The organism is Thioclava sp. JE_KL1 (genome assembly GCF_009296265.1).
In the GTDB taxonomy this organism is placed as follows: domain Bacteria; phylum Pseudomonadota; class Alphaproteobacteria; order Rhodobacterales; family Rhodobacteraceae; genus Thioclava.
The window spans coordinates 335,318-385,297 of the sequence record NZ_WBJS01000006.1 but is presented as its reverse complement, the minus strand read 5'-3'; the positions used below and the strand labels follow the sequence as shown (position 1 = coordinate 385,297).

The 49,980-nt window shown below is 62.2% G+C and carries 45 protein-coding genes and 1 other annotated feature (1 of these 46 running past the window's edge); of the genes, 13 read left to right on the top strand and 32 right to left on the bottom strand.

All coding sequences use genetic code 11. The features are described 5' to 3' along the window. A partial coding sequence (locus F8R15_RS14055; protein ID WP_253732603.1) for a globin domain-containing protein occupies positions 1 to 587 on the bottom strand: 587 nt, incomplete at its 3' end. Between the two features lie 155 nt (positions 588 to 742). On the opposite strand from F8R15_RS14055, the gene F8R15_RS14050 reads away from it, so the two are divergent. Continuing rightward, a complete protein-coding gene (locus tag F8R15_RS14050; RefSeq protein WP_152844979.1) occupies positions 743 to 1,168 on the top strand; it encodes an Rrf2 family transcriptional regulator in 426 nt (141 codons plus the stop codon). Between the two features lie 283 nt (positions 1,169 to 1,451). Here F8R15_RS14050 and F8R15_RS14045 read toward each other — a convergent pair whose 3' ends face one another. Both F8R15_RS14045 and F8R15_RS14040 read right to left on the bottom strand, forming a co-directional pair. Continuing rightward, positions 1,452 to 2,318 (bottom strand): sensor histidine kinase, encoded by an 867-nt coding sequence (locus tag F8R15_RS14045; protein ID WP_166741313.1) that lies wholly within the window; start codon positions 2,316 to 2,318, stop codon positions 1,452 to 1,454. A 220-nt stretch (positions 2,319 to 2,538) separates the two neighbouring features. Beyond that, positions 2,539 to 3,981 carry an ATPase domain-containing protein gene (locus F8R15_RS14040; RefSeq protein ID WP_166741312.1) on the bottom strand — a complete coding sequence of 481 codons (1,443 nt, stop codon included), beginning with the start codon at positions 3,979 to 3,981 and terminating at the stop codon, positions 2,539 to 2,541. A 527-nt stretch (positions 3,982 to 4,508) separates the two neighbouring features. Here F8R15_RS14040 and F8R15_RS14035 point away from each other — a divergent pair. Both F8R15_RS14035 and ligD read left to right on the top strand, forming a co-directional pair. Continuing rightward, positions 4,509 to 5,438 (top strand): Ku protein, encoded by a 930-nt coding sequence (locus F8R15_RS14035; protein ID WP_152844977.1) that lies wholly within the window; start codon positions 4,509 to 4,511, stop codon positions 5,436 to 5,438. After that, entirely contained in the window at positions 5,438 to 7,846 is a 2,409-nt protein-coding gene (gene ligD, locus F8R15_RS14030; RefSeq protein WP_152844976.1) for a DNA ligase D, read from the top strand. The genes F8R15_RS14035 and ligD overlap by 1 nt, the downstream gene beginning before the upstream one ends. 714 nt (positions 7,847 to 8,560) lie before the next feature. On the opposite strand, the gene F8R15_RS14025 is transcribed toward ligD, so the two are convergent. The 4 genes from F8R15_RS14025 to F8R15_RS14010 all read right to left on the bottom strand — a co-directional run bounded on the left by F8R15_RS14025 (position 8,561) and on the right by F8R15_RS14010 (position 11,873). Further along, positions 8,561 to 8,779 carry a hypothetical protein gene (locus tag F8R15_RS14025; protein ID WP_098411380.1) on the bottom strand — a complete coding sequence of 73 codons (219 nt, stop codon included), beginning with the start codon at positions 8,777 to 8,779 and terminating at the stop codon, positions 8,561 to 8,563. Positions 8,780 to 8,939: 160 nt separating this feature from the next. Beyond that, complete coding sequence (locus F8R15_RS14020) at positions 8,940 to 9,248, bottom strand: SCP2 sterol-binding domain-containing protein (RefSeq protein ID WP_098411381.1); 309 nt, start codon at positions 9,246 to 9,248, stop codon at positions 8,940 to 8,942. 252 nt (positions 9,249 to 9,500) lie between these two features. Beyond that, positions 9,501 to 10,376, bottom strand: coding sequence for a universal stress protein (locus F8R15_RS14015; RefSeq protein WP_098411382.1), 876 nt, complete (start codon positions 10,374 to 10,376; stop codon positions 9,501 to 9,503). Positions 10,377 to 10,388: 12 nt separating this feature from the next. Then, entirely contained in the window at positions 10,389 to 11,873 is a 1,485-nt protein-coding gene (locus tag F8R15_RS14010) for a SulP family inorganic anion transporter (RefSeq protein WP_152844975.1), read from the bottom strand. 87 nt (positions 11,874 to 11,960) lie between these two features. Further along, positions 11,961 to 12,013: a sequence feature (sul1 is cis-regulatory element that is thought to sense ions involved in sulfur or methionine metabolism; They are found in Alphaproteobacteria), on the bottom strand. 644 nt (positions 12,014 to 12,657) lie between these two features. Between F8R15_RS14010 and F8R15_RS14005 the strand changes: the two genes are divergently transcribed. Continuing rightward, positions 12,658 to 13,437: a response regulator transcription factor gene (locus F8R15_RS14005; protein WP_152844974.1), complete on the top strand. Its 780-nt coding sequence runs from the start codon at positions 12,658 to 12,660 to the stop codon at positions 13,435 to 13,437. Positions 13,438 to 13,566: 129 nt separating this feature from the next. Here the strand turns inward: F8R15_RS14005 and F8R15_RS21945 are convergent, their stop codons facing one another. From F8R15_RS21945 to F8R15_RS13980, 5 genes are all read right to left on the bottom strand, one after another. After that, positions 13,567 to 13,701, bottom strand: a complete 135-nt coding sequence (locus F8R15_RS21945; RefSeq protein WP_255266490.1) for a hypothetical protein — start codon at positions 13,699 to 13,701, stop codon at positions 13,567 to 13,569. Positions 13,702 to 14,212: 511 nt separating this feature from the next. Continuing rightward, positions 14,213 to 15,289 carry a ribosome small subunit-dependent GTPase A gene (rsgA, locus tag F8R15_RS13995; RefSeq protein ID WP_098411385.1) on the bottom strand — a complete coding sequence of 359 codons (1,077 nt, stop codon included), beginning with the start codon at positions 15,287 to 15,289 and terminating at the stop codon, positions 14,213 to 14,215. A gap of 8 nt (positions 15,290 to 15,297) precedes the next feature. Then, a complete protein-coding gene (locus F8R15_RS13990) occupies positions 15,298 to 15,837 on the bottom strand; it encodes a GNAT family N-acetyltransferase (RefSeq protein ID WP_098411386.1) in 540 nt (179 codons plus the stop codon). A 29-nt stretch (positions 15,838 to 15,866) separates the two neighbouring features. Beyond that, positions 15,867 to 17,036, bottom strand: coding sequence for a MerR family transcriptional regulator (locus F8R15_RS13985; RefSeq protein ID WP_152844973.1), 1,170 nt, complete (start codon positions 17,034 to 17,036; stop codon positions 15,867 to 15,869). A gap of 99 nt (positions 17,037 to 17,135) precedes the next feature. Next, entirely contained in the window at positions 17,136 to 17,591 is a 456-nt protein-coding gene (locus tag F8R15_RS13980; RefSeq protein ID WP_078523480.1) for an Lrp/AsnC family transcriptional regulator, read from the bottom strand. A gap of 110 nt (positions 17,592 to 17,701) precedes the next feature. Here F8R15_RS13980 and F8R15_RS13975 point away from each other — a divergent pair, with 110 nt between their 5' ends. Together F8R15_RS13975 and F8R15_RS13970 are read left to right on the top strand one after the other, a co-directional pair. Continuing rightward, complete coding sequence (locus tag F8R15_RS13975) at positions 17,702 to 18,904, top strand: methionine gamma-lyase (RefSeq protein ID WP_152844972.1); 1,203 nt, start codon at positions 17,702 to 17,704, stop codon at positions 18,902 to 18,904. Positions 18,905 to 18,920: 16 nt separating this feature from the next. After that, positions 18,921 to 21,287, top strand: coding sequence for a 1-deoxy-D-xylulose-5-phosphate synthase N-terminal domain-containing protein (locus tag F8R15_RS13970; protein ID WP_098412541.1), 2,367 nt, complete (start codon positions 18,921 to 18,923; stop codon positions 21,285 to 21,287). A 335-nt stretch (positions 21,288 to 21,622) separates the two neighbouring features. Here the strand turns inward: F8R15_RS13970 and F8R15_RS13965 are convergent, their stop codons facing one another. Next, on the bottom strand, positions 21,623 to 21,793 hold the full coding sequence (locus F8R15_RS13965) for a ribbon-helix-helix protein, CopG family (protein ID WP_253732601.1): 171 nt from the start codon (positions 21,791 to 21,793) through the stop codon (positions 21,623 to 21,625). A 117-nt stretch (positions 21,794 to 21,910) separates the two neighbouring features. Between F8R15_RS13965 and F8R15_RS13960 the strand changes: the two genes are divergently transcribed. From F8R15_RS13960 to F8R15_RS13940, 5 genes are all read left to right on the top strand, one after another. After that, positions 21,911 to 22,396 carry a hypothetical protein gene (locus F8R15_RS13960; protein ID WP_098411390.1) on the top strand — a complete coding sequence of 162 codons (486 nt, stop codon included), beginning with the start codon at positions 21,911 to 21,913 and terminating at the stop codon, positions 22,394 to 22,396. Between the two features lie 134 nt (positions 22,397 to 22,530). Next, entirely contained in the window at positions 22,531 to 23,526 is a 996-nt protein-coding gene (locus tag F8R15_RS13955) for a GIY-YIG nuclease family protein (protein ID WP_176536036.1), read from the top strand. A 42-nt stretch (positions 23,527 to 23,568) separates the two neighbouring features. Beyond that, a complete protein-coding gene (locus F8R15_RS21940; RefSeq protein ID WP_152844971.1) occupies positions 23,569 to 25,695 on the top strand; it encodes an AAA family ATPase in 2,127 nt (708 codons plus the stop codon). A gap of 175 nt (positions 25,696 to 25,870) precedes the next feature. Beyond that, positions 25,871 to 26,254 carry a helix-turn-helix domain-containing protein gene (locus tag F8R15_RS22110; protein WP_152844970.1) on the top strand — a complete coding sequence of 128 codons (384 nt, stop codon included), beginning with the start codon at positions 25,871 to 25,873 and terminating at the stop codon, positions 26,252 to 26,254. After that, positions 26,143 to 27,243: a site-specific integrase gene (locus F8R15_RS13940; RefSeq protein ID WP_098411393.1), complete on the top strand. Its 1,101-nt coding sequence runs from the start codon at positions 26,143 to 26,145 to the stop codon at positions 27,241 to 27,243. Before F8R15_RS22110 ends, F8R15_RS13940 begins: the two co-directional genes overlap by 112 nt. 251 nt (positions 27,244 to 27,494) lie before the next feature. Here F8R15_RS13940 and F8R15_RS13935 read toward each other — a convergent pair whose 3' ends face one another. From F8R15_RS13935 to F8R15_RS13845, 19 genes are all read right to left on the bottom strand, one after another. Then, positions 27,495 to 29,396, bottom strand: coding sequence for a bifunctional sugar phosphate isomerase/epimerase/4-hydroxyphenylpyruvate dioxygenase family protein (locus F8R15_RS13935; protein ID WP_152844969.1), 1,902 nt, complete (start codon positions 29,394 to 29,396; stop codon positions 27,495 to 27,497). A 13-nt stretch (positions 29,397 to 29,409) separates the two neighbouring features. Further along, positions 29,410 to 30,291, bottom strand: coding sequence for a shikimate dehydrogenase (locus F8R15_RS13930; protein ID WP_152844968.1), 882 nt, complete (start codon positions 30,289 to 30,291; stop codon positions 29,410 to 29,412). Beyond that, entirely contained in the window at positions 30,291 to 30,746 is a 456-nt protein-coding gene (locus tag F8R15_RS13925) for a type II 3-dehydroquinate dehydratase (RefSeq protein WP_078522945.1), read from the bottom strand. The genes F8R15_RS13930 and F8R15_RS13925 overlap by 1 nt, the downstream gene beginning before the upstream one ends. Before the next feature lie 25 nt (positions 30,747 to 30,771). Then, a complete protein-coding gene (locus F8R15_RS13920) occupies positions 30,772 to 32,067 on the bottom strand; it encodes a TRAP transporter large permease (protein WP_152844967.1) in 1,296 nt (431 codons plus the stop codon). After that, positions 32,064 to 32,630, bottom strand: coding sequence for a TRAP transporter small permease (locus tag F8R15_RS13915; protein ID WP_253732599.1), 567 nt, complete (start codon positions 32,628 to 32,630; stop codon positions 32,064 to 32,066). Before F8R15_RS13915 ends, F8R15_RS13920 begins: the two co-directional genes overlap by 4 nt. Before the next feature lie 28 nt (positions 32,631 to 32,658). Then, positions 32,659 to 33,651, bottom strand: coding sequence for a TRAP transporter substrate-binding protein DctP (gene dctP / locus F8R15_RS13910; protein ID WP_152844966.1), 993 nt, complete (start codon positions 33,649 to 33,651; stop codon positions 32,659 to 32,661). Between the two features lie 167 nt (positions 33,652 to 33,818). After that, positions 33,819 to 34,505: a GntR family transcriptional regulator gene (locus F8R15_RS13905; protein WP_078522949.1), complete on the bottom strand. Its 687-nt coding sequence runs from the start codon at positions 34,503 to 34,505 to the stop codon at positions 33,819 to 33,821. Between the two features lie 186 nt (positions 34,506 to 34,691). After that, positions 34,692 to 35,744, bottom strand: coding sequence for a ketopantoate reductase family protein (locus tag F8R15_RS13900; protein ID WP_152844965.1), 1,053 nt, complete (start codon positions 35,742 to 35,744; stop codon positions 34,692 to 34,694). A 23-nt stretch (positions 35,745 to 35,767) separates the two neighbouring features. Next, entirely contained in the window at positions 35,768 to 36,556 is a 789-nt protein-coding gene (locus tag F8R15_RS13895) for a glucose 1-dehydrogenase (RefSeq protein WP_152844964.1), read from the bottom strand. A 14-nt stretch (positions 36,557 to 36,570) separates the two neighbouring features. Next, positions 36,571 to 37,428, bottom strand: coding sequence for an intradiol ring-cleavage dioxygenase (locus tag F8R15_RS13890; protein ID WP_152844963.1), 858 nt, complete (start codon positions 37,426 to 37,428; stop codon positions 36,571 to 36,573). Between the two features lie 14 nt (positions 37,429 to 37,442). Beyond that, positions 37,443 to 38,507, bottom strand: coding sequence for a maleylacetate reductase (locus F8R15_RS13885; protein WP_152844962.1), 1,065 nt, complete (start codon positions 38,505 to 38,507; stop codon positions 37,443 to 37,445). Positions 38,508 to 38,567: 60 nt separating this feature from the next. Further along, on the bottom strand, positions 38,568 to 41,090 hold the full coding sequence (locus tag F8R15_RS13880) for an ATP-binding cassette domain-containing protein (RefSeq protein ID WP_216644127.1): 2,523 nt from the start codon (positions 41,088 to 41,090) through the stop codon (positions 38,568 to 38,570). An 86-nt stretch (positions 41,091 to 41,176) separates the two neighbouring features. Then, entirely contained in the window at positions 41,177 to 42,244 is a 1,068-nt protein-coding gene (locus F8R15_RS13875) for a substrate-binding domain-containing protein (protein ID WP_078542683.1), read from the bottom strand. Further along, positions 42,231 to 43,259, bottom strand: coding sequence for an ABC transporter permease (locus F8R15_RS13870; RefSeq protein WP_216644126.1), 1,029 nt, complete (start codon positions 43,257 to 43,259; stop codon positions 42,231 to 42,233). Before F8R15_RS13870 ends, F8R15_RS13875 begins: the two co-directional genes overlap by 14 nt. A 28-nt stretch (positions 43,260 to 43,287) precedes the next feature. Then, on the bottom strand, positions 43,288 to 44,268 hold the full coding sequence (locus tag F8R15_RS13865; protein WP_078522955.1) for a zinc-binding dehydrogenase: 981 nt from the start codon (positions 44,266 to 44,268) through the stop codon (positions 43,288 to 43,290). A gap of 1 nt (position 44,269) precedes the next feature. Then, positions 44,270 to 45,304, bottom strand: coding sequence for a Gfo/Idh/MocA family protein (locus tag F8R15_RS13860; protein WP_078601805.1), 1,035 nt, complete (start codon positions 45,302 to 45,304; stop codon positions 44,270 to 44,272). Further along, entirely contained in the window at positions 45,304 to 45,588 is a 285-nt protein-coding gene (locus F8R15_RS13855) for a YciI family protein (RefSeq protein WP_078606176.1), read from the bottom strand. Before F8R15_RS13855 ends, F8R15_RS13860 begins: the two co-directional genes overlap by 1 nt. Positions 45,589 to 45,598: 10 nt before the next feature. Further along, positions 45,599 to 46,672, bottom strand: a complete 1,074-nt coding sequence (locus F8R15_RS13850; protein WP_152844961.1) for an SDR family oxidoreductase — start codon at positions 46,670 to 46,672, stop codon at positions 45,599 to 45,601. A 33-nt stretch (positions 46,673 to 46,705) separates the two neighbouring features. Next, positions 46,706 to 47,773 (bottom strand): 2,3-butanediol dehydrogenase, encoded by a 1,068-nt coding sequence (locus tag F8R15_RS13845; RefSeq protein ID WP_152844960.1) that lies wholly within the window; start codon positions 47,771 to 47,773, stop codon positions 46,706 to 46,708. A gap of 204 nt (positions 47,774 to 47,977) precedes the next feature. Here F8R15_RS13845 and F8R15_RS13840 point away from each other — a divergent pair, with 204 nt between their 5' ends. After that, positions 47,978 to 48,898, top strand: a complete 921-nt coding sequence (locus tag F8R15_RS13840) for an NAD(P)-dependent oxidoreductase (protein WP_152844959.1) — start codon at positions 47,978 to 47,980, stop codon at positions 48,896 to 48,898. 26 nt (positions 48,899 to 48,924) lie between these two features. Beyond that, on the top strand, positions 48,925 to 49,980 hold the 5' portion of the coding sequence (locus F8R15_RS13835; RefSeq protein WP_168174793.1) for an extracellular solute-binding protein. 657 nt of this gene lie beyond the right edge of the window; only the first 1,056 of its 1,713 coding nucleotides appear in the window; the start codon lies at positions 48,925 to 48,927; its stop codon lies beyond the right edge, outside the window.

Here is a 49,980-nt window from a genome sequence, read left to right as displayed (position 1 = left end):
AAGCTCAGATACTGACCGGGGCGATGCTTGAGAACAGGCAACCCATCCACGGGATAGAGCGTGAAGGACGCGATCTCGGAGGTTTCGCTGTCCTTCGCGCCAACCTTGAAGCGCCGCCACCCGCGCCAGCCGCCGTCCTGTTCTTCCGCGCCGGCGTAGATCTCTTCCTCCCGCTCGATGAGCGTATTGGCAAGGAACCAGTAGGCCTCCCCCCAGGCATTCAGGATCTCGGGGGTCGCGGCCTCGCCCAACACCTCGGCGACAGCGCCCAGCAGCGCTTCGCCGACATGGGGGTAATGCTCGGGGAGGATCTGCAATCCGACATGTTTCTGTGCAATCCGTTCCAGCGCATCGGCCAAGACCCCGGGATTCCGGATATGGGTCGCATAGGCCACCAGCGCCCCCGCGAGCGCTTTGTGCTGCGGCGAGTTGCCATGCTGATGCGACATGTTGAACAGCGCCGTAATTTCGGGAGCAGCGAGCAGCCTGCGATACATGACCGGCACGATCTGATCGACGTGCGCGGCGACGACGGGTGCAGTGGCTTCGATGATCGCGAGTGTGTTTTCCGAGAGCGGCTTGGCCATCATTGTCTCCTAGGTTATAAAACATGCCGATGATCCGCATCTATTCTCCCGCGAATTAAGATGCCAATCACAGGTATGTTTTCCTGTGCGACATTCTGTCCGGCCTCGTGATACGAGACGGGTCGCTTGGGAGCCCGATCAGGAGAGATGTGCGAATGCGCTTGAACGACACCACGGACCTCGCCTTGCGCGTCATGATCTATGCGGCGTCGATGAAAGACCGCCGTTTCACGATCGATCATCTCGTCGAGGCCTATCATGCGCCCCGAAGCACGGTCATGAAGGTTGTCAACGCGTTGACCCGGGGCGAATTTCTGACTGCACAACGTGGTCGGTCCGACGGCTTGGCGCTCGCACGTCCCGCCCAAGAGATCGGCGTCGGAACAATTGTGCGCCACATGGAGACGGATTTCGATCTCGTCGAATGTATGCGCAGCGGCGGCGATTGCGCGATCACAGCGTCCTGCCGTTTGATTTCCCCCTTGGCGGAAGCTCGCGCGGCATTCTTGGCAACGCTCGACAACTACACGATTGCCGATATCGCGATCTCGCCGCGCGATTTCGGGCTGGCGATCTCGTAAGGCTGATACACCGGGCCGATCGTCCAAAAGCTCTCCGGGCCACCCGTCAGGAAACGGCCGCCCTCCCCCCACGAGACGCAAATACACAAGAGCAATGGAATTCCTAAGGAAATCTCTATTGCCTTTTTGAAGCTGGCCGCGCCGTAGAGCGGTTTTTTCTAGAGATCGAGATCAAATAGAGCGCAGGGCACCTTAGTTCGGCACCAACTTAAAATATTTCCGGTTTTCCCGCGCGAAAGCGCGGCCCTCGGCTTTCATTACTTCCAATCGCACACACGCGCCATTAATCGGCAACCAGATCGTTATCGGCGGCGGACGTAAAGTAGCGGGGGCTAATCTTGGCATACCAAGAGACACCATCGGGGTCATGCCGCAATTCGGTTTCCGCCTCCCCCCGCATAAAGCTGTCGATGACTTGAGAGCCAAGCCCCTGACGGGACGGTGGTTCTTCGATCCGCGGGCCATCGCGCTCTTCCCAGGAAAGCGCGAGCATGGCACTCTCCGGAAGCACTCTCCAACGCACCGAGACGCGACCCTCGGGGACCGTGAGAGCGCCGTATTTAGCCGCATTGGTGGCGAGCTCGTGGATCACCAGCGCCAGGTCAAACGAAAGTCTCTCAGTCAGCAGCAAAGATGGCCCTTCGACGTGGAGTTGCTCAGCCGCACAGGTGTAGGGCTCTACATGGTCAGAGACGAGATCGCCTAGCGGACGCGCTGTGGCGCCTTCCTGTGCCAGTTTTACGTGCGCATCGGTGAGCGCGCGCAGCCGGCCATAGAAAGTCTCGGAAAAGCTTTCGAGATCGGGGGCGCGACGCACTGTCATCGAGAATAGCGACTGCAGAACCGTGAGACTGTTGCGCGTTCGGTGCCGCAGCTCGCTCAGTAGGAAGCGCCCACGCTCTTCCTCCTGAGATAGCCGGTCTATAAGGTCGCGGGTCTCGAATTGCCGACGACGCGCTTCGGCCTGAGCCTCGAAGACGCTCTGCAGCACCGCCGCCTTGACGGGCCGCTCGAGAAGAATTGGCGATGGGGCGTTTTCTTTGCGGTTCACCGCGCGGACAGCGGGCGGGAGACGCGCAACCCGGCTTAGAAGGAAAACCGACGGCAGCCGTGCCCACGCGGGTTCCGCAGCGAAGGTCGCGTTCAGCACCTCGCCGGTCTCTTGGCTCGCACCCTCTTGACTGACAACGACGAATAGAACGCCATCAGGGCCCCGTGCGTCCAAGGCCGAGGCGAGGTCACGCGCGGTGACGCAGGTTCGGGCCGAGAGGCCGGTGCGTTCGACGAGACGCGCCAAGGCTCGCGCATCGTCATTGAGCGGCGCGAGGATCAGAACCGGTGGCGTCTCACAACGAGGCTCAGACATCGCTTTACTCAGCGCTGAGGTCGGAGGCGCTGCTCGCACGCTGCTCGGCCTCTTCGGACAAAGGGATAATTTCGACCGCACCAGCGCGAATGATCAACTGCTCAATATGGCGTTCGTGTTCGCTATGCCGCTTCTTAAGCACAGCGATGGAGCGTCGGATTTCGGACCGGGCTTCATACTGACGCAGGAGAATGATCGAGTCGGCAAGAAAACTGGCGTCGATGGTTGTGGCGGGCGGTTCCCCCAACAGCCCGTGCTGTGTCATGGTGATAATGACCAGCACTTCGCGGCGCGTGAGATGTTGCAGAAGCGCCTGCATATGCGTCATCACGTGACTGCGCTCAGGCAAAGCCTCGAAATAGCCGCTGAGACTGTCGATAACGACAACCCTCGCCCCATCATCCACCGCCTGCAGAACCGCGTTTGCGAATTCGCCGGGCGAAACCTCGGCAGGATCGAAATGTCTTAGCCTAAGCCGGTCAGATTGCTCATAGAACTCTATGTCGAGACCGACGCCGGCGGAGCGGTTGCGCAGAACCTCGGGACGTTCCTCGAATAGAAACATCGCGGCGAGGAGGCCACGTTCGGATGCCGCGCGCGCCAACAGGGTCGCGATGGTCGACTTTCCACTGCCGGACTGACCCGAGATCAGAGTGGTGGTGCCAAACTCCAGCCCGCCACCGAGAAGTCGAGTGAGCGGTTCGTGCGGCGGCTCCAACTTTTCCTCAAGGGTCGCAGGATGTGCCTCGTGCGGAATGACACGAGGGAAAACTTCGAGCCCGCCCGTCTTGATGCGAAAATCGTGCCAGCCTTCTCTGAAAGGTGCGCCCCGCAGCTTCACTATCGTCAACCGACGCTGTGTGATGCCGATGGGCGGTGTAGCACTGTCAAGTTTGACGACTCCGTGTGCGACACCTTCGGCATGACGCTCGCCATCGGGGTGATCAAGGTGGTCTATCAGCAACGCCGTGCAGCCGCGCTCACGTAACTGGCTGCGCAGCGCGAGAAGCTCTCGCCGGTAAGCTGACTCGGTCGAAGAGAGCATTCGCAATTCTAGCAGGGAATCGAACACCACAATGTCGGGCTCCGCGTTTTCAAGCTCGCTGCGCACCCCTTCCATCAACTCGACGAGATCGGCCTCATCGCTTTCTACCGAGAAGCTCCGCTCGCCCTTGCCAAGCTCAGGAGTGTAGACCCTGACCCCAAACAGGTCGATCCCGTGAGACTTGGCGATCATCTCGATTTCGGGGCGAGACTGCGCCACGCTAATGAAAAGCGCGCACCGCCCTTCGACCGATGCCTCGGCGAGGAAATGCAGCGCGAGGGTGGTCTTGCCTGTGCCAGGCGCCCCTTCGACAAGCATGATGCGCCCGGCGGGATATCCCCCCCTCAGCACCTTGTCCAGACCATCAACCCCCGTCGAAACTCTACCCCTCTGTTCAACCACAATACCTCCTAACATGCGGGGCGACGTCTCATCCGGTCCACTCTCAATGCGCGCGACCAGCCAAGATTGGCACCTCTCGACACAATTTTTTTTAAATCAACATTGTTTACATGCTGACTCGAGGAAACCTTTTTGGCAAGGAACGGACACGTAGCGGCCTGTCACCCCCGCCTTCGAGGCACCTGCGCTTCTGAAATGATGGGCGAAAGCTTGCGAACAGTATCGCCTTTGGGTCGTCTTGGTGAGACAAAATCCTACTCCTCTTTCAGTTGTCTTGAGCAAGCTACGAGGAATTATCTGGTATTCGCGAAGCGTCATCTCACCAGGCCAGAAGTGAAGGCAGCCCCCGCTTGAAGCGCTGAAGACTGAGGAGTTGGCGGTTTCGTTCGTGTCGACATGCGCTCGTGGCCACGCCTTGCAAAAGTCCGCTCGCGGCATTTACGCCAAGCACAACAAAGCGTTCTCGATCCGTGGGAACCCTCTGCAAAGGAAGGCGTTCCCCCAAGGTCAAGCATAAGGAACCGCCCATGGCCTCCCGCGCGATCTGGAAAGGCCAGCTACGGCTGTCGCTGGTCAGCATCCCCGTCGAGATTCACTCCGCGACCAAATCGGGAGCGCGGCTTTCGTTCCGGCAAATTCACGGCCCCTCCGGCAAGCGCGTCCATTACGAGAAGACTGTCTCCGGTATCGGGCCCATAGATGCCGACGAGATCCTCAAGGGCTACGAGATCGGCGATGACGAGTATCTGCTGCTCGAGCCTGAGGAGATCGACGCGATCAAGCTCGAGACCAAGAAGACGCTCGAACTCGTGCAGTTCGTCGATGCGTCCGAAATTCCACCACTCTACTACGACCGGCCCTATTATGTCGTGCCGACCGACGATCTCGCGCAGGACGCCTACCGTGTGGTGCGCGATGCGCTGCGGCAGGCCAAAAAGATCGGGCTTGGGCAACTTGTGATGCGCGGCAAGGAGTATCTCTGCGCGCTGCGGCCCTGCGGCGACGGTATCCTTTTGGAGACGCTGCATTATGCCGATGAAATCCGCGAGGCCGATCCGCTGTTTTCAGAGATAGAGGACGAGCCTGCGGACAAGGAGCTGTTGGAGGTCGCCACGCAGCTGATAGACCGCAAGACCGACAGTTTCGACGCATCCGCCTTCACCGATCACTACGATGCGGCGCTGCGCGATCTGATCGACCGCAAGCGCAAGTCGAAGAAGACGCCCCGCGCCAAGACGGGAGAGGACGACAGCAGCAGAGGCGGCGATAACGTGGTCGACCTGATGTCCGCGCTGCAGGACAGCCTCAAGGCCGATGGCAGCGGCAAATCCGGCTCGAAGTCCGTGGGCAAATCGACGGGTCGGAAATCGTCATCGAAAACCTCCGGTTCGAAGTCGTCCGCGTCGAAATCCAGCAAATCCTCCGGCGCGAAATCCTCAACCAAGAAGTCTGCTTGATGGGAAGCCTCCACCGTTATCTCGAAATGCGCGACTTCGCGCAGACGCCAGAGCCCGATGGCGGCACCGCCTCGGGCCATCTCGCGCCGCGCTATTCGATCCAAAAGCACGACGCGACCCGCACCCATTTCGATCTGCGCCTCGAATGGAAGGGCGTGCTGCTGTCCTGGGCGATCACCAAGGGGCCGTCCTTCGACCCGGGTGAAAAGCGGCTCGCGGTGCGGACCGAGGATCACCCGCTGGATTACCTCACCTTCGAGGGCACGATCCCGAAGGACAATTACGGCGCGGGCACGGCGATGCTCTGGGATCTGGGGCATTGGCAGCCGCTGATCCCGGTGGGCAAGGCGCTCAAGAAAGGGCATCTGCATTTGCGCCTGCATGGCGCACGGCTCACCGGCGAGTGGCACCTGATCCGCATGAAAACCGAAGGCAAGCGCGAGAACTGGCTGCTGACGAAGGCCGAGGACGCGGCGAGTGGCGCGCGCGATCCGGTGGCGCGCTATCGCCGCTCTGTCCTGAGCCAGCGCACGACGCGCGAAATCGCCGCTGACAAGCCGCCCGTCGAGACGCAGGCGGGCAAGCGCCCCGGCTTCTCCAAGCCGCAGCTCGCGACGCTCTCCGACAAGATGGTCGCAGGCGACGGGTGGTGGCACGAGCTGAAATTCGACGGCTACCGCGCGCTGATCGCGCTTGGCAAAGGCGGCCCGCGCGTCTTCACCCGCAACGGCAAAGATTGGACGGATCGCTTCGAAGGTCTGCTGCCCGCGCTGGCCGAGGTCGACTGCGACAGCGCCCTAATCGACGGCGAGATCGTCGCAGGCGCAGGGCTCGACGGTTTCTCGGAGCTGCAAAAGGCCATCACCGCAGGCGGTCCGTTCCGCTTCTACGGCTTCGACATCCTGTCGCGCGACGGTAATGACCTTCGCAAGGCGCCGCTCGCTGAGCGGCGGAAGGCGCTGGAAGAGGTGATGAAGCCGCTCCCCGCACTCGGGCCCGCGCAGCTCTCGCCGGTGATATCAAAAGACCCCGAGGATGCCTTCGACACGATCTGCAAGGCAGGCGGCGAGGGGCTGATCGCAAAGCGCATCGACACGCCCTATCGCGGCGCGCGCTCGAAGTCGTGGATGAAGGTCAAATGCGAGCGTCGCGACGAGTTTGTCATCCTTGGCTGGCAGGAAAGCGACAAGCGCGGCCGGCCCTTCGCCTCGCTCGCGCTGGGGGCCGTCGAGGGCAATGACTGGCGCTATGTCGGCAAGGTCGGCACCGGCTTCGACGAGGATCAGGCCGAGGCGTTGGCCAAGGCGATGAAGCCGCTCGCCCGCAAGACCGCGCCCGCGGATGTCGAGGCGTCGGAGGCAAAGGGCATACACTGGATCACGCCCGAGCTGGTCGCGGAAATTCGCTACGCCGAGCGCACCGGGGGCGACAGGTTGAGGCACGCGGTCTTCCTCGGGCTGCGCGAGGACAAGCCCGCGCGCACTGTGCGGCTGGACAATGACGTAGCCTCTGAGGAGCGCCCGAACGTCGCGGGGATCGGGATTTCCTCGCCCGACCGAGTGGTCTTCGAAGGCGCGGGCTATACCAAAGTGGACGTGGCGCGCTACTACGAGGCGATGGCCTATCGCATCCTGCCGCATCTTGCCGAGCATCCGGTGTCGCTACTGCGGCTGCCCGAAGGTCTGGGCGGCGAGCGTTTCTTCCAGAAACATGCGGGGCGCGGCTTTCCCGACGGGATCGAAAGCGTCGAGATCACCGAGAGCGACGGCAAAACGGCGCAATATATGATGATCCGCACGGCGGAGGGGCTGGTCGCGGCGGCGCAGATGGGCACGATCGAGTTCCATATCTGGGGCAGCCGCGTCGACCCGCTGGACCGGCCCGACCGTCTGGTCTTCGATCTCGATCCCGACGAGGGGCTGGACTTCGCAGCGGTGAGAGATGCGGCCTTCGAGATCCGCGATCTGCTCGCCGAGTTGGACATGCCGAACTGGCCGCTCCTGTCCGGCGGCAACGGCATTCATGTCACCGTGCCGCTGCGGCGCAGTGCCGGATGGGACACGGTGAGGCTTTTTGCGCGGGTGTTTTCACGCCTCCTCGTCGCACGGTCGCCCAAACGCTACACCGCCGAGATGTCGAAGGCGAAGCGCAAGGGACGCATCTTCGTCGACTGGCTTCGCAACGGCAAAGGCGCGACCGCCATCGCGCCATATTCGCTGCGCGCACGGTTCGGTGCGCCCGTCGCGATGCCGGTCTCGTGGGACGAGCTGAAGAAAATCCGCAAGCCTAACGCTTTCGATCTGGGTGCGGCGCTGGAGCGGGACGAAGGGATTGCGTTTCCCGATGCCGTGTCGATCAGCCAGGGCCGGGTCGATAAGCTCGAGGACATGCTGGAGGGTTCGGAGTAGCGCGCCCCATGTGATGGTCGCCGCGCCACGGAGGTCGGGGGCGAACGACATCGAGAGGTTCGGCAACTGATCTTCCGACAATTCGGAGACGCCCGGGAGGGCGCGCCTTGCCGCGCCCCTCTTTCTTTTGTCTAGAGCATAGCGGCAATCAGTCTCGATCATGTGTGCATGACCTAAGCCTTCGGCAGGTGGAAAGTTTCTCGCGCAAAAGTAGAGAAGAACTAGCGTGACTTGATAAGTGTCGACTACCTCAGGAATTCCTTGGAGGACGGATGTCAATCTTACGAGTGCTTACGGCGGTCGGAACCATCTTGGGTGTCGCCTCCCTTGCGGGCCTTGGCCTCGCTTCTTTTTGCGGCCACCTCCAGCTTCAACCCGCGATTGCCGTCGCCGTAACAGGGTTTAACGGACTCAGCCGCGTTCATCGACACACCTGACGCATCAATATTCCGCGTTGAAAACGACGGAGTGAAAACACGAATAACATCAGCCATTCACCGAGGCGATTGACTTGCCCCCCTTGGGCGGAGCAGTTTATCGCGCACTCGCGGAACACTCGAAGCCGACCTCCATCATCTATGCCGCATGCCAATTTCATTTAGGGGGCCGAGACGCGGACGAAACCGTCGAATATTCTGTCTCGCCTCCCGTCGGATCGGCTTGTCTGGAAGGGGTGCGGGCCACACCGGTGAGTGCGTGACCCAGGCTTGCAGGTCAGTCCGCGTCAGACAAGGCTACTGCATCGGGGCCGGCAGGATAATGCAAGCGGTCGCCAACATCAGTCGCAGCACACCAGACCGCCTCGGCCACGTCGCTTTCCCGCGTCACCACTTCGGGCGTCGCAAAAGCTTCAAAAATCGGTCCGGCATAGCTGGCGTAGCTCTCCGGGATCAGGTTCTCGATGCGAAACTGGCTGCCCACCCAAACGGACATTCGTCGCTCGCGCATGATCCAATTTGATTTGAACTCGGTGCCGCTGATCGTGCTTTAAGTGTCGGCTGTTTTATCGACCGAGCATTGGCGCGTTTCCCAGCAACACCTCGTCTCGCTCGAGGAATACATCAAACCTGCGAAGAAGCTGGGCCGTATGCGGTCAAGAAACCTTTTTCGTCGTGCTCAGGATTTCTCCAATTTTGAGCGCTTTCATTGGATTCCCGTCAACTTTTAGCTGGCGCATCATAAACGCCTTTGCGGGGTTCTTTACTCCCATTGCTATGTCGAAGAACACGCTAGCTTCCGCCGTCAGAGTTATGTCAGCGGCCCGATCGCTCTCAATTGCTCCGGTTTCGTCCACATAGAGCGTCGCAGTGCCCGGCATCTCTAGCCGCACACTGCCCTTTATCCGATTTTTTGCGCGATCGCTCACGAGGTTTACGATTTCAGCCTTACTTGCTTTGGTCACGTTGGTCTCCTTCGACCTGCATGGAGACTGTTTTCGATTGGTCTGTCTAGTTTGACGCTGGGTCGAGACTGGAGAATTTCGCTTCCGGCCCGAAGCCGACCTTGAAGGCCAATTGCTTTTCTGCGGTGCTTCTTCTCAGAAGCGGACATCTATGTATCGCTCCGCAATAGAACCGTCTCAGCGTCGCCCTTCTACGATGTTACACCCAGCGTCGTAACCGCGCGGGGTGCCGATGGCGCTTCGATCCATCCGTTATCGCACCAGCAACGTCGGCACGGAATTGGACCGGACCATCGCAGTGGTCGTGCTGCCAACGATCAAAGAGCGCAGGGGCGAGTGCCCGAACGCGCCCATCAAGAGGATGGCTCCTGGGGTCGCCTTTACTGCATTTGCAATGACCTCTTCCGCGCTGCCTTCTTCGATCAAGGCTGTGACATCGCGCCCCTTCAGGGCTACGCGCGCTTCGCGCATCATCTGTTCTGCCTTGTCCTGCGTCAATTTGCGCCCAGAGGTCGCGATAACGATTGTCACAGGGAGGTCCTTCAACAGGGGCGAGTTCGCACAGCGCTCCAACGCCCGAGCGGCCGCCGGGCTGCCATCATAGGCCAGCACGACCGCGCGCATCATATCTTCCTCAGGGGTTGAGGTGCTATTGGGCGCGATCAGGACAGGCCGGTCGCTCGCCCGCACGACCCGTTCCAGCGTTGACCCGATATGGTCGGTGGCGAATTCCTGGCTGGTCCCACGTTTGCCCATGATGACGAGTCGGGCCTCTTGCTCGCGCTCGAGGATCGTCTCGACTATGTCGCCGTGTCGGTGCAACTGCGTCACACCGTGGGCGTTCATTTCTTCGAGCGACTCGGCGCACCCATTCAGCAGCAGCCGTCCACGCTCGATTTGCAGACGGGCCTCCATTGCGTCAAGCTGGGTCAGTTCTTCCAGCAGACGCGATTTCACGCCAAGTCCAATAGCACCTGACAGATCGTGTCGCGCGCCGCTTGTGTCCTTGCGCTGAACGACGTGCAGGAGTTCGACCGGCAGATCGAGTTTCCGCGAGACCCAGGCTGCAAGGGTGCAGACGCTGGGCGCGTAACTTGACGCATCAACGCAGGCAAGAATGTTCTGCATGGTGTTTCCTCCTCAATGGCCCGAAAGATGCTGCTCGGCATCCGGCTTGTCATGCACGGCGAAGCGATCGATCATCCGCGCGCTTTCGGTATTCAGCCCGACGATATCGACGGTCGTCCCTTCCCGCCGGAACCGGATGACTGCCTTGTCCAGAGTGCCAATTCCGGTGATGTCCCAGAAATGCGCCTCGCTCAAGTCGATGATTACGTGGTCCAGAACTTCTCTGAAATCAAAGGCATCCACGAAACGTTCCGAGGATGCGAAGAAGACCTCGCCGGAAATGCGATAAGTGCGGGTGCGCCCGTCCTCGGACAGCGATGTCGAGACGGTGAACAACCGGCGCACCTTGCCGGCGAAGAACAGTCCCGACAGGACGACGCCCACCACCACACCAGCGGCGAGGTTGTCGCTCCAGATCACGATGATCACTGTCGCGACCATGACGATCGAAGACTGCCACGGGTTGCTGCGCAGCTCACCGATGGAGCGCCAGGAAAACGTGCCGATCGAGACCATGATCATCACGGCGACGAGGCTTGGCATCGGGATCTGAGCCACAAGCGGATTGAGAACGACCAGCAGAAAGAGAAGGAATACGCCAGCGATCAAGGTGGATAGGCGCGTCCGGCCCCCGGATTTCACGTTGATGACCGATTGACCGATCATGGCGCACCCGCCCATGCCGCCCAGAAAGCCGGTGAAGAAGTTCGCGATCCCCTGACCGCGCATCTCGCGCGCCTTGTTCGACGCGGTGTCTGTGAAATCATCCACGATTTGGGCGGTGAGCATCGATTCCAGAAGCGCCACCGCCGCCATGGTCAGCGAATAGGGCGCGATGATCTCAAGCGTCTGCAAGTTGAAGGGCACCTGCGGCAGCGCAAAGAACGGCAGCGATTGCGGAAGTTTGCCCATATCGCCGACGGTGTTCACATCGATCCCGCCATAGATGGTGACGGTGGTCAGGACGATGATCGCAACCAGGGGCGAAGGCACTGCTTTCGTCAGATAGGGGAACAGGTAGATGATCGCGAGCCCGGCTGCGACGATCAGATAGGTAACGTTTGTCACATGCATAAGTTGTGGCATCTGGGCCAGAAAAATCATGATCGCCAGCGCGTTCACGAAGCCGGTGATCACTGATCGCGAGACATATTGCATCAGCAGATCAAGGCGCAGGAGCCCCGCGATGCCCTGGAAGATACCCATCAAAATCGTAGCGGCGAATAGATATTCGACCCCGTAATCGTGCACGAGGGGGATGATCACCACGGCAACTGAGGCTGTGGCAGCGGAGATCATCGCGGGGCGACCGCCCGTGAATGCAATGATTACAGCGATCGAAAAGGAAGCATAAAGGCCGACTCTCGGATCAACCCCAGCAATCACCGAGAAGCCGATCGCTTCAGGAATTAGCGCAAGGGCGACGACCATCCCAGCGAGGATGTCCGCACGGGGAGTCGCGAACCAGTCGCTTCGAATAGAGGCGAGACTTGGCATGTGTAACTCAATTTTTAAGATAGCATCTAACAGGGCGTGGCCCGAGCGTGCAGCGATGTTACGGCACTATTTGGGCGTGATGCTGAAGATTATCCCGGGGATAGGCGCCGGGCCGAGCCACCCGGCGTGCCGGGTCCGACTTAGTGTGAGTGGGCACCTAAGCGATAGTTTTGGTGCCTGCAAGCATTTGATGGAACGTAAGGTAACGATGCTGTTGAGCGCTGGCTTGCTCACATTCTTCAGTCTGGCATCTTAGCGGACGCCATATGCAGTGTCAGACGGTCGATGAAAATTCCGCAAAGGTCGCCTGCGCCAAAGCCGTCCTATTTGGTGAAGGGGAGGAAAACACGACAGCCTTCCAAAGCCCGTTGCGGTGTCTGGTCACTTCATACCGACCCACCCTACGAGCAATTTACCGGTGAACAGGAGGCGCTAAAGTTCGTCAGCGCCGCCGAGAGCAATCTTTGGTGCACTCGAGATGCCTGCCTTTGGCGGCGCCCGCTTCCCGATCTTCGAGGCGGATCGTCATTTTATATCTCGCGAGCACGGGTGTCCTGAAGGGCAAAGACGAGACGGATACTGAGATGGAAGCAGATCTCCACGAAGAGGTCGGAGCTTCGGTGAACGAAGTCTGACGTGTCCGTCACGTCACGCTGAGTGCTATCGCGCAGCGCGTATTCCGAATTCCCTCAGGTGCCATATATCATTTGGGCGGATAGCCCGCTCACGCGCCTGTGCTATCCTAGTCCACTGAGGCCTGGGGAGGCTGAAAGTCGGAGGGGATATGAATACGCTCAACAAGGAGGGTTTAAGCGGGGTGTCTCGAGCTGCGCCGCGGCGCAGGAGTGATGCGTGCATTTGTTTCGTGGGGCCGCGGGAGATTTTCAGCGATGTGATCGTTCGGACGCTCGAGAGCGAGGTGCCGGAGATCTCGGTGGTCCGCGTAGACTATCTGGAGGAAATCCCTGAACGCCTCGATGAGAATGCCCGCTTTGCGAATGGCGACAGGATTTGCGCTTTGATCGTGGAGGAAGACAACGCCGCGGGACTGAAAGCGTTCATCGCGGCGCGGGGAGAAGCTCTTTGTCTTTCGCGCATGCGCTTCGCGATTGCCTACAGCGAAGACAGGCCTGGCAGGGAGGCAATGGATTTCCTTCGATCGGGCGCTCTGCTCAATCAGGTGAGCTTCCTGCCGATGAACATCAACATCACGACTTGGATGCTGACATTGCGCATCATCCTGTCGGGGGGGCACGTTGTCCCGCCGGCGCTTCTTGAAACCGGATTGACTGTGTCGAAAGCGGCCTCGAGAAAGCTTGCCGAGCCGGGCCTCGACCTGGAGCCGACGCCGGACGTGATGGACACGCTGACGCGGCGCGAACGGGAGGTCTTACAACTTCTGGCATCCGGGCAGCAGAACAAGAACATCGCGGATCGCCTTCAGGTCTCAGAGCACACTGCGAAGATCCATACGCATCGGATTATCAACAAGCTCGGCGTGAGTAACCGGACAGCGGCGGCTGTCTGGTATCACCGTCACGAGGCAAGAGCCTCACATTTGTAGAAGACATGGAACGCCTCGCCGCGCGGAAACGGCGGGCGGGGTTAGGGTTTGGTTTTCGCAAATTGTCTGATCGGCTGCTTGCGCGCCAGGCCCCCGCAGGCACAGCATCGACATTGCCATCGGCAGAGCCTACGCAAGTTCGTCCGCGCGGTTGAGATATTCGCAAAGAGAGAATGCATCGCCGGCCGCTCCGCTGAGCTTTGACAACAACGCGCATGTGCTCTCGATCAGCCCGCGCATGCCGTTGGAGGCGAAGGCGCTCATCGAAACGCTCAGGCCAAAGATACTCTGACCCAGCAATCGCCGGATTGTCGAGCCAATCCGCGCGCGAATTGCAGGCGCCCTCGGTGATTTCGAACCAAACCTGCTTTCGGGTCTTGCTCTGGATGATCGAAGCTCGTTCTTTCACCTGACCAGCGGCGAAGACATCGGCGACTTTCAATGTCACGAGATCACATCCCCGGAGCTTAATTTCGATGGCGAGATCGAAGAGCGCCAGGTTGCGCACCTTTTTGGCGATTTCCAGCCCCACGCGGATCGCCCAGACATGCTTTGGCAGAAGTGGTCGCTTCTGCCCGACGGTGCGCCCCTTGTTCCAAGCGGGACGGAGGGCACGAATGAAAGGTAGGTTTTCAGTTTGCACGGGTGTTCTCCCAGTCCACCACGCCCACCTGATCACAACCCGACGTTGGCGCCTAAGCTTAGCACATCAGGGTGCGATTGAAGCGAATGCCAGGATCAAGCCCAAAATGAACCGGATTGGTAGGGCTCGGACCTATCGCTCTCGATCGGTTTTCGCCTTGATCACGCTGCGCACCAACTTGCCAAAGGCGCGGTCCTTTTGGCGGCGCTCCGCAAGGGTGGCGGAGTTGAAGGTCTCCTCCGCCTGGAGCTTGCGCCAGCGCGCGAGCCGCGAGGCGTCGAGGCTGCCGTCCTCGATAGCGGATCGGACAGCGCAGCCGGGCTCTGTTTCGTGGCGACAGTCGGTGAAGCGGCAACTTGCAGCCAGCGCCTCGATATCTTCGAACACGTCGGCGATGCCTGCGGCAGCGTCGGTCAGCTGCACTTCGCGCATGCCCGGCGTGTCGAGAACGAGGCAGCCGCTGGGCGTGCCGTGCAGCTCGCGCCGGGTCGTGGTGTGCCGGCCTTTGGCATCGTCCTCGCGGATGCCTTGTGTGGCGATGGCCTGCGTGCCGAGGAGCGCGTTCGTCAAGGTGGATTTGCCCACGCCGGAGGAGCCGAGGAAAGCAACGGTGCGGGCGGGCTTGCACCAGTCGGCCAGCGCCTCGACGGGCGCGGCGCTGCGAGCGTCCAGCGCCACGACCGGCACCCGCTCCGACACCGCTCTCGCCGCTTCGACAAAGGACGCGGTGTCGTCGGTCAGATCCGCCTTGGTCAGGACGATCACGGGGTCGATCCCGGCTTCGAAGGTCAGCGCGACGTAGCGCTCCAGCCGCGCCACGTTGAAATCAGCGTTGCAGGAGGTGACGACGAAGACGGTGTCGATGTTCGCCGCGATCAGCTGCACCTCGCTGCCCGTGCCCGGCGCACGACGCTTGATCAGGCTCTTGCGCTCCAGCACGCGGCTCGACTTCGGGCGCGCGCGGTCGAGCAGCAACCAGTCGCCGACCGTGGCGTCCGGTCCCGGCGGGATTGTCTGGTCTATGCCGTCGCCCGCTACCTGCAACCCGCTGCGATGCACGGCGACCACACGCACCGGCGGTGTCGCGGTCAGCGCATCAACGTCGATCTGCCGTGCGAAGGCCGGGCCCCAGCCCAGCCGCTCAAGCGCAGAGGGCGCGCGCCGATTTGGCGTGCCTCCGGGCAGGAAGGCGGAGTAGTCTCGAACCATGTGCCTGCCTACCAGAGCGCCGGGTCGTCGAAGGCGGCGACACAGCGGGCGGTGCCGCGCAGGGGCATCAGCGGTGCGTCAGTCAGGGACTGGGCGATCCAGCCCTGCGGCCGGGTCAGCGGCTGCGGCGCCGGCAGGTCGGCCTCCGAGACGGGCTTGAACCCCACGCGGCCATAGAAGGCCGGGTCGCCATAGGTTACGGCGATGTCCGTGCCCTCCTGCCGGAGCGCGTCGAGACCGTGGGCGATCAGCCGTTGCCCGATGCCCTTGCCTTGATGCGCTGTCGCCACAGCCACGGGGGCCATCATGAAGACCGTGCGCGGATCGCTCGCATAGGCGAGGCGCGTGAAGAAGATGCCGCCGAGGAGCGTGCCGTCCTCCCAAGCGGTGAAGACGCGCAGATCCTCGGCGGGCGTCTCCGTGATCAACCGGCGCACAAGGGCGCCGATCAGCGCGCCTTCCTCTGCGCCCTCGGAGGCGGTGAAGGTCGCTCTGAACAGCTCCGCAATCGCTTCGGCGTGGGTGGTATAATCCGTTGAATAGTCCATGTCTCGATCCTCTCTGGTGCCAGCTGGGGTCAGACCCGCTCCAGCACGAACATCTCGTAGCCGAATTGCCCGCGCCCGGCCTCGAACACGGCGATCTCGCGGCGCAGGTCGTCAAGGACTCGGCTCCCCGCGAGATCAGCCTCCAAGGCCTCGAGCCGCGCGGCGAGTGGTCGGTAGTAGGCCTCCATCCCTTCCGACCCGATGTCGAAATGGCCAAGGACGCGGTAGCCCGCGCGCTTCGCCTGTGCGACGCGGCTCGCGGGCGTCGCCATCGCGGGGTATTCCGCGGCCCAGAAGGCGCGGACCTCGTCTTCGGGTTTGTCAGTCCGCCAGACCATGTCGGAGAACACGAGGACGCCGCCGGGGCGCAGGAGCGCCCGCCAGTCCGCAAGCGCCTTTTCCACGCCCAGGATATAGGCGCTGCCCTCGGACCAGATCACGTCCCAGGGACGCTTTGGGGTCGGGATTACGGCCATGTCGACGTTCTGCACCTCGATCCGGTCATTGAGCCCGCGCGCCGCGATCCGCGCCCTGAGCTTGTCGAGCGCCAGCTCGGCCGTGTCAGTGGCCGTGAACCGCGCCATGCTCGCCTCGGCCAGCGTCATCGTTGCCATGCCGGGGCCGCAGCCGATCTCGAGGATCGTTTCGGGAGCGAAGGGCAGCGCCGCCAGTGCCTTCAGCGTCGCCGCTTCAGTTCCTGGCCCCCACCGGTCGAGCTCGGAGAACACCTCCATGAACCCGGCCATGTAGGCGTCGTGGGCGTTCATGTCCTTGGAGACCATCGCGACCAGCCCGGCCTCCGCGCTGGAAAACCCCTGCGACATCAGCCACGAGCGGTGCAGATCGGGTGCGACGCGCTCGACCTCTTCGTGCCAGTCCTTCAGGCTGCCGCGTCCAAGAAGTGCTGCGAGCAGGTCGCGCGACCGCGTCTTCTCCGCGATTTCGTGCTCCAGTGTCTCAAGCCGATGGTTCAGCATCTCTCGGTCGAGCTTTCCATCGAGGCAGGCCTGAGACTCTTTCAAGCTAAGGCCGCCTGCCTGGAGCTGCTGCATCAGGCGCAGCCGCTGCCGGTCCGCGTCGGAATAGACGCGATAGCCATTAGCCTGCCGCTGGCCGTGCAGCAGGCCGGGCTTCTCGTAATAAAGCAGCGTCGCGCGCGATACGCCCACGCTCTCCGCCAGTTCCGAAATCCGATACATCAGTCGCCCTATCCGCTCACACCGATTCTCATCACTAAAGGCGGTGCTAAGGTGTGAAGCTATAGACAGGTCAAGAGAAAGTCGCGTCGGTCTGCGCTATCACCTCATCGGAAACACCATGCTTTCCTTCACTGTGCCGTAGGCGAAACTCGTGTCGATCGACCCGATCCCTCCGACGCGGTGCAGGCGGGCGCGGATGAAACGCTCATAGTCATCGAGCGAATCGACGACGACGCGCAGCTGGTAATCGGTCTGGCCGGTCATCACATGGCATTCCAGAACCTCGTCCATGCGACCGACCTCGCGTTCGAAGGTCTGGACGGTGGCTTCGTCGTGCCGCTCGAGGCGTATGCGGACGAAAGCGGTGATCGGCAGCCCATAGGCGCGTGCGTCTACCCGCGCCGCGTAGCCGCGGATCACGCCTTCCTTTTCGAGGTTGCGCAAGCGGCGCAGGCAGGGCGATGGCGAAAGATTGACCGCAGCGGCCAGATCCTGGTTCGACATGCGCCCGTCCTGTTGCAGGGCGCGGATGATCTGGCGATCTTTTTCGTCCATCTTTCGGCTTCCAATTAGCAGATTATGCCAATCTGATGCCAAATGGGGGTCAATAACGCAATCCACGAGATGCGAGACCGCGATATTCTGCTGCAAACAGGAGGTCGCACATGTCCCAATCCCAAGGTTTCGCCACCCGCGCCATTCACCTCGGCTACGATCCGCTGGAGCACGAGGGCGCCCTCACGCCGCCCCTGCATCTGACCTCGACCTTCGCCTTCGAGACCGCCGAGGCCGGGGGCGAGACCTTTGCCGGGGACCGCGCGGGCTATATCTATTCGCGCATCTCGAACCCCACGCTCGATTTGCTCGAGCGCCGGGTGGCGGATTTGGAGGGGGCCGAGGCGGGGCTTGCGCTCGCCTCCGGCATGGGCGCGATCACCTCCGTCCTCTGGACGCTTCTGTCGCCGGGCGATAAGGTGATCGTCGACAAGACGCTTTACGGCTGCACTTTCGCTTTCATGCATCACGGGCTGACCAAGTTCGGGATCACGGTCACCCATGTCGACCTGACCGATCCGGCGAACCTGAGTGCCGCCATGACCGAGCGCACCCGCGTGGTCTATTTCGAGACGCCGGCGAACCCGAACATGCGTCTGGTCGATATCGCGACGGTCGCCGCCATCGCCCATTCGGGAGGCGCGCAGGTCGTGGTCGACAACACCTATGCGACCCCCTATCTGACGCGGCCGATCGCGCTCGGAGCCGATCTGGTAGCGCATTCGGCCACCAAATATCTGGGCGGCCATGGCGATCTGGTCGCAGGCGTCGTGGTCGGACGGGCCGAGGCGATCACCGAGATCCGTCTGGTCGGCATGAAAGACATGACCGGGGCGGTGATGGCGCCCTTCAACGCGATGCTGATCCTGCGCGGCCTGAAAACCCTTGCCCTGCGGATGGAGCGTCACTGCACCAGCGCGCAGGTGGTGGCCGAGTGGCTGGAGAACCATCCCGAGGTGGCCGCGGTGCATTATCCGGGGCTCAAGAGCTTCGGCCAGCATGACCTCGCCATCCGTCAGATGGCGCAGGCGGGGGCGATGATCGCCTTCGAACTGAAGGGCGGGCTGGAGGCCGGGCGGCGGATGATGAACGGGCTGCGCATGATCGCGCGGGCGGTGTCGCTGGGCGATGCGGAAACCCTGATCCAGCACCCCGCCTCGATGACCCATTCCACCTACACCCCCGAGGAACGGGCGGCGCATGGCATCGGCGACGGGCTGATCCGGCTTTCGGTCGGGCTGGAAGACGTGTCGGATATCCTCGATGATCTGGATGGCGCCCTTGCGCCCGCCCGCGCGATGCGCAGCGCCTGAGATTTGCGAGGTCATGATGAACACCGACGCCCAGCACCTGAAGATCCTCGAGCAGCGGCTGCTTTGGCTGTCGCACTGGATGATCCACCACGCCAACCACATCCGCCCCAAGGTGGATGGCATCAAGATCGGTGGTCACCAAGCCTCTTCGGCATCGATGGTGTCGATCATGACGGCGCTCTATTTCTCGGCGCTACGACCCGAGGATCGCGTGGCGGTCAAGCCGCACGCGTCGCCGGTCTTTCATGCGATCCAGTATCTGATGGACCAGCAGACCCGCGAGAAGATGGAGGCGTTCCGCGGCCTCGGCGGCGTCCAGAGCTACCCGAGCCGCACCAAGGATGTCGATGACGTGGATTTCTCCACCGGTTCGGTCGGGCTTGGCGTCGCGATCACCGCCTTCGCATCGCTGGTGCAGGACTATATTGCGGCCAAGGAGTGGGGCGCGGATCTGCCGCTCGGGCGCATGGTGGCGCTGGTGGGCGATGCCGAGCTGGACGAGGGAAATGTCTACGAGGCTTTGCAGGAGGGATGGAAGAACGACCTGCGCAATTGCTGGTGGATCATCGACTACAACCGCCAGTCGCTCGACGGGATCGTGCGCGAGGGGCTGTTCCAACGGATCGAGAAGATTTTCGAAGCCTTCGGCTGGGACGTGGTGCGGGTGAAATACGGTGCGCTGCAACGCGCGGCGTTCGAGGAACCCGGCGGCGCAGCCTTGCGCGACTGGATCGACGCCTGCCCGAACGCGGAATACTCGGCGCTGACCTATATGGGCGGCGCGGTCTGGCGCAAACGTCTGATGGATGATCTGGGCGATCAGGGCGATGTGACGGCGTTGATCGAGCGGCGCTCGGATGCGGAACTGGCGGCCCTGATGGAAAACCTCGGCGGCAACTGCGTCGAGACCATGGCAGAGACGTTCGCGTCCATCGACCATGACCGGCCGACCTGTTTCCTGGCCTATACGATCAAGGGCTGGGGCACGCCCATCGCGGGACACAAGGACAACCACGGCGGGTTAATGACCAAGGCGCAAATGGCCGAATGGCAGCGCCATATGAACGTGCCCGAGAGGCAGGAATGGGAGCCCTTCGCGACGGTCGCCGATGTCGAGGGCTTGCGCGCCTTCCTCGATCGCGTCCCGTTCTTCGCCGAGGGCGCGCGTCGCTACAGCGATGCGACGCTGCCCGCGCCCGCGCTCTCGGTCGCGACCGATCGGGAGATCTCGACGCAGGCTGCCTTCGGCAAGATCCTCGACGATCTCGCCAAGGGCGACAGCGCACTGGCCGAACGGATCGTGACCACCTCGCCGGACGTCACCGGCACCACCTCGCTCGGGCCCTGGGTCAACCGGCGCAAGCTCTTCGCCCGCACCGCGCGGGAGGATGCTTTCATCGAGCATCGCATCCCCTCGACCGCGAAATGGGAATTTACCCCGCAGGGTCAGCACGTCGAGCTTGGCATCGCCGAGATGAACCTGTTTCTGCTGCTGGGGGCCGCGGGCCTGTCGCACAGCCTGTTCGGCAAGCGCATGATCCCGATTGGAACGGTCTACGACCCCTTCATCCATCGCGGCCTCGATGCGCTGAACTACGCCTGTTATCAGGACGCGCGGTTCCTAATCGTCGGCACCCCCTCGGGCGTGACTTTGGCACCCGAAGGCGGGGCACATCAGTCGATCGGCACGCCGCTCACCGGGATGGCGCAGGACGGGCTGGCGAGCTTCGAGCCCGCTTTCGCGGACGAGCTGGCGGTCATTATGGGATGGGCCTTCGACTATCTCCAGCGCGATGGCGAGGGAGACCCCGACGAGCGGACCTGGCTCCGCGACGAGACCGGTGGATCGGTCTATCTGCGTCTGACGACGAAACCGCTGGAGCAGCCCGGCAAGCGGCATGACGACGCCTTCCGGCAGGGTGCCATTGACGGGGCCTACTGGCTGCGTCCGCCGGGGCCAAATTGCGAGGTGGTCATCGCCTATCAGGGCGCCGTCGCCGATGAAGCCATCGCCGCGGCGGGCATCATCGCGGAAGCGCGCCGGGACGTCGGCGTGCTGGCCGTGACCTCGGCCGACCGGCTGAATGCGGGCTGGACGGCGGCGCAACGCGAACGGGCCCATGGCAACGGTGCGGCGCGCTCCCATGTCGAGCAGCTTCTGGCGCCCCTGCCACGGCATTGCGCCTTGGTAACGGTGATCGACGGCCACCCGGCGACGCTTGGATGGCTCGGCGCGGTTGCAGGTCACCGGACCATCTCGCATGGGGTCGAGCATTTCGGGCAAACCGGCACCGTCGGCGATCTTTACCGGCATTTCCGCATCGACCGCGAGGCACTGGCCGCCTCCGTCAGCGGCCTGACGAAGGGCGCGCGGTGCGCTTAAAGGCGCACATCAAGACAAGCGGGCCAGCGACGGTTCAAGCGCCCTGTTTCTGAAAAACACTCCCAACCGCGATCATCGCAACCGGGCGAACTACCAAACAAACTTACCGGGAGCATCTAAGATTTTCCAAAGCCAAGGGCAGTTCTACGTTCTTCGTGCAAACCTTGATGATTCAGGCTCGGCTTGCCGCATGAAGGTCAGCTTCCTCAGGGCGCCATATCTGCCTTCGCGACTGCAGCGAAGGACCGCTTCCCGCCCCCTTTGCCATTCGCGAAAGTTCGCGAGCTACGAAAATGGCCTGAGAGCCGTATTCCAACGAACGTCAATAATCCGCGTCAATCCTGCTTCAGATGAGCATCCAAGATCCGCCGGATCATCTCAGGCCGTGTCGGCAGATCTTCCTCGAGCTTTCGCAGCTCATCGAGCGCTCTGATTGTTTCGCGCGGAAGCCGCACTGTGACTGCCTCAGTGTCGGTGCGCGGACGCCCCATCTTTTTTTCGGTCATGACATTAAATCCACGATTGACTTTATGTTGGCATAATGTCATATTTCTCGAGCGAAGGCAAGAGCGCCAACTCCCGCCCTCGCTCTAACCACAGCCATCTCGGGTAAGGAGATAACCATGGCTAACACCCCCTCTACCACGCGCATTCGCGCGAATGAAGATGCGTGCTTCAAGACTCCGATCCTGATGCTCTTCCCGGAGTTTCTGAAGGCGCTCCTCGCCGTTGTGGAGCGCGAACGTGAACTCCGCCACGTCGATTATTGGGATCCTGCCTATTCGGCCTGGCTGACCGCGGCGGAGAAGGCGCAGGACCACGTGCTCGATCTGCAGATGGCCATTCTCGACGAAGAGCCTCGTGTGCCGGTCGAGCGGTCCCTTAGGCTTTCGGTATACCTCTTCAAGCTCGCACAGGCTGCCGATAGCGGGCACAAGCTCGCCGCGTTCCGAAGGCTCGTGCGCGAACGCAGCCACGACTTCCTGATCGTCGAGGAGACGGATTTCGACCGTCTCTGCAATGATCGAATTGAGCAAGTCCTGCGCACGCTCGATAGCTTCATGTCTCTCGAACTGATCGACGAGGTCGCGGCTCCGTCGGCCCACTGACCCCCAACACACGCAACGCAGCAAGAAGCCCGGTCGGCTGACCGGCCTCATTGCTCTTGCGCGCATCTCTGGAATTTCCTGGCGTTGTTTTCTGGCGCCGGGCCCATGCTTTTCTTTCAAAGGAGGGTCTCATCATGACCCAGAATACCTCCGGCTCGCTCACCATCCGCGGCGAAGAGCTTCCTATTCAGTCTGGCAAGATCCATCCCAAATGGCATGACGCGGCAAAGGCCAAGGGCTACCGCGTCGTCGCACGGGTGAAGGACAGGGGCACCCTCGCGCTCGAATGCGAGGCCTGCGGCAACATTCATGCGAGCCGATTTTATGTCCTCATGAACTTTCGCCCGCAATGCCCGCATTGCGTGGAGGCGAGGTGGCATGAGACCGCTGCAAAGGCTGGCCTGCGAATGTTGCGCCGCGATCCGACAGAAAAGAACTATGCGATCTACGAGGCTGGGTGCGGGCATGAAGTTCGCCGGCAATTTGGCTTCGTAGAGCGTGTAGCGCGCGGCGAAGTTGAGCCTCAGTGCGATGTTTGCCAAGACGCCCGCGATCGTGAAGAAGCCCGAACCAAGGGCTGGGATCTCGTCGGCGCCGACCCGAAAGGCAAGGCCGATTACCGAATCTACCGCCACGCTGATGGCTGCGGCGCGCTGTCGCGGATCACACGCGGCAATATGGTCACCGGACGCTTCACCTGTCCTGGCTGCGGAGAGGGGTGGCCGACCGAGCCGAGCTATCTCTACGCAATGCGCTTCGAGCTGCAGCCTGGCAAGCACGCCGTCAAGCTAGGCTACTCGCGTATTCCGGAGTCGCGCCTGAACTATCAGCTGCACCGGGACCCAGATCTGCCGCGCGAGCTGCTTTGCAAGGTGCCGATGCGCACGGGCCGCCACGCGCAGCGAATTGAGAAACGCGCCCATAAATGGCTCGCCATGCAGCACCCCGGCATGGAACTGCCGCATTCGGAGTTTGCCGCATATCTTCGGGTCAAATCCGAGCTTTATCGTGCCGAGCTCGAACCGGTGATCCTGCGCCTGCTCGATCGGATCGCGCGGAAGGAAGCGCGTGCCGCCACCAAGAGCTTCGCACGGCAACGGTCGCGCTCGAAACGCATTCGCGACTCCTGACTTGCCTCTGCGCCCCCTCCTGCCGCCGGGCGGGAGAGGACCGTGCCTTCTTCCTTTCCAACTTCGACCGAGGATCCTTTCATGCCCCAATCCCTTCCCACCACTTCTTCCCCCTTAAAAGAACTCTTCAACTCCGACCGAAAGGTCGCTTTCGCGGAGAATTTTCTCCGCCACCTAATGGAGCCCTGCGAGCCTCCATCGGCCTCCGATCCGGAGGAGTTTGACGACGAGCAGGCGGAGATTTCTGCCTTCTCGATCGAGACCCTCGCCTTCGCGCTTCGCTTTGCGCATCTCCTTGGAGATGAGGCCGCCGCTCGCCGGATGCACGAAGACGGCAGTTGCACGCTGGTTCAAGTGCCCCCGGGACGAGATCTCGTGCTGGCGACGGCCGATTTGCCGCGCCTCCTTCCCCGGTTAAGCAAATTCGTTGGCTTGCGCCGCAAGGAAGACGTCAGACTTGTCGCGCGTGTCGACGCCTCGCCGCGCGGTGCGTCGGCCTCCGAACGCGCGCGCCAACACCAACGCTTCCGGCAGACGCAAGACGAAGCCATCAGTTTCGGCGATCCGCTTCTGGCCGTCGCAGCCGACCCCACTGCTTTTACGAGCGTAGCGCGGACAATCTGTCCGGCCCCCCTTAAATTGCAGCCGGTTACGCGCGCTCTGATCCTCGAGCTTCTGCGCATCACGCATCCCGAGTCCGAACAGAGGTCTTGGCGCGCGCTTCACGACACATTGCCCACCGACGACGCACTTCGCCGTTTCGACGGTCCGTTACTGACGCCAGCTTTCAAGGCAGCAACGGCAGCCGAAGTTGCCCAGAGGCTGGTAGAATACTCGGCGGCCTGCGAACCCAAACAAGACCGCGCACTTGATCGCGTTCAGGGTCTTGGGCCGATCCGTCCGCAGCTCGACCGCCTACTTGCAGGCTTTAGCAGCTGGCAATCTGGCGAGGCCGACTGGTCGGCGCTCAACACGAGTGCGTTGATCTCGGGGCCAACCGGCTGCGGCAAGACAATGCTAGCGCGGGCTGTCGCCGAAGAGCTCGGCGTGCCACTGGTGGCCACGAGCTATGCGGAGTGCCAAAAAGCCGGACACCTCGGGCAGATGCTCGCGGCTCTTGACGAAGTCGTCCTGGAAGCGATCTCGAAGGCCCCCTGCGTGCTCTTCATCGACGAAATGGACAGTTTCACAAGCCGCGGCACCAACCACCAAAACAGCGAATATCAACGACAGGTGATCAATGCCATGTTGCTACAACTCACGCGGCTAGCCGAGACGCAGGGCGTGATGGTGATTGCAGCAACGAACCATCCAGACGTTATCGATCCGGCGCTGCGGCGTGCAGGACGACTCGATCTGCATCTGAGGATGCGCTACCCGGACCGAGCCGGTATTTCAGCGATTTTGCGCGATACGCTTGGCGCACCGGATCTCAATGTGACGCAAGGCGCGGACCTTTTGCTGGGCTCTAGTGGTGCGACTGCTGTCAGCGTTGCCCGTTCCGCGCTCGGCATTGCTCGGCAACACGGACGCGCAGTCACCTCTAACGACCTTTGGCATGCGGCGCTGGAGATCGCACCGGCCGTCGCGACTGACCAACTTGAGCGTATTGCAATCCATGAAGCGGGGCATCTCCTTGCGGCGTTTAGCCTGTTACCGACGCTTCCTACGCGTGTCGCGATTGGGCCGTCCGGCGGATACATCGAAGGGGCCGATGCGCCATTGCTTACGGAGAACAACATTCGTGCCGCAATTACTGTAGGTCTCGCGGGGCGGGCTGCGGAACAGGTCATGCTAGGATCGGTTTCGAGCGGCGCCGGCGGCTCGGAACATTCCGATCTCGGCGTCGCCACCCGCCTCGCCCTCGATGCAGTGACGAAAATGGGATTGTTTGGAGGAGAATTGTTCTGGGCGCCAGTTAAAGGTGATCAACTCGTTTCGCTGCCAGAGCGACTACGAGCTCACGTCGTCGGAATTCTCGATGAGGGACATAGCGCCGCGACGAATCTGATCGTGGAAAATACGCAGTCGCTGGAATTCGTCAAAAATACGCTGCTCGAACACCGCGAGCTCGAGGCAGACCGCTTGCAAGATCTCGCATCACGAACTTTTCCGCATTCCACCCGACTGGGAAGGAGAATTCTAGACACCCATCTCAAACCCAAGTGATGGAATTCGTGATGTAGCACGGAGCCGCGCGGCGCCTGATGTTCGTAGATGCGAAAAAACCGCAACTACCCCGAGATATCAACATCTTCGAATGGTGCTGGCGAGCAATTACGCGGTTCGGGCCAGAGACATAGCTTAGAATTGATGCATCAGCGGTCCCCGTGAGCTTGCGGGGATGCAACCGAGCGATGCGGCTATGCCAAGGCAAGACAAAGATAGAAACTGGATCCGCTTCTCTCCCCGACATTTCGAGGGCGGGATGGATGATATTCCGAGACTCTTGACCCCGAGAGAGGCAGCGGACCGACTGCGCGTTTCCACAAAGACGCTGCGGCGCCTCCGCGCGTCTGGCCTGCCGTTCATCACCCTCACAAGTGGATCAATCCGCTACGACGCACGCGATCTCGCCGAATTTGTCGGACGGAACACGAAAAGGATCGAACCGAAATGCCCTATCGACCCAAAGGTTCGCGCAACTGGCACTACGACTTCCAAATCAGGGGTCGTCGATTTTATGGATCTTGCGGGACCGACGACTTCGAGGAAGCGAAGGCAGTAGAGGCAGAAGCTCGGGTCGACGCGCGAAACGCTCCCGAAATTACGCGAAACTTCACGCTGTCCGAAGCTCTCGGAACCTACTTCTCGGATGTCAGCCAAAACCAGCCAAGCGCCAGGACGACGAAAAGTCAGTTCCGGTCAATCCTGACGGTCATAAAACCTGCGACGCCTATTTCCAGACTGACTGATGCGGACCTTATGCGGCTCCGGTCCAGCAGGCGTTCAAAGGTATCAAACGCGACTGTAAACCGAACTCTCGCCTCACTTGCTCGCGCCCTGCGGCATATGGAAAAGGAACACGGCGCCACAGTTCCAAACCTCGATTTCAACGCGAAGAGGCTTCCCGAGCCCAAAGAACGCGTCAGGGAACTGACGATCGCCGAGCAGAAACGGCTATTCGAACACCTTCGCTGTGACCTGCATCCGCTAGTTCAGTTCGCACTCATGACTGGCGCGCGACAGGGATCAATCTGCCAACTGCGCTGGCGTGATATTGACATCGACACCGAGCGAATGAAGTTCAAGATGAAGACCGACACTTGCACATCTTCACAGTCGATGAGTTTTCCGATGAGCCAAGAGATCAAGGCAATGCTTGCGACGCTCGAAAGATCAGACGATCCTGACCACGCCCCCTACGTCTTCACTTTTCGGGTCCACAATCGAAAGAGAGCGGCACGTCGGCGCATTCTCCAAAACTCGACTGCTTTCGAGCATTTCCGAAAAGCTGTGAAAGCCGCCGACATTGAAGACTTTCATTTCCATGATCTCCGCCACACCTTCGCGACGCGGATGCTTCGGCAGACACAAAACATTAAACTGGTGTCCCGTCTCTTGGGTCACTCTGAGATCACGACGACGAGCCGATATGCCCACGTTTTGGACGAAGATCTGGCAAATGCTATCGATGGTTTTTCAGCATTGTCCAACAATGCCTCCCGAAAACCCTCCCGAAGCCCCAAGAAAATCAAATCAAAAACAAGGACTTGAACGAACCCCTATCAGCTTCCCAAGCTGAACGCGCGGGTTCGATTCCCGCTACCCGCTCCAGCTTACTCGAAATCGTAAGAGACTGATTTCTGGTGAAAATCACACCAGAGACTGAGCATGCCGCCATTTCACTGCGAAACGGAAAAACGGACAGTACGCGGGAGAATGGAGGATCAGCGGCAAGCCGAGTTCGGCGTCTCCCTGCTCCCGTCTCCAAGACACTTGGGGACATTTCACCGAGTCGCCGTCACTCAGAGGTCGGGCATGCCCTTCACGCGGCCAAACCGCTTCTGCGCGGCGATCCGGAACGGGGCGTTGGCCGCCCCGAAGCCGGCATAGCCATTCCGTCTTTCGAGGATTTCGAAGAACATGCCCCCTGCGAAGGGCCGCGAGTAGAGCTGAAGAAAGGCGCCGTGCGCATCCTCGTCATAGAGGATATTGGCCGAACGCAACCGCTCCAGAAATTCCGGCGACAGGTCGAAGCGCGCTTCGAGATCCGCATAGTAGTTGGCAGGCATCGGCAGCGGATCGAAGCCCAGATCGGCCAGCGCGGCGGCGGTCTTGAGCATATCGTCGGTTCTCAGAGCCACATGCTGCACAGACGCGCCGAAGCCATGCGTCAGGAAATCGCCCGCGAGGGTGCGATGCGTCTCGGCGCCGTTGAGCGTAACCTGCAGGCCCTTTCCATCCGGGCGCGCGCGCGATGCGATGGCTTGGCTGCGAACGAGCCCGTCCGGGTCGATCACGTCGACCATCGGAGCTTTCTGCATGTCGAACAGCGTCGTGTAGAACAGCGCCCAGCTGAGCATCTCGTCATATTCCATCGTCTGCGCCACATGGTCGATGGAGGCCAGGCCAGCGTCTCGGTTCGACATGTCTTCTGCAGGCTCGAACTCGACGTCCCAGACTTCGCTGAGACCGCTCGAGGCATCCACGAAATGCAGCACCGAGCCCCCAAGCCCACGGATCGCCGGGATGTCCAGTTCCCCCGGCCCAACGGGCTGCGAAAAGGTCTTGGCGCCGAGCGCTCGCGCACGCGTGACCGTCGAGGCCGCATCCGCGACCTTGAGACCGATGTCGCAGACATTGGTGCCGCGCGCGGCCCAAGTGGAGGCGGCAAAGCCCGTTGTCTCGGAATTGATGAGAATGCGGATATCGCCCTGACGCCAGACTTCCAGCATCTTGTTGCGATGCCGCCCCGATATGCGGAAGCCGAGGGTCGTGAGCAACGTCTTCAGCGCCTCCGCCTCCGCACCCTGCGCCGCGAACTCGATGAACTCGACCCCGTCCACACCGACGCGCGCGGGAATTTCGTCGATCTTGTCTTCCAGCCCGGGCTCGCTGCGGCGAACGTCATCCATCAACGCCACGAGCGAGCGGTAGCCGTCGCGTGCGATGGTCCGCATCGGGCCGCCGCGGAACTGGTCGTTGAAAATCTCGAGGCTCGCCGGTCCGTCATAACCGGTGGCCATCACGGCGCGCATGAAGCCGGTGACATCCAGATCGCCTTCGCCCGGCATGTTGCGAAAGTGGCGCGACCAGTAGAGCAGGTCCATGTCGATCGCCGGAGCATCGGCAAGCTGGACGTAGAAAATCTTGTCTCCCGGGATTCGCCGTATCGTATCCGGGTCGATCTTGCGGGCGAGCGTATGGAAGCTGTCGAGGATCAGCCCGACATTGGGATGATCGGCCCGGCGCACCACTTCCCACGCATCGCGGTGGTCCCAGACATGACGCCCCCAGGCCAGCGCCTCAAAGCCGACACGGATGTCGTAACCTGCGGCAAGCTCGCCCAAGGCGGCGAAGTCATCGGCCATGCGATCGATCCCGCCAAGCGCCTCGGCATGAACCGAGGAACAGACCAGCATGTCGCGGGTGCCGAGTTCGCGCATGAGCTCGAATTTGTGCTCGGCGCGCCTCAAAGCGCGGTGACGTAGCGGCTCCGGGAGGCCCTCAAAATCCCGAAAGGGTTGGAAGAGGAAGATTTCCAGCCCGTGATCGCGGACCATCTGGCCGACTTCGCGCGGCCCGCCGTCATGGGCGATGAAATCCTGCTCGAAAATCTCGATCCCGTCGAAGCCCGCAGCAGAGATCGCCTCCAGCTTTTCCTGCAACGTCCCCGAGATCGAGACAGTGGCGATGGCGGTTTTCATGGGAGGCCTCCTTTCAGGATGTGGCCGGGTCGGTTTTCGCGAGATCGCTGCGCAAGCGGGCGACGTCGAGCGGCAGACCCGTGAAGAGCTTCCACGCATCGACGCCTTGCCAGATGAACAGCTCGTAGCCCGGGATGACCTGCAGGCCTGCCGCCTGTGCTGCGGTGAGGAACTCGGTCTCGACCGGTGTGTAGACGGCGTCGAAGGCCCATGCGCCGGTGATTGCGGATGCCTCAAGTGGCGAGCCCGGATGGCCGGTCATGCCGACCGGGGTCGCGTTGATGAGACCTTCGGCGCCTTCGGACGTCTCGGCGGCGTCCCGCCCCACGATCACGCGAAGTCCCGGTTTCGCCGCTTCGAGTTCCGAGGCGAGGATTTCGGCCTTCTCGATGTCGTGGTCGGCGAGGCGGATCTCGGCGGCGTCGAGCGCAACCAGCGCGAAGGCGATGGCTCGCCCTACCCCGCCGGTGCCGATAAGCAGGGTGGCTCCGGGCGGCGTGGAGCCGCGCGCGGCGCGATAGGCGGAGATGAAGCCGGAGTGATCGGTGTTGTGGCCCTCCGCTCCGCCGGGTTCGAAGATGACGGTATTCACCGCGCCCAGCCGCCGGACCATCGGGTCGGAGATACGCACCAGCGCCGCCACTTTCTCCTTGTAGGGATAGGTGATGTTGAGCCCCCGGTAGCCCTGTGCGGCGCAGTTGGCGAGGATCGTCGCGTGATCCTGACCAAGCTCGCGCGGGACAAGCCGGTCATAGGTCACCTTCCGTCCGTTCTGCAGCCCGGCCAGCCGATGCAGCCGCGGGGCCTGCGAGACGGCGATATTGTCTCCGATCAGACCCAGCCGGATGACTGCATCGTCCGACGCTGTCTCGGAAGGGCTCTCGGGGGCAGGCATCACTTGGCGCCTTTCACGAGCTGGGCGATCCGGGTGATCGCGAAGCCGTAACCCGCGATTCCGAAGCCTTCTATCTTCGCCGTCGCCGCTTTCGAGACGTAGGACGGGTGGCGGAATTCGTCGCGCCGGAACAGGGCCGAGACGTGAACCTCGAAGATGGGGCCGTCGAAGATCAGCAGGGAATCGAGGATCGCGATGGAGGTCGAGGTGAAGCCTGCCGGGTTGATCAGGATGGCGCAGGCGTTGGTGCGGGCCCATTGGATCCAGTCGACGATTTCGCCCTCGTGGTTGGATTGGCGGAAGTCGATTTCCACTCCCGCCGCAGCGGCCGCATCACGGCTCAACCGCTCGGCATCCTCAAGCGTGTCGTGCCCGTAGATCTCGGGCTGACGCGTGCCGAGCAGGTTCAGGTTGGGGCCATTGATGACCAGGATCGGAAGGTCTTTCTGGGCCATGTGAGGTCTCCTGATTTGCGGCCTGTCAGCCGCCGTAACCGTAAAGCCGGGGAAGCCACAGCACGGTGCTCGGCACGAAAGTGATGATCGCGAGTCCGACGATCATGATGATGAGGAAGGGAACGAGATGCCGGATCGTCTGGCCGATCGGGGATTTGGTGATCCCGCTGACGACGAAGAGCAGCAGCCCATAGGGCGGCGTTGCGAGCCCGATCATCGTGTTGACCACGACGACCACCCCGAAATGCACCGGGTCCACGCCGAGCGAGACCGCGGTGGGCAGCAGGATCGGCACGATCACGAGCAGGATCGCATTGGCTTCGAGCAGGCACCCGAGCACCAGCAGGAGCACGTTGACCAGCAGCAGGAAGGTGATCCGGTCGAGCTGCATGTCGCCCAAGGCGCTGCGGATCTCGTTCGGGATCTGCTCGACCGTGACCACGTAGTTGAAAGCCAGCGCCCCGGCGATCAGGATGCCCACGCTCGACGTGGAGCGGGCCGATTGGCACACGGTCTCGTAGGCCGCCCGCAGGCTGACGGAGCGGTAGAGAAAGGTCGAGATCAGGAAGGCATAGAGCGCGGCGAGTGCGGCCGCCTCGGTGGGCGTGGTGATACCGCCATAGATGCCGACCAGAAGGATCACCGGCATCAGCAATGCGGGCACGGCGCGCAGCGTGATGCGGGGCATCTCGCGCACCGGCACGGGCACTTCCACCGGGAAATCGTGGCGTCTCGCCTGAATGGCGTTCATCACCATCAGAAGAAGCGCGAGGATCAGACCCGGTCCCACGCCGCCGAGAAATAGGTAGCCGATCGAGGTGTCGGAGACGAGCGCATAGAGCACCATCGGGATCGAGGGCGGAATGATCGGGCCGATAATCGCGGCGGCGGCGGTGATCGCTCCGGCATAGGCGGGGGGATATTTCCCGTCCTTGGTCATCAGCTGGATGATGATCTTGCCGATCCCCACCGCGTCGGCGATGGCCGAGCCCGACATGCCCGAGAAGATCAGCGAGGACACGACGTTGACATGGCCCAACCCGCCCCGGAAGCGACCCACCAGCGCACGGCAGAAATCCAGCAGCCGGTCGGAGAGCGAGCCGATGTTCATCAGGTCGGCCGCGAAGATGAACAGCGGGATCGCCAGCAGGACATAGGAGCCGTAGAGCCCGCGCAAAACCTGCTCGGCGGCGATGCTCATGTCTTGCTGTTCGAGCAGAAGATAGAGGATCGAGGCCCCCAGCATGGCATGCCCGATCGGCAGGCCGACGATGGCGGTGGCGACGATGGCCGCCACGGCGAGGGTGAATTCCCAGCTCATTCGGAGAAATCCTTGCGCGCGACATGCGTCAGATCAGGGTTGTCATCTTCGGGGCCCTGGCCGCGCAGCTCTTTGATCAGAATCCAGCCGTAGCGCAGGATCGTGACCGCCGTGAAAATTGCGAAAACGGAAAAGACGTAGCTGAAGGGGATCTTCATATAGGCCGTCTTTTCGATCTTCATGAAGGAGATGTAGCTCAGGACATCCGGCAGCGAGGCCGCATAAATCCCGACGATGAAGAGCGAGAACAGGATGCGGAACACGCGGCGCACCTTGGGTCGGACCGCGCCGTAGATGATGTCGAAGCGGATCTCGTCTTCTTCGCGCGCCGAGACGGATTGCCCCCACAGCACGACCCAGAGCCACGCGATGACGCACAGCTCGACCGTCCAGCCGACGGGGTGGTTCAGGACATAGCGCATGAAGACCTGAACGATGAAGGCCAGGAACATGGCGGCCAGAAGCAGCGCCGGAACGGCGTCGGCCAGACGGCGCGCTACGTTCCGCCAGCGGCGGCTCGTGTTTTGCATCGGTTTGCCTTTCGAGGGGCGAAGGGCCGACATGGCCCCTCGCCCTCAGTGTATCCGGGGGTCAGGCCTGGATCGCGTTGATCTGTTCGAGCATCCCCTCGGGCCAGCTCTTGGCGAAGTCGCTGGCGAGATACTTCTTCTGCGCGTAGTCCCGGAAGGCGGCGCGGTCGGGTTCGTAGACCTCGAGGCCCTGTTCCTTGAAGAAGTCCACCAGTTCCTGCTCGCGCGTGAGGTGCTCCTCGGTGCTGGCGGCGATTTCCTTGTCCACGGAGTCCTTGAGCAGCTTTTGCTGATCGGCGCTCATGTCGTCCCAGACCTTCTTGGAGATCCCCAGCACGTCGAAACCGACGAGGTGGCTGGTCAGGGCGATCTGGCTCGTGACCTCGTAGAACTTCATGTTGTAGTCGTTCGGCAGCGGGTTGTCCTGACCGTCGATCGCCCCGGTCTGGAGCGCGGTGTAGACCTCCGAATAGGCCAGCGGTGTCGGGCTGGCGCCTATCGCCTCGCCAAGGAACTGCCACGCGTCGCCGCCCGGCATGCGCAGGGTCATCCCCTTCAGATCCTCGGGCGTGTTGATCTTCTTCTCGGGCTTCAGGTTGACCTGACGCGCGCCGAAATAGACCGGCGCGAGGACATGGAGCCCGGCCTGCGCCGCAAGATCGTTGAGCTGCTTGCCCACGTCGCTGTCGAAGACGGCTTTCATATGGGCCGCATCGCGCAGCACATAGGCGGCGGTCAGGATCGACCATTCCGGCACCTGATCGGCCAGCTTCTGCGGCGCGACGAGGCCCATTTCCAGCGTCCCGCGCTGGATCGAGGTCAGTTCACCCCCCTGCGGGACGAGCGTCGACTGGTTGTAGACCTGAAGGTCGAAATCCTTGGCGACATCCTCGGAAATGCGGGCGAAGGCTTTGGCGCGAATGTCGTTATTCGACACCACCGAAGACAGGCGGAGCCTTTTGCGATCTTGAGCGAATGCGGTGCCTGCCATCAGGGTCGCGGCTGCACCAGCGGCCCCTGTCGCCAGCACGCTGCGGCGAGTCAATTTGGTCATAGTTCCTCCCTTTCGCCGCATCGAGAGCGGCTCATTCAATTCGGCATCTCAAATTTCATATGTCAACTTTAAAAATATCATACGTTTTTAATTTTGGCGTACAGAATCACGAGCGGGTGTTCTTCTCCACCCGCTTGCCGACTGTCAGACATCGTCTTTCAAAGAGTTCAGGGAACGCGACCGGTCGCCAGAATGTGGTCGACGCCGCTTTCGACATGGGAGATCAGCAACTCCACGGCCGCATCCGCATCGCGGGCCAAGGTCAGGTCACGCAGGCGAATGTGGTCTTCCTTGGCCTTCTCACCCCGGAATTCCAGAATGATCATGTGATAGCGCATGAAGCGATCGAAGACCGAGGAATGCGTGCGCATCAGGTTTGGCCTGTCGCACGCCGCGATCATCGCGAAGTGGAAATCCCAGTCATGACGCACCCAAGGTTGCACCGGACCGTCGCCGCCCGCGATCAGCTCGCGTTCGATCGTCTCCAGTTTGTAATGCGAAGAGACGACGCCCGCTTCCCACTCGATATCGCCATTCGCGATGGACTGGCGCAGGGCGTGAGTCTCGAGCAGCAGACGCAGGTCGGCCAGATCGCGCAGGTCGGCCTTGCTGATCGGCGCCACCTCGAAGCCGCGTTGTCCTTCAGCGGTGACGAGCCCTTCGTTCGTCAGGCTGCTGAGCAATTCGCGCAGGGTCGTCACGCTGATATCGTATTTCTTGCGCAGCAGATCGAGCTTCAGCTTCTGCCCCGGCTTGAACCGCCCATGCACGATGTCGCCGCGCAGGCGCCGGTGGGTGATGTCACCGACAGTCTCCCCGGGATGTCCACTGATATCGAACTTATGTATCTTCACGTCGCGCGTCGATCTATTGCCATTTCCCTCCGCTTATCGCCTTGCGCGAGGCATCATCCAAGCAATTTATCCGAATTCAGGCATAATCGGCGGAACTTACCACAACCTTTGCATCCGATCGACAACTGACGACTGCGCAGCCTCATGCAAGCTGCCGAAGAGTTTACGAACTGAGCAGACAACTACCTACTGTGCCAGCTCCTGGTAATGCGCCACCAGTTCGCGCGCGTTGTCGGGGTGATGCCTGCGCCGTCCGGCCTCGATCTCCTTCGCCATCTCCACGACCTTGCGGTTCATCGGCGCCGCCTTGCCGCGCGCCTCGAGGAAATCGACCACCAGCCCGTTCACCTCGTCGACCTCGGCGCGACGGCCCTTGCGCCAATCCTGCAGCGAGGTCGTCAGCGTGTCGTCCCTTGAGAAGGTGCGAACGACCTCGTCGAAGATCTCGTCGACATAGCGTTCCGGGTGGTTACTCATCACCGGCGGCATCCCGATGATCGGCATGATGGTGGCGCCGTCAGCGAGTGCTGCCTCCATTGCCTCATACCCGGCGCGCCGCATCACTTCGAGAAACTCGGGATCGCGGACGCTGTCACGCATCGCAGTGTCGATGATCGCCGTGGGGATCAGTTCGGCTGCATTCACCACCAGCTTCATCCATTTCGCCGAGCGGATATCGTCCACCACCTGAACGGTGCCGGAATGGCGCAGGATATCGGCCACGTCATGCACCCGCGGCTGTTGCTCGGGGTCGAGCGCGCCAAGCGCGAACCAGCTTTCGTCCGTGTCGTTCTGGCGGGTCGTAATCCCCGGCTCCCACATGTTCGACGCGATCTGGATAACCGCGCCGATCGTGCGATGCGCGCCGACGATGTCGGCGATCGCCTCGTGGGTCATGCCGTTCTGCAGTCCCACGACGAAGCCGTGCTCCGCCAGAACCGGCTTGATCATTTCCGCCGCCCAGCGGGTGTCGTAGGCTTTCACCACCATGAAGACGAGATCGAAGGGCTCCTTGATTTCGGCGATCTCGCACAGGTGCAGCGCCTTGACCGGCGTGTGCAGCTGGCGGGTCGGCAGGTTGACCGTCAGTCCCTTCTCGCGCATCGCCTCGACATGCGCGGGCCATTGGTCGATGAAGGTGACGTCCAGACCTGCGAGCGTGAAATCCGCCGCGATGGAGGCGCCCTGCGCACCGGTGCCGATGAAGGCGATGCGCGGGAATGGGGTTTGCTTGGTCATGGGTCGCGTCTCCTCGGTTGCGGTCATTGCATGATCATCCCGCCGTCGATCTGCAGGCATTGGCCGGTCATGTAGTCGGAGTCCGGCGAGAGCAGGAAAGCCACCGTTCCGGCCACATCTGCGGGCATCGAAGTCCGGCCGAGCGGGATTCCGGCGGCGAAGTTGCGCAGGGCCTCGCCCGGCTCGGAAGACACCCCCATTTCCATCAAATCCTTGTCGAGCACCGTCCAGAGGTCGGTCTCCACCACGCCCGGCGCGAAGGCATTAGCGGTGATCCCGTGCGGGGCAAGGGTGCGCGCGGCGGCCTGCGTCAGGCTGATGACGGCGGCCTTGCTTGCGCAATAGGGAGCGAAATCGCCGAAGCCCGCGCGACCAGCCATGGAGGCGGTGTTGATGATCTTGCCTTTCCGCTTGGCCGCGATCATCGCCTTCGCCGCCTCCTGAATGCCGATCAGCACGCCCATGCCATTGACCGTCATGATCTGGTTCCAGTTCTCCTCGGTCGTCTCGAGAAACGGCTGCGGACGGTTGAAACCAGCGTTGTTGACGATGGCATGGAGAAAGCCGAACTCCGCCTCGCAGGCGGCAATGGCCGCGCGGGTAGCGGCGCGGTCCGTCACGTCGGTCTTGCAGAAAATCGCGCGACCGCCCTCGGCAGTCAGGGCCTTAGCCGCCTTCTCGCCTGCGGCGTCATCGAGATCCGCAATCACCACGCCATATCCCGCTGCCGCCGCGCGCCGGGCGATTTCGAAGCCGATGCCCCGCGCAGCGCCCGTGACGACGACGCCTCCCATCTCGTCTTTGTCCGACATGGTAGCCTCCCTGCTCACTCAGTCCGATGCAGCACGAAGTCGTAATTGGACTCCCACAGCGTCTCGCCATTCTCGACCGGGGTGAACTCGGCGATCAGGGACTCCTTGACGCCGAACACCGCATCCGAGGTCAGGTATTTGTCGCCCGCCACGAAGGTATGGGTCGTCACCGGGTCGAAGCCCTCGGCGCTGACGATGAAATGCATATGCGCGGGGCGATACGGGTGACGCCCGAGCTTGCCCAGCATCTTGCCCACCGGACCGTCATCGGGGATCGGGTAGGAAACCGGCTTGATGCCCTCGAACCAGTAGCGCCCGTCCGGCCCCGTGGTGAACACGCCGCGATTGTTGTTGCGCGGTTGGATGTCGGGCTGCTGGACGTCGTAGAAGCCGTCCTCGCTGTCCGACCAGACGTCGATCCGCGCGCCTTCGACCGGCTTGCCGTCGAGATCGGTGACGGTGCCATAGAAGCGGCAGGTCTCGCGCCCGCCCGCTTGTGTGATGTTCGCGCCCATCTCGTATTCCGGCACGCCATCGACGTGGAACGGCCCGAGCACGGTGTTCTCGGTCGCCCCGGTCGGGCGGCGGTTGTTGATCGCATCGACCAGCATCGAGACGCCCAGCACGTCGGAAAGCAGGATGAACTCCTGACGGTTCTCGTCGCAGATCTGACCGGTCTTGGTGAGGAAATCGATCGCGATATCCCACTCGGCTTGGGTCAGTTCGACGTCCTTGACGAAGGCATGCAGGTGACGAACGAGGCTTGCCATCACGGTCTGGAGGCGCGCATCGGTGCTCTCCGAAACCCGGGCGTTGACGGTTTCGACCGAGGCGTCCTCGGTGAAATAGGCGATCTTCGGCTCTTGGGTCATGTCATTCATTCCTATCAGGTCGTGATGGGCCGCTGACCGGCATGGGCGCGGGTCAGCAGGTCGAGAATGCCGTCGCGCGTGATGTCGCGCGGGTTTTTGTAGGGGTTCTGCACGGCCATATCAGAGGCGCGCGCCAGATCGCTTTCCTTGAGGCCAAAGTCGGCCAGCGCGAGAGGGGCGCCGATGGAACGCGCGAAGTCGTAGAGTCCGCCGCCCAGATCGCCGCCGAACAGCTCGGTCGCGCGCGCCAGTTCGGCAGACGCCGCCGCCGCGTTATAGGCGGCGGTATGCGGCAGCAGGATCGCGTGGGTTTCCGCGTGGGGCATGTCGAACCCGCCGCCGAGCGTGTGGCAGAGCTTGTGATGCAGCGACATGGCGACCGCGCCCAGCACGGTGCCGCAGAGCCACGACCCGTAAAGCGCATCGGTGCGGGCATCGCGATCCTCCGGCGTCTCGACGATCCGCGGCAGCGCCGTTTTCAGCGCACGCAGACCTTCGACCGCCATCAGCGAGGTGACGGGGTTCGCATCGGGCGCATAGAGCGCCTCGACCGCGTGAGCCATCGCGTTCAACCCGCTCGCGACGCTCATCGCGACCGGCAGGCCGAGCGTCAGATCGGGGTCGTAGATCACGGTTTCCGGGCGGATCTTTGGATCGCGGACGGTCGTCTTCTGCCCGTTCTCAGTCTGGCCGAGAATGTCGGTGACCTCGGAACCGGCATAGGTCGTCGCGATCACCACCTGCGGCGCATCGTTGCGCCAGGCGATAGCCTTGCCCAGACCGATGGTCGAGCCACCGCCGAGCGCCACGACGCAATCGGCCTTGGTCTGGGTATAGACTTCGAGCGCGGCCTCGGTCACGGCGACCGGCGTGTGCATCGCCGCTTCGGTAAAGGTTCCGGCCGCCATCTCCCCGAGGTCTTTCGCAAGCGCCTCGGCGTCGTTTTTCTGGAACGGCGTCGACAGGATCAGTGCGCGGGCGCAGCCCAATCTCTCTACCTCCTCGGCGACTTTCGCCAAGGTCCCGGAGCCAAAGACGATGCGCCCCGGAGTGGATGTGTAGATGAACGCTTCAGGCATGGTTCCTCCCTGCGCCTCGCACAGACGAGGCGTTGAATTGAGCCAGCGTGGGCCGCGAGGTTACTCCTCGCGGCGCCGACGCGCGGTCGTGTAGATGAGCGCCGCCACGAGGATCAGCACCCCCTGGAAGCCGTATTGGTAGGCCTGCGACAGCCCGAGGAAGGACACGGCGTTGAGCACTTCGGTCAGAAGCACCGCGCCCAGCAGCGAGCCGATGAAGGTGCCGCGCCCGCCGAGAAGGCTGGTGCCGCCCAGCACGACCGCGGTGATGCTGCCCAGCGTGTAGTTCACGCCTTGCGCCGGGTCGCCGACGCCGATCTGCGCCATCAGCATGATCGCACCAAGTGCGGTCAGCAGCGACACGGCGATATAGCCGAGCACGAAGGTCCGATCCGTGCGTATCCCGATCCGACGTGCGGATTCCTCATGCGAGCCGACCGCGCGAAGCTGCCACCCTGCCCGCTTGCGGCGCAGGCCCAGCTCCATCGCGATGGCGATCGCAATCATCACGACGAAGGCGACAGGCACGGGGCCGAAGCTGCGGGTGAGCGTGTCGATCACGTCGAAGGAGATGTAGCCGCCCGGACCTTCGCGCAGCACGAAGCTCATGCCCTGCAAACCGATGAACATCGCCAGTGTGGCTGCGATGGGGGTAAAGTTGGCAAACCGGATCAGCACGCCATTGATCAAGCCGACGACGATCGCCGCGCCGAACATCAGGGCGAAACCGAGCGCCATCGTCGTGGCTGGGCTGCCATCGTTGATGAAGAACGACCCGATCACCACAAGGAAGCCAGCGAGCGGCCCGACCGACAGGTCGATCCCGCCCATCAGCAAGGCGATGGTCTGCCCCAAGGCGATGAAGCCGAGTGCGGTCGCGAGGATCAGGATGTTCGAGACGTTGAAGGACGACAGGTAATTCTCGTTCTGCGCGCTTACGAACAGCGCGAGCAGCACCGTCACCAGCGCGAGCGGCACGATGGTCGCATTATCGGTCTGCACGAAATGGCGCAGTTTCGCGCCGAAGCCCTCTTTCGCCTGATGCTCTTCATCGACGTGATGCGCATGCGTATCTGCCTCGACCGCAGCCCCCACGATACGAGCCTCGGTGATGTCGTCTCCGCGCAGCGTCTCGACGATGCGGCCCCGCGACATGACCAGAACGATGTCGCACAGCCCTTCCAGTTCCGCCGCATCCGAGGAGTTGACGATCACCGGGGTGCCCGCATCGGACACCTCACGCAGGATCCGGTAGATCTCGAAGCGCGCGCCGACATCGACGCCCTGCGTGGGCTCGTCGGCCACGATGAAGCCCGGCTCCGAAAGAAGCGCGCGGGACATCACGATCTTCTGCTGGTTGCCGCCCGAAAGCTGGGAGACCTTCGCCTCGACGCCCGCGGCCTTCACTGCCAGCGAGGAGAAGACCTCCTGCACCTTCTGCATTTCCTTGCCGCGATCCAGCACGCCGCCCGAGGCATATTTGTCGAGCGAGGCGAAGGTCGCGTTTTCCCGGATCGTCAGATCCGCAGCGAGGCCCTCGGTATGGCGATCCGACGGCATGAAAGCCGCTGCGTGTTTCAGCTCTTTCGGCGAGAGCGTACGACCGTGGAGCTTGATCGCGCCGCGATGGGGCTGAAGGCCGACCAAGGCGCGCATCAGATCGGACTGGCCGTTGCCCTCGACACCGGCGACGCCAATGATCTGGCCGCGTCCGAAGGCGAAGGCCACATCCGAGAATTTGCGCCCGCTGAGGCCTTCGACCTCGAAATTGATCGGGGGATTGGCGTCGGCGCATTTCGGCGGGAAGGCAGAGGCCAGTCTCCGCCCGACGATTAGGTCCAGAAGCTGCGAATTGCTGATCTCGCTCGCAGGCGCGCTACCCCGGTGGCGGCCATCGCGCAGCACGGTCACGCGGTCCGCGATCTGACGCAACTCGGCCAGACGGTGGGTGATATAGATAACGGCGGTGCCGGAGGCTTTCAGCGCCCGCACCTTCGCGAACAGCATATCCGTCGCGTCCTGATCAAGCGCGGCCGTCGGTTCATCCAAAATAAGCACACGGGGCTGGACGGCGAGCGCTTTCGCCAGTTCCAGCAGGTGTTTCTGCGCGATGGTCAGCGTATCGACACGCGCGTTCAGCGGCACCTCAAGGCCGACCTCTTCCAGCAGGCGCTTGCCGACGCGGTCCTTGCGGTCGCCTTGGAAAACAGAGGCAGGCAGTGACACCTGCAGGTTCTCGAGCACCGTCATGTCGGGCAGGATCGCCGGGTGCTGATAGGAGATCGCGACGCCAAGCGCCGACGAGCTTTCCGGTGACAGCGGCATCACGTCCCGCCCGTCAAATTCGATCCGGCCGGTGCTGGGCTGGAGAACGCCTGTGATCAGGTTCATCAGGGTCGATTTCCCGGCCCCGTTCTCGCCCAGGATCGCGTGCACTTCGCCTGCGTGAATGTCGACGCTCACGTCGCTCAGGGCGCGGACCGCCCCGAAGGATTTCGACACGCCGCGCAAGCGGATCACGGGGGTGCCCGTTGACGTTTCGCGGAGCCCGTCCGCCTTCTCCATCGGTTCGATTTCAGCCAATGCTATCATCCGTTTAGTTCCGCCGATCTGAGGGGGTTGGCGCGGCAGTCTCCGGGCGGATCGCGCCGCCCGGAGACAGGGGGAGGTTACTGGCCGACGGCCTTCGCCTGCTCGTCACCCGAAAGCTGAGCAGAGAGATAGATCGCGCCGGGCAGATCCGAGCGACACTGGACGGGGTTCGGATCCCCATCGGTCGAGTCCTCGAAGTTCGGGGCCTTGAAGATTTCCTCCGACGGCGGGGTGCCACCGGTCGCTTCCGCGATCGCCCATTGCACGGCGAGACGAACGTTGTCGTTGCCGGTCGCTACCGTGAAGAGCTTGAAATCCGGGTTGTCGGCGTGGGCTTTCTCCCAGAAGCAGCCGAGCGAGTTGCCGTCGGACGTCGCGAGCGCCGGGATCGAGCGGTCGAAATTCGCGAACACCGGCAGCGCGCCCACGAGCGACGGCCCGAAGTCGGACACGATGACGTCGATATTGTCATGCTGCGCGATGGCAGCCGACAGCACCTGCTGCGTCAGCGACGGATCCCAGTTGGTGACCGCGAAGGGGTCCGGGTTCAGGAACTTGTAGCTGTCGTCGAGGATGTTCTTCATCCCCTTGAGCTCGTCCAGACCCTGGCTGTTGCCCGCCGGGCCCGACAGGAACAGGATGTTCGCGCCGTCCGGGAAGTTCTCCTTGATCCACTTGCCCCAGCTTTCGCCGTCATAGACGAAGTCGGCACCGACGAAGCGGGTGTAGTTCTTGCCGGCCTCACCGCCGACATTCACGCGGTAGGGCACGACGACCGCGCCCGAGCGATAGGCTTTGGTCAGCGCGGGCAGGATCGCAGGACCGGCATCGCCGAAGACGACCATCGCATCGACACCGCGCGCCGCCATCGAGTTGATGTCAGAGATCGCCTTCTGCGTGTCGCCCTGACCGTCGGCATAGTAGTAGTCGGTGATGCTCGGACACTTCGCGGCTTCCTCCTTGCCCGAAGCGGTCGTCACCAGACGCCAGCTATTGCCCCCGAAACCGTCGAGCAGCGCCAGCGAGGCTTTGTTCGGGCCGCACCAGGAGGGTGCGTCCTCTGCGCTGGCCGCCGAGGCCGAAAGGGCAATTCCAAGCCCCAGCGCCATATAGGCAGCGCATCCTTTCAGGTTAGACAGTTTCATGGTTCTCCTCCTCTGTAGAACTTGTCTGTTCTTTCTTGAAACGGTTCGTCCATTCGATCGAGTAGACCCCGATGCCGAATACAAGAGCGAGCGCCTGCACGATGGTCTGCGCCGAGTAAGGCACACCGATCGACAGAGCGAACTGGCTGAGCTGGTTAAGAAAGAAGGCGGCGATGACGACCGAGATCGGAAAGCCGCGTCCTCCCAGAAGCGAGGTCCCTGCCAGCACCACGACGGCGACCGAGGGCAGAAGCAGGCTGTTGCCCTGAAATGCCGTGGGTTCGCGGGTGATGCCTGCGATTAGGATGCCCGCGGTGCAGTAAAGGATCTGCGCCGCCACATAGGCCATCGCCTGATAGGGTTTAACGCTCAGACCAGCCGCACGGGCCGCCTTGGGATTGGCCCCGATCGCCTCGAACCGACGGCCAGCTACCGTCTTTTTCAGGCCGAAGGACACGAGGGCCAGAATAGCGAGGGCGAACAGCACCGAATGGGGAATACCCAGGGTCTGACCGCCCGCGATATGGGCCAGCAGGTTCGTCGTGATCCGCGGCACGCCGCCCGAGATCGCGAAGACCGCCGAGAACAGAAGCGCGTTCATCCCGATGGTCGCGACGATCGCGTTCAGGCGGAAATAGGCGACCATGATGCCGTTGAGCACCCCCGCGGCAAGCGCGAAGCCGATCGCGATGATCAGGGCGGGCAGAAGTCCCGCATCCTGGCCGTTGGGCATGTGGGTCGCGATCACCACCGCGAGCGATACCGAGCCCGGCACCGAAAGATCGAAGCCGCCCTGCTGCACCACCAGCATCTGGCCGAGCCCGACGATGCCAAGCACCGCCGCGAAAGGCAGGCTGCCCATCAGCGACCCGGCGGTGACCGCCGAGGGTGCGAAGATGATGCAAAGGAGGATGAGCGCCAGCGTCGAGGCGACGATGGTCACGAAGCCCTTCGACAGGGACATCGAAGAAAGTCCCATCGAACCTCCGAAGCTATGCGGCGTCGTCTCAGCCATGTTTTCTCCTCCTCCCTCGCGTCGCGTCTCAGCTGATTTCCAAGGTGACCTTGACCGCCTTGTCGGGCGACTTGCCAAGCTCCAGCGCGGTCATCGCGTCATCGATGTTGTAGCTGTGGGTCTGGATCGGCGAGAGATCGAGCCCGGTGCGCTCCAGGAACCGGATCGCCGCCGGCCAGACGCCGGGCGAGCCGATGCAGCCTTTCACGTTGAGGTTCTTGATCTGGATCTTGCCCAGCTCGACCGGGAATTTCTGGCCGATATTGATGCCGACCATCGAGACATCCCCGTCGTCGCGGGCATAGTCGAACACGTTGGCCAGCGAGGCCGGATGGCCCGCGCATTCGACCACCAGATCGGCGCCGCCCTTGGTCATCTCCTGCACCGCTTCGATCGGGTCGCCATCGGTCGGATCGATCGTGCCGTCCGCACCGAGCTTCATCGCGATCTCGCGGCGAAGCGGCACCGGATCGACCACGATCACGCGAGCGCCCATGCCGATCGCGGCGGCTGCCGAGACAAGGCCGATCGTGCCGCCGCCCGAGACGACGACCGTATCCGCCGCGCAGACGCCGCCATGGCGCAGCACCGCGTAATACCCGCAGGTGAAGGGTTCGATCAGCGCGCCTTTTGCGTCATCGACCGCGTCGGGCAGCTTGTGCAGCCATTCGGGGCGCGCGGCGAAGAATTCGCGATCCGCACCGTCCATCGAGAAGCCGAAGTGGTGGATGCGCTCGGGCGTGTTGATCACGCATTCGCCGACCACACGATCCCCGGGCTTGAGCCCGTCGACATTCTTCCCGACCTCGACGACTTCGCCGACCCATTCGTGGCCCGGAACGACCGGATAGGAAATCGGGATGATGTATTGACCGGCCAGCAGCTCGTAATCTGAGTGGCAAATCCCAACGCGGCGCGACTGGATTAGCACCTCGTTGTCCGTGATGCCGGGCGTCTGCACCTGCGTCACGATGGGCTTGTTCGGTTCGTCGAAGATCAGGGCTTTCATGTCAGGCTCCAACTTTCGCTGCGGCGGGTTGCGCCACGCGTTCGATTTGACCGCTGCGGGAGGAGGCGAAGACCGCCTCGAGCAGCGCGATATTGTCGACCAGATGATCGGCGGTGATCGGGTAGGTTTCCTGTCCGCGCACGGCGCGGGCGAAACTCACCAGGTTGTCCTTCACGGGCTCGGCCTTGCCGATCTCGACGGTCTCGATCGGCCCGCCAGCCATGGCCGAGGTCACGATCCAGCCGTCGGGCGCCTCGACATGCGCCTTGTCGCGGATGTCGATCCAGCCTTTCGAGCCGTAGACCGTGAAGCGGGACATGAACGGGTTCGACAGCGAAGCCGACACGTAGGAGGTCCCGCCCCCGGCGAATTTCACATAGGCCGCGACCGTGTCGCCCTGCGGCAGTTCCGAAGACAGCTGCTCACAGATGCACAGCACGCTTTCCGCGCGGCCCAGAAGGCGGACCGACAGATCGAGCAGGTGGATGCCCGTCGCGGTCATGCCGCCTGCGGGTGCTTCGCTCGCCTGAACGCGCCAGTTGCTCGGGTCCATGCCGACGAATTTGTCGTGGCTGAAATTGGCCTCGATTTGCTGGATACGGCCTAACTCACCCGCATCGGCCTTCGCCAGCATCTCGGCGATCGGCGGCTCCCAGCGGCGCTCATGGCCCATGCCGAGAACCAACCCAGCCTCGGCGCAAAGCGCGACCGAACGGGCGGCTTCTTCAGCGGTGAGCGCGAGCGGCTTTTCGCAGAAGACATGCTTGCCTGCCGCGACGGCCTTGGCGATCTGATCCGTGTGCAGCGAGTGCGGCGTCGCCAGCACGACGGCCTCGACCTCGGGATCGTTCAGCGCATCGGCGTAATCCGCGCTGAGCGTCACGCTCTTCTCGGCGCAGAGATCGCGCACCGCATCCATATTCGGCTCCACCGCGCGGACGACCGTGATGTCGTCGGGGGCGCTCGACAGAACGGCGAGCATCTTCTGCCCCCACCATCCCATGCCCACGAGGGCGATTTTGACCGGCCCCGACATCAGCGGTTGTCCACGCGCTTGGAGAACGGACGGATCGAGACGGACTTCCACAGACCGACCTTCGCGAAGGGGTCGTTGCGGTTGAACTCCTCGACCTCTGCGAGGCTGTCGGCCTCCAGCACGAAGCAGCTGCCGATCATGGTCTCTTCGTCGTCGCCCAGAAGCGGGCCCGAAATCACCGTTTTCACCGGTGCCTGGGCCAGATAGGCCTTGTGGTCCTCGTAATTGGCCAGCCGCTTATCGACGGCGCCGTCATGGTCGAGGCAATGGATTACGTAATGCATCTCAGTCTCCTCACTTCGCCGGAATGATCTTGCGCGCGCGCAGCTCTTCGAAGACGTCGAAGAAGCTGTCGGGCGTGCTCTGATAGGCGTCGAAACCCAGCTTCCGGCTGTTGGTCATGTCGGTGAAGCATTCCAGCTCGCGGCCCAGGTCGGCGTCACTGTGCCACCACGAGGCCAGCTTGGTCACAGGGATGTCCTGAAGCCCGTATTGGGCCACCATCTCGGACCAGATCGCGGGCGCATCCGCCATCTGCTCTTCGAGCGGCGTCGTGTGACCGGGGTATTCCGCGACCTCGAGGCCGAAATACTCGGCGATCCGCGCCCAGAGCCACGTCCAGCGGAAGACATCGCCATTTGCGGTATTGAAGGGCGTGTTCGCAGCTTCCGGCGTCGTCGCGGCCCAGTAGAACTGTTTGGCGAGGATGCGCGCGTCGGTCACATCGGTGACCGCGTTATATTGCTCGGGCGAACCGGGATAGAGGAACGGCTTGCCGGTGTGCTTGCAGATCGAGGCATAGACCGCGAGCGTCACTGCCATGTTCATGTAATTTCCGACCGTGAAGCCGATCATCGTGTGCGGGCGGTGCACCGACCAGGTGAAGCCGTATTTCTCTGCCATCTCCAGCAGCACATCTTCCTGCGCGTAGTAGAAGTTCGGCCCCGGCAGACGCGGGCTCGATTCGAGGAAGGGCGTGTAGGGCGTGACCTTGGCGTAGTCGTCGAACGAACCGAGGTAATGCTTGAGGCCCGTCACCAGCGCGCCGTGCTTGATCGGCGCGCCTGCGATTCCCTCGAAGAGGTTGCGCACCATCATCCCATTCACGCGGACGTTCTCTTCCTCGTTGGCCTGACGCGACCAGGTGCAATAGAACACATGCGTCACGTCCTTGGCCGCAGCCAGCGCGGCCTTGCTGGCTTCCGCATCGGTCAGGTCTGCGGCAATGTGCCGGTCGGACCACTCGAGATCGACATCGCTGCGCGACACCGTCACGACCGTCCAGCCGTGAGATTTCAATTCGCGCGCGGTGTAGCTGCCCGAGAGGCCGGTCGCCCCGACAATCAACGCAATATTCTGTTCAGCCATGGGTCTTCGCCCCTTTCTTGCAGTTCCGTTTCGTCAGGTGGTGACGAGAATTTTCAGATGTTCCCCGGCAGGATCGAGAAGCGCCTCGAAGCCCTTGTCGACGACATCTTCCGCCGCGATCCGCGAGGTGATGACTTTCTCGATCGGGAAATTGCCCGAGGCGACCATGCGGCCGATCCGGGGCCAGATTTGCGTCGGGTAGCACCAGGTCGCTTCGACCGAGATGTCCTTGAGCGCCCAGAGCATCGCATCGATGCTGGCGGGTTTCATGTGCAGGCCCACCTGCACGACCTTGCCCTGGCGGCGCACCGCTTCGGCGCAGGCGTTGAGCGAGGCTTCGAGCCCGACACATTCGAGCGCGACGTCGACGCCGACACCCTCTTCGGTCAGATCGCCGACGACGGTCGGCAGCTCGCCGCCGCGCGGGTCGACGACATGCGCATAGGGCGCGATTTCCGAGATGATCCGGCGGCGGTTCGGGTTCGGCTCCGACACGATAATCGTGCTCGCACCAGCCGCACGGGCCGAAAGCACCGTCAGCGCACCGATCGGACCGGCGCCCGAGACAAGAACGGTCGAACCTGCCTCGACGCCGCCGCGATCCACGCCGTAAAGCGCCACCGCAGCCGGCTCGATCATCGCGGCCTGGTCATCCGTCAGCCCCTCGGGCACGGATTGCGCGTTGTAATCCTTGATGACGGCTTTCTCGCCCATGCCGCCCCAGGCCCAGCTCAGGCCGATGCAGCCCAGTTGCGGCGAGAGGTGATAGAGGCCGCGCTTGCCATAGTAGTCATTGCGCGGCGCCACGAGCGGCTGAACCGAAATGCGCTCGCCGACCGAGACGTTGCTGACCTCGTCGCCCACTGCGAGAACCTTGGCGGAGAATTCATGGCCAAGAATCTGCGGGTTGGACGCGCCGGTATAGATATGCGGTTCGGACGGGGTGACGATCGGCCCCGCGATATATTCGTGAAGATCGGTGCCGCAGATGCCGGTCACGATCGGCGCGACCAGAACGTCATCCGGCGCCAGTTTGCTCGACGGTTCTTCGACATCCTCGACGCGGATGTCCTTCGCTCCGTGAAAACGAACAGCTTTCAAAGCTTTTCCTCCCTTTCCAAGTCTCGCGATCCTCTGGGTCTGCCGGGATCACCCCGACATCGAGATCGCCATTTGGCTGCGACGATTCGTAACAAACCAATCCGGCCATCACTGCAGAAAAATTTCCGCTTCGGATAAATTACATTCATAACCACCGTTTTGGCGACGTAATGTCGGCCCAACACATAAGTGGGAGATATAAGCATGAGCCAGACCCAGGTGGCAGACACTGATCAGATCGATACGCAGCAGACGCTTGGCTGGATCGGCGTGGGCAAAATGGGCGGCCCCATGGCGCGCAACCTCGTAGCGAGTGGCGCGAAACTTCTTGTCTCCGACCCGGCGAAGGACAGCCGCGATCGCCTGACCGCATTGGGCGCATCCGAGGCCGCGTCGATCTCGGATTTCGCGAGCGCAGGTATCGTCTTCTCGACGCTGCCGAACGATCAGGCTTTGCTGGATGTCGTCGGCAATGGCGAAGACGCAGGCCTCGCGACCACCCTGCCCGCGGGCGCGACGCTGGTCGAGATGAGCACGGTCTCCCCCGAATGCTCCGAAAGCGTTGCGAAGGTTCTTGCAGCCAAGAAAATCAACTATGTCAGAGCGCCGCTCTCGGGCAGCACCGACATGGCCGCGAATGCCGCGCTCACCGTGCTCGCCTCGGGAGACCGCGCGGGCTGGGACGAGGCGCTTCCCTACATCCGCAAACTCTCGGCCCGGCAATTTTTCCTCGGAAACGGCGAAGAAGCGCGCTACATGAAGCTCGTTTTGAACACTCTGGTCGGCGCCTCTTCCGCGGTGCTCTCCGAAGCCTTGGCCATCGGCGCCAGCGGCGGCCTGACCCGAGCCGATATGATGGATGTAATTTGCGAAAGCGCAGTGGCCTCGCCGCTGTTCAAATATAAGCAGAAGCCGGTCGTCGAAGATGACTTCACGCCCGCTTTCACAGTGTCTCAGATGATCAAGGATTTCACGCTCATCAGCGAAGCCGCCCGACGCAACAGCGTGCCGCTGATGACAACCGGCCTGATCCTCGAGCTTTATAGAAGCGCCTCGAACGCGGGCATGCAGGACGAAGATTTCTTCGCATTGGTGAAATGGCAGGAAAAGTTGTCGACAAGATGAAATTGGCGGAGCAGCATTCGGAGGCCATGCAACCTCAGGATGCTGAACTCACGAGTCACGAGCTGTCCCGGATCGTCGATTTCCTCCGGCAGCTTCGTGCGCCCTTCGACGCGAACATGCCCGGCGGCAAGCCGGACGTGTATTTCAACATCACGCTCGAACTTGTCGACGCGCACCTGCGTGTGAGCCCGATCGACAAGTCGGGCCTGATCAGCCTCGCCGATGTGCCCTACAGCACCGGCAACCGGATGATCCTGAAGATGATCGAGGACGGGCTGATCCGGCAGGTGCCGCGCGGCAACGGGCTGAAGACACATTTCCTCGAACCCTCCGACACCCTGCTCAACACTTTCATGGACTACGCCACTTACGTGAAGGGGCATCTGGCGAAGACCTTCGGCTTGCGGCGCGGGATGGAGACCAGCGAATACTATTTCGGTGGCAGCTATTTCGCCTCGCAGATCATCTCTCCCGTGCGCGGGGAGGACATCTCGTCGATCAACCTTGGCGATATCAAGTTCCTGCTGAACGACGACAACTACTTCATCGCCATGCGCAACATGTGGTCGGATTTCCGCAACGATTTCGGCAAGCGCAGCAGCTTCGATCTTCAGCGTCTGCCAGACCTTTATGCCAACACGCGGCGCACCCTTTCGGAAATGTCGCCGCGCTATGACGTCGTCGCGATGAACATGCCGTGGCTCGGGGAGTTCGCGGAGCGTGGGGAGCTCGCCCCGCTGGACGATCTCATCTCGGATGCCGCGATCAACGCGCTGGATTTCCATCCCTCCGTCTGGGGGACCGGCAACTGGAAGGGGACGCAATACGGCATCCCGCTCTATTGCACGATCGAGATTCTCGCGGCCCGCAAGGATTTGTTCGAGAGCCGCGGCCTCGCCTATCCGAAGACCTTCGACGAGACCATTGCCGCCGCGCGGGAATTCCATAACCCGCAGGACGACTTCTACGGCATCGCGTGGAACGGGCAGCGTGGCATGCCGATCGCTAACTCCTTCATGTTCTTCCTCGCGGCCTGCCGGACTACCGTCATCGATATGCCGCTGCGCAATCAGGAGAGCTGG

Coding starts and splice junctions, on each gene's coding strand:
- F8R15_RS14050 (WP_152844979.1), top strand. CDS start 743: ATGCGCTTGAACGACACCACGGACCTCGCCTTGCGCGTCATGATCTAT.
- F8R15_RS14035 (WP_152844977.1), top strand. CDS start 4,509: ATGGCCTCCCGCGCGATCTGGAAAGGCCAGCTACGGCTGTCGCTGGTC.
- ligD (WP_152844976.1), top strand. CDS start 5,438: ATGGGAAGCCTCCACCGTTATCTCGAAATGCGCGACTTCGCGCAGACG.
- F8R15_RS14025 (WP_098411380.1), bottom strand. CDS start 8,779: ATGTCCGTTTGGGTGGGCAGCCAGTTTCGCATCGAGAACCTGATCCCG.
- F8R15_RS14015 (WP_098411382.1), bottom strand. CDS start 10,376: ATGCAGAACATTCTTGCCTGCGTTGATGCGTCAAGTTACGCGCCCAGC.
- F8R15_RS14010 (WP_152844975.1), bottom strand. CDS start 11,873: ATGCCAAGTCTCGCCTCTATTCGAAGCGACTGGTTCGCGACTCCCCGT.
- F8R15_RS14005 (WP_152844974.1), top strand. CDS start 12,658: ATGAATACGCTCAACAAGGAGGGTTTAAGCGGGGTGTCTCGAGCTGCG.
- F8R15_RS21945 (WP_255266490.1), bottom strand. CDS start 13,701: ATGAGCGCCTTCGCCTCCAACGGCATGCGCGGGCTGATCGAGAGCACA.
- rsgA (WP_098411385.1), bottom strand. CDS start 15,289: ATGGTTCGAGACTACTCCGCCTTCCTGCCCGGAGGCACGCCAAATCGG.
- F8R15_RS13990 (WP_098411386.1), bottom strand. CDS start 15,837: ATGGACTATTCAACGGATTATACCACCCACGCCGAAGCGATTGCGGAG.
- F8R15_RS13985 (WP_152844973.1), bottom strand. CDS start 17,036: ATGTATCGGATTTCGGAACTGGCGGAGAGCGTGGGCGTATCGCGCGCG.
- F8R15_RS13980 (WP_078523480.1), bottom strand. CDS start 17,591: ATGGACGAAAAAGATCGCCAGATCATCCGCGCCCTGCAACAGGACGGG.
- F8R15_RS13975 (WP_152844972.1), top strand. CDS start 17,702: ATGTCCCAATCCCAAGGTTTCGCCACCCGCGCCATTCACCTCGGCTAC.
- F8R15_RS13970 (WP_098412541.1), top strand. CDS start 18,921: ATGAACACCGACGCCCAGCACCTGAAGATCCTCGAGCAGCGGCTGCTT.
- F8R15_RS13965 (WP_253732601.1), bottom strand. CDS start 21,793: ATGACCGAAAAAAAGATGGGGCGTCCGCGCACCGACACTGAGGCAGTC.
- F8R15_RS13960 (WP_098411390.1), top strand. CDS start 21,911: ATGGCTAACACCCCCTCTACCACGCGCATTCGCGCGAATGAAGATGCG.
- F8R15_RS13955 (WP_176536036.1), top strand. CDS start 22,531: ATGACCCAGAATACCTCCGGCTCGCTCACCATCCGCGGCGAAGAGCTT.
- F8R15_RS22110 (WP_152844970.1), top strand. CDS start 25,871: ATGCAACCGAGCGATGCGGCTATGCCAAGGCAAGACAAAGATAGAAAC.
- F8R15_RS13940 (WP_098411393.1), top strand. CDS start 26,143: ATGCCCTATCGACCCAAAGGTTCGCGCAACTGGCACTACGACTTCCAA.
- F8R15_RS13935 (WP_152844969.1), bottom strand. CDS start 29,396: ATGAAAACCGCCATCGCCACTGTCTCGATCTCGGGGACGTTGCAGGAA.
- F8R15_RS13930 (WP_152844968.1), bottom strand. CDS start 30,291: ATGCCTGCCCCCGAGAGCCCTTCCGAGACAGCGTCGGACGATGCAGTC.
- F8R15_RS13925 (WP_078522945.1), bottom strand. CDS start 30,746: ATGGCCCAGAAAGACCTTCCGATCCTGGTCATCAATGGCCCCAACCTG.
- F8R15_RS13920 (WP_152844967.1), bottom strand. CDS start 32,067: ATGAGCTGGGAATTCACCCTCGCCGTGGCGGCCATCGTCGCCACCGCC.
- F8R15_RS13915 (WP_253732599.1), bottom strand. CDS start 32,630: ATGTCGGCCCTTCGCCCCTCGAAAGGCAAACCGATGCAAAACACGAGC.
- dctP (WP_152844966.1), bottom strand. CDS start 33,651: ATGACCAAATTGACTCGCCGCAGCGTGCTGGCGACAGGGGCCGCTGGT.
- F8R15_RS13900 (WP_152844965.1), bottom strand. CDS start 35,744: ATGACCAAGCAAACCCCATTCCCGCGCATCGCCTTCATCGGCACCGGT.
- F8R15_RS13895 (WP_152844964.1), bottom strand. CDS start 36,556: ATGTCGGACAAAGACGAGATGGGAGGCGTCGTCGTCACGGGCGCTGCG.
- F8R15_RS13890 (WP_152844963.1), bottom strand. CDS start 37,428: ATGACCCAAGAGCCGAAGATCGCCTATTTCACCGAGGACGCCTCGGTC.
- F8R15_RS13885 (WP_152844962.1), bottom strand. CDS start 38,507: ATGCCTGAAGCGTTCATCTACACATCCACTCCGGGGCGCATCGTCTTT.
- F8R15_RS13875 (WP_078542683.1), bottom strand. CDS start 42,244: ATGAAACTGTCTAACCTGAAAGGATGCGCTGCCTATATGGCGCTGGGG.
- F8R15_RS13870 (WP_216644126.1), bottom strand. CDS start 43,259: ATGGCTGAGACGACGCCGCATAGCTTCGGAGGTTCGATGGGACTTTCT.
- F8R15_RS13865 (WP_078522955.1), bottom strand. CDS start 44,268: ATGAAAGCCCTGATCTTCGACGAACCGAACAAGCCCATCGTGACGCAG.
- F8R15_RS13860 (WP_078601805.1), bottom strand. CDS start 45,304: ATGTCGGGGCCGGTCAAAATCGCCCTCGTGGGCATGGGATGGTGGGGG.
- F8R15_RS13855 (WP_078606176.1), bottom strand. CDS start 45,588: ATGCATTACGTAATCCATTGCCTCGACCATGACGGCGCCGTCGATAAG.
- F8R15_RS13850 (WP_152844961.1), bottom strand. CDS start 46,672: ATGGCTGAACAGAATATTGCGTTGATTGTCGGGGCGACCGGCCTCTCG.
- F8R15_RS13840 (WP_152844959.1), top strand. CDS start 47,978: ATGAGCCAGACCCAGGTGGCAGACACTGATCAGATCGATACGCAGCAG.